The organism is Kribbella orskensis (genome assembly GCF_004342085.1).
GTDB lineage: Bacteria > Actinomycetota > Actinomycetes > Propionibacteriales > Kribbellaceae > Kribbella > Kribbella orskensis.
On record NZ_SLWM01000006.1, the window covers coordinates 338,481 to 395,589 of the forward strand.

53 protein-coding genes (1 of these 53 running past the window's edge) are annotated in these 57,109 nt (G+C 68.9%); 37 read left to right on the forward strand and 16 right to left on the reverse strand.

The window, feature by feature from the left end:
• The 3 genes from EV644_RS19480 to EV644_RS19490 all read left to right on the forward strand — a co-directional run.
• Positions 1-1,210, forward strand: partial view of a S8/S53 family peptidase gene (locus EV644_RS19480; RefSeq protein ID WP_158292877.1) — the 3' portion only. It extends 641 nt beyond the left edge of the window; only the last 1,210 of its 1,851 coding nucleotides appear in the window; the start codon falls outside the window, past its left edge; the stop codon is at positions 1,208-1,210.
• A gap of 213 nt (positions 1,211-1,423) precedes the next feature.
• Positions 1,424-2,386: an LLM class F420-dependent oxidoreductase gene (locus EV644_RS19485; RefSeq protein ID WP_132189706.1), complete on the forward strand. Its 963-nt coding sequence runs from the start codon at positions 1,424-1,426 to the stop codon at positions 2,384-2,386.
• Between the two features lie 187 nt (positions 2,387-2,573).
• Positions 2,574-6,251 (forward strand): S8 family serine peptidase, encoded by a 3,678-nt coding sequence (locus tag EV644_RS19490; protein ID WP_132189707.1) that lies wholly within the window; start codon positions 2,574-2,576, stop codon positions 6,249-6,251.
• A 123-nt stretch (positions 6,252-6,374) separates the two neighbouring features.
• On the opposite strand, the gene EV644_RS19495 is transcribed toward EV644_RS19490, so the two are convergent.
• Positions 6,375-7,739, reverse strand: a complete 1,365-nt coding sequence (locus tag EV644_RS19495; protein ID WP_132189708.1) for a lytic transglycosylase domain-containing protein — start codon at positions 7,737-7,739, stop codon at positions 6,375-6,377.
• Positions 7,740-8,009: 270 nt separating this feature from the next.
• Here EV644_RS19495 and hemL point away from each other — a divergent pair, with 270 nt between their 5' ends.
• From hemL to EV644_RS19540, 9 genes are all read left to right on the forward strand, one after another.
• Positions 8,010-9,344 carry a glutamate-1-semialdehyde 2,1-aminomutase gene (gene hemL / locus EV644_RS19500; protein ID WP_132189709.1) on the forward strand — a complete coding sequence of 445 codons (1,335 nt, stop codon included), beginning with the start codon at positions 8,010-8,012 and terminating at the stop codon, positions 9,342-9,344.
• 13 nt (positions 9,345-9,357) lie between these two features.
• Positions 9,358-10,008 carry a histidine phosphatase family protein gene (locus EV644_RS19505; RefSeq protein ID WP_132189710.1) on the forward strand — a complete coding sequence of 217 codons (651 nt, stop codon included), beginning with the start codon at positions 9,358-9,360 and terminating at the stop codon, positions 10,006-10,008.
• A complete protein-coding gene (locus EV644_RS19510) occupies positions 10,008-10,640 on the forward strand; it encodes a TlpA family protein disulfide reductase (RefSeq protein ID WP_132189711.1) in 633 nt (210 codons plus the stop codon). The genes EV644_RS19505 and EV644_RS19510 overlap by 1 nt, the downstream gene beginning before the upstream one ends.
• A gap of 17 nt (positions 10,641-10,657) precedes the next feature.
• On the forward strand, positions 10,658-11,401 hold the full coding sequence (locus tag EV644_RS19515) for a cytochrome c biogenesis CcdA family protein (RefSeq protein WP_132189712.1): 744 nt from the start codon (positions 10,658-10,660) through the stop codon (positions 11,399-11,401).
• A 1-nt stretch (position 11,402) separates the two neighbouring features.
• Positions 11,403-12,998, forward strand: a complete 1,596-nt coding sequence (gene resB, locus EV644_RS19520) for a cytochrome c biogenesis protein ResB (protein ID WP_132189713.1) — start codon at positions 11,403-11,405, stop codon at positions 12,996-12,998.
• A complete protein-coding gene (gene ccsB / locus EV644_RS19525; protein WP_132189714.1) occupies positions 12,995-14,008 on the forward strand; it encodes a c-type cytochrome biogenesis protein CcsB in 1,014 nt (337 codons plus the stop codon). Before resB ends, ccsB begins: the two co-directional genes overlap by 4 nt.
• 2 nt (positions 14,009-14,010) lie before the next feature.
• Positions 14,011-14,262, forward strand: a complete 252-nt coding sequence (locus tag EV644_RS19530; RefSeq protein ID WP_132189715.1) for a DUF4229 domain-containing protein — start codon at positions 14,011-14,013, stop codon at positions 14,260-14,262.
• A gap of 241 nt (positions 14,263-14,503) precedes the next feature.
• Positions 14,504-15,127 carry a TetR/AcrR family transcriptional regulator gene (locus EV644_RS19535; RefSeq protein WP_132189716.1) on the forward strand — a complete coding sequence of 208 codons (624 nt, stop codon included), beginning with the start codon at positions 14,504-14,506 and terminating at the stop codon, positions 15,125-15,127.
• Between the two features lie 63 nt (positions 15,128-15,190).
• Positions 15,191-16,762 (forward strand): MFS transporter, encoded by a 1,572-nt coding sequence (locus EV644_RS19540; protein ID WP_132189717.1) that lies wholly within the window; start codon positions 15,191-15,193, stop codon positions 16,760-16,762.
• 128 nt (positions 16,763-16,890) lie between these two features.
• Here the strand turns inward: EV644_RS19540 and EV644_RS19545 are convergent, their stop codons facing one another.
• The 3 genes from EV644_RS19545 to EV644_RS19555 all read right to left on the reverse strand — a co-directional run bounded on the left by EV644_RS19545 (position 16,891) and on the right by EV644_RS19555 (position 18,854).
• Positions 16,891-17,379, reverse strand: a complete 489-nt coding sequence (locus EV644_RS19545; RefSeq protein ID WP_132189718.1) for a GNAT family N-acetyltransferase — start codon at positions 17,377-17,379, stop codon at positions 16,891-16,893.
• A 96-nt stretch (positions 17,380-17,475) separates the two neighbouring features.
• Positions 17,476-18,492 (reverse strand): M48 family metallopeptidase, encoded by a 1,017-nt coding sequence (locus EV644_RS19550; RefSeq protein ID WP_132189719.1) that lies wholly within the window; start codon positions 18,490-18,492, stop codon positions 17,476-17,478.
• Positions 18,489-18,854, reverse strand: coding sequence for a hypothetical protein (locus EV644_RS19555; protein WP_132189720.1), 366 nt, complete (start codon positions 18,852-18,854; stop codon positions 18,489-18,491). The genes EV644_RS19550 and EV644_RS19555 overlap by 4 nt, the downstream gene beginning before the upstream one ends.
• 79 nt (positions 18,855-18,933) lie before the next feature.
• Between EV644_RS19555 and cds1 the strand changes: the two genes are divergently transcribed.
• Positions 18,934-20,073, forward strand: a complete 1,140-nt coding sequence (gene cds1 / locus EV644_RS19560; RefSeq protein ID WP_439649173.1) for an L-cysteine desulfhydrase Cds1 — start codon at positions 18,934-18,936, stop codon at positions 20,071-20,073.
• Here cds1 and EV644_RS19565 read toward each other — a convergent pair.
• Positions 20,070-20,942, reverse strand: coding sequence for a 1,4-dihydroxy-2-naphthoate polyprenyltransferase (locus tag EV644_RS19565; protein ID WP_132189721.1), 873 nt, complete (start codon positions 20,940-20,942; stop codon positions 20,070-20,072). The two genes, cds1 and EV644_RS19565, sit on opposite strands and share 4 nt — an antisense overlap.
• Before the next feature lie 89 nt (positions 20,943-21,031).
• Between EV644_RS19565 and menE the strand changes: the two genes are divergently transcribed.
• Genes menE through menD form a run of 3 tightly spaced genes read left to right on the forward strand, consistent with a single transcriptional unit; the run spans position 21,032 to position 24,737 of the window.
• Positions 21,032-22,165: an o-succinylbenzoate--CoA ligase gene (gene menE, locus EV644_RS19570; RefSeq protein ID WP_132189722.1), complete on the forward strand. Its 1,134-nt coding sequence runs from the start codon at positions 21,032-21,034 to the stop codon at positions 22,163-22,165.
• Positions 22,162-23,103 (forward strand): o-succinylbenzoate synthase, encoded by a 942-nt coding sequence (locus EV644_RS19575; RefSeq protein WP_132189723.1) that lies wholly within the window; start codon positions 22,162-22,164, stop codon positions 23,101-23,103. Before menE ends, EV644_RS19575 begins: the two co-directional genes overlap by 4 nt.
• A complete protein-coding gene (gene menD / locus EV644_RS19580; protein ID WP_132189724.1) occupies positions 23,100-24,737 on the forward strand; it encodes a 2-succinyl-5-enolpyruvyl-6-hydroxy-3-cyclohexene-1-carboxylic-acid synthase in 1,638 nt (545 codons plus the stop codon). The genes EV644_RS19575 and menD overlap by 4 nt, the downstream gene beginning before the upstream one ends.
• Here menD and mptB read toward each other — a convergent pair.
• The 4 genes from mptB to EV644_RS19600 form a co-directional block, all read right to left on the reverse strand.
• Complete coding sequence (gene mptB / locus EV644_RS19585; RefSeq protein ID WP_199239897.1) at positions 24,724-26,154, reverse strand: polyprenol phosphomannose-dependent alpha 1,6 mannosyltransferase MptB; 1,431 nt, start codon at positions 26,152-26,154, stop codon at positions 24,724-24,726. The genes menD and mptB overlap by 14 nt on opposite strands.
• Before the next feature lie 52 nt (positions 26,155-26,206).
• Entirely contained in the window at positions 26,207-27,007 is an 801-nt protein-coding gene (locus EV644_RS19590; protein WP_132189725.1) for an ABC transporter permease, read from the reverse strand.
• The gene (locus EV644_RS19595; RefSeq protein ID WP_132189726.1) at positions 27,004-27,993 is read right to left on the reverse strand and encodes an ABC transporter ATP-binding protein; all 990 of its coding nucleotides are present in this window, start codon (positions 27,991-27,993) and stop codon (positions 27,004-27,006) included. The genes EV644_RS19590 and EV644_RS19595 overlap by 4 nt, the downstream gene beginning before the upstream one ends.
• 179 nt (positions 27,994-28,172) lie before the next feature.
• Positions 28,173-28,799: a PadR family transcriptional regulator gene (locus EV644_RS19600; RefSeq protein WP_132189727.1), complete on the reverse strand. Its 627-nt coding sequence runs from the start codon at positions 28,797-28,799 to the stop codon at positions 28,173-28,175.
• 56 nt (positions 28,800-28,855) lie between these two features.
• Here EV644_RS19600 and EV644_RS19605 point away from each other — a divergent pair, with 56 nt between their 5' ends.
• The gene (locus tag EV644_RS19605; protein WP_132189728.1) at positions 28,856-29,689 is read left to right on the forward strand and encodes a GNAT family N-acetyltransferase; all 834 of its coding nucleotides are present in this window, start codon (positions 28,856-28,858) and stop codon (positions 29,687-29,689) included.
• Between the two features lie 19 nt (positions 29,690-29,708).
• Here the strand turns inward: EV644_RS19605 and EV644_RS19610 are convergent, their stop codons facing one another.
• Together EV644_RS19610 and EV644_RS19615 are read right to left on the reverse strand one after the other, a co-directional pair.
• Positions 29,709-30,329 carry an MBL fold metallo-hydrolase gene (locus EV644_RS19610; RefSeq protein WP_132189729.1) on the reverse strand — a complete coding sequence of 207 codons (621 nt, stop codon included), beginning with the start codon at positions 30,327-30,329 and terminating at the stop codon, positions 29,709-29,711.
• A gap of 2 nt (positions 30,330-30,331) precedes the next feature.
• On the reverse strand, positions 30,332-31,603 hold the full coding sequence (locus EV644_RS19615) for an isochorismate synthase (protein ID WP_132189730.1): 1,272 nt from the start codon (positions 31,601-31,603) through the stop codon (positions 30,332-30,334).
• Positions 31,604-31,746: 143 nt separating this feature from the next.
• Here EV644_RS19615 and EV644_RS19620 point away from each other — a divergent pair, with 143 nt between their 5' ends.
• From EV644_RS19620 to EV644_RS19700, 17 genes are all read left to right on the forward strand, one after another.
• Positions 31,747-32,445 carry a demethylmenaquinone methyltransferase gene (locus tag EV644_RS19620; protein WP_132189731.1) on the forward strand — a complete coding sequence of 233 codons (699 nt, stop codon included), beginning with the start codon at positions 31,747-31,749 and terminating at the stop codon, positions 32,443-32,445.
• Between the two features lie 148 nt (positions 32,446-32,593).
• Positions 32,594-33,907 (forward strand): geranylgeranyl reductase family protein, encoded by a 1,314-nt coding sequence (locus tag EV644_RS19625; RefSeq protein ID WP_132189732.1) that lies wholly within the window; start codon positions 32,594-32,596, stop codon positions 33,905-33,907.
• Positions 33,908-34,042: 135 nt separating this feature from the next.
• A complete protein-coding gene (locus EV644_RS19630) occupies positions 34,043-34,402 on the forward strand; it encodes an NADH-quinone oxidoreductase subunit A (RefSeq protein WP_132189733.1) in 360 nt (119 codons plus the stop codon).
• A gap of 4 nt (positions 34,403-34,406) precedes the next feature.
• Entirely contained in the window at positions 34,407-34,961 is a 555-nt protein-coding gene (locus EV644_RS19635) for a NuoB/complex I 20 kDa subunit family protein (RefSeq protein ID WP_132189734.1), read from the forward strand.
• On the forward strand, positions 34,958-35,665 hold the full coding sequence (locus EV644_RS19640; RefSeq protein WP_132189735.1) for an NADH-quinone oxidoreductase subunit C: 708 nt from the start codon (positions 34,958-34,960) through the stop codon (positions 35,663-35,665). The genes EV644_RS19635 and EV644_RS19640 overlap by 4 nt, the downstream gene beginning before the upstream one ends.
• On the forward strand, positions 35,665-37,020 hold the full coding sequence (locus EV644_RS19645; protein WP_132189736.1) for an NADH-quinone oxidoreductase subunit D: 1,356 nt from the start codon (positions 35,665-35,667) through the stop codon (positions 37,018-37,020). The genes EV644_RS19640 and EV644_RS19645 overlap by 1 nt, the downstream gene beginning before the upstream one ends.
• Positions 37,021-37,827 carry an NADH-quinone oxidoreductase subunit NuoE gene (gene nuoE, locus EV644_RS19650; RefSeq protein ID WP_132189737.1) on the forward strand — a complete coding sequence of 269 codons (807 nt, stop codon included), beginning with the start codon at positions 37,021-37,023 and terminating at the stop codon, positions 37,825-37,827.
• On the forward strand, positions 37,824-39,134 hold the full coding sequence (nuoF, locus tag EV644_RS19655; RefSeq protein WP_199239916.1) for an NADH-quinone oxidoreductase subunit NuoF: 1,311 nt from the start codon (positions 37,824-37,826) through the stop codon (positions 39,132-39,134). Before nuoE ends, nuoF begins: the two co-directional genes overlap by 4 nt.
• A complete protein-coding gene (locus EV644_RS19660) occupies positions 39,131-41,560 on the forward strand; it encodes an NADH-quinone oxidoreductase subunit G (protein ID WP_132189739.1) in 2,430 nt (809 codons plus the stop codon). Before nuoF ends, EV644_RS19660 begins: the two co-directional genes overlap by 4 nt.
• The gene (nuoH, locus tag EV644_RS19665; RefSeq protein ID WP_132189740.1) at positions 41,557-42,885 is read left to right on the forward strand and encodes an NADH-quinone oxidoreductase subunit NuoH; all 1,329 of its coding nucleotides are present in this window, start codon (positions 41,557-41,559) and stop codon (positions 42,883-42,885) included. Before EV644_RS19660 ends, nuoH begins: the two co-directional genes overlap by 4 nt.
• Positions 42,878-43,441: an NADH-quinone oxidoreductase subunit NuoI gene (gene nuoI / locus EV644_RS19670; RefSeq protein WP_132189741.1), complete on the forward strand. Its 564-nt coding sequence runs from the start codon at positions 42,878-42,880 to the stop codon at positions 43,439-43,441. The genes nuoH and nuoI overlap by 8 nt, the downstream gene beginning before the upstream one ends.
• Positions 43,438-44,283, forward strand: a complete 846-nt coding sequence (locus tag EV644_RS19675; protein WP_132189742.1) for an NADH-quinone oxidoreductase subunit J — start codon at positions 43,438-43,440, stop codon at positions 44,281-44,283. The genes nuoI and EV644_RS19675 overlap by 4 nt, the downstream gene beginning before the upstream one ends.
• Positions 44,280-44,579, forward strand: coding sequence for an NADH-quinone oxidoreductase subunit NuoK (gene nuoK, locus EV644_RS19680; RefSeq protein WP_020391937.1), 300 nt, complete (start codon positions 44,280-44,282; stop codon positions 44,577-44,579). The genes EV644_RS19675 and nuoK overlap by 4 nt, the downstream gene beginning before the upstream one ends.
• 12 nt (positions 44,580-44,591) lie before the next feature.
• The gene (gene nuoL / locus EV644_RS19685; RefSeq protein WP_132189743.1) at positions 44,592-46,463 is read left to right on the forward strand and encodes an NADH-quinone oxidoreductase subunit L; all 1,872 of its coding nucleotides are present in this window, start codon (positions 44,592-44,594) and stop codon (positions 46,461-46,463) included.
• On the forward strand, positions 46,460-47,983 hold the full coding sequence (locus EV644_RS19690) for an NADH-quinone oxidoreductase subunit M (protein ID WP_132189744.1): 1,524 nt from the start codon (positions 46,460-46,462) through the stop codon (positions 47,981-47,983). Before nuoL ends, EV644_RS19690 begins: the two co-directional genes overlap by 4 nt.
• A gap of 11 nt (positions 47,984-47,994) precedes the next feature.
• Positions 47,995-49,593, forward strand: a complete 1,599-nt coding sequence (gene nuoN, locus EV644_RS19695) for an NADH-quinone oxidoreductase subunit NuoN (RefSeq protein WP_132189864.1) — start codon at positions 47,995-47,997, stop codon at positions 49,591-49,593.
• A complete protein-coding gene (locus EV644_RS19700; protein WP_132189745.1) occupies positions 49,590-50,612 on the forward strand; it encodes a polyprenyl synthetase family protein in 1,023 nt (340 codons plus the stop codon). The genes nuoN and EV644_RS19700 overlap by 4 nt, the downstream gene beginning before the upstream one ends.
• On the opposite strand, the gene EV644_RS19705 is transcribed toward EV644_RS19700, so the two are convergent.
• Positions 50,596-51,249, reverse strand: a complete 654-nt coding sequence (locus tag EV644_RS19705) for an AAA family ATPase (protein ID WP_241998383.1) — start codon at positions 51,247-51,249, stop codon at positions 50,596-50,598. The genes EV644_RS19700 and EV644_RS19705 overlap by 17 nt on opposite strands.
• A gap of 150 nt (positions 51,250-51,399) precedes the next feature.
• On the opposite strand from EV644_RS19705, the gene EV644_RS19710 reads away from it, so the two are divergent.
• Positions 51,400-51,798 carry an SRPBCC family protein gene (locus tag EV644_RS19710; protein WP_132189746.1) on the forward strand — a complete coding sequence of 133 codons (399 nt, stop codon included), beginning with the start codon at positions 51,400-51,402 and terminating at the stop codon, positions 51,796-51,798.
• A 138-nt stretch (positions 51,799-51,936) separates the two neighbouring features.
• Here the strand turns inward: EV644_RS19710 and EV644_RS19715 are convergent, their stop codons facing one another.
• Together EV644_RS19715 and rarD are read right to left on the reverse strand one after the other, a co-directional pair.
• The gene (locus EV644_RS19715) at positions 51,937-52,419 is read right to left on the reverse strand and encodes an RrF2 family transcriptional regulator (protein ID WP_132189747.1); all 483 of its coding nucleotides are present in this window, start codon (positions 52,417-52,419) and stop codon (positions 51,937-51,939) included.
• 153 nt (positions 52,420-52,572) lie between these two features.
• Positions 52,573-53,484: an EamA family transporter RarD gene (gene rarD, locus EV644_RS19720; protein ID WP_132189748.1), complete on the reverse strand. Its 912-nt coding sequence runs from the start codon at positions 53,482-53,484 to the stop codon at positions 52,573-52,575.
• A gap of 141 nt (positions 53,485-53,625) precedes the next feature.
• On the opposite strand from rarD, the gene EV644_RS19725 reads away from it, so the two are divergent.
• A complete protein-coding gene (locus EV644_RS19725; protein ID WP_241998385.1) occupies positions 53,626-54,360 on the forward strand; it encodes a sugar phosphate isomerase/epimerase family protein in 735 nt (244 codons plus the stop codon).
• A gap of 104 nt (positions 54,361-54,464) precedes the next feature.
• Positions 54,465-55,235: a M15 family metallopeptidase gene (locus EV644_RS19730; protein ID WP_241998387.1), complete on the forward strand. Its 771-nt coding sequence runs from the start codon at positions 54,465-54,467 to the stop codon at positions 55,233-55,235.
• A 38-nt stretch (positions 55,236-55,273) separates the two neighbouring features.
• Here the strand turns inward: EV644_RS19730 and EV644_RS19735 are convergent, their stop codons facing one another.
• Both EV644_RS19735 and EV644_RS19740 read right to left on the reverse strand, forming a co-directional pair.
• The gene (locus tag EV644_RS19735; RefSeq protein WP_132189750.1) at positions 55,274-55,930 is read right to left on the reverse strand and encodes an HAD family hydrolase; all 657 of its coding nucleotides are present in this window, start codon (positions 55,928-55,930) and stop codon (positions 55,274-55,276) included.
• The gene (locus EV644_RS19740; protein WP_242001023.1) at positions 55,927-57,093 is read right to left on the reverse strand and encodes a lactate 2-monooxygenase; all 1,167 of its coding nucleotides are present in this window, start codon (positions 57,091-57,093) and stop codon (positions 55,927-55,929) included. The genes EV644_RS19735 and EV644_RS19740 overlap by 4 nt, the downstream gene beginning before the upstream one ends.
• Positions 57,094-57,109 lie beyond the last annotated feature (16 nt).

Sequence of the window (57,109 nt, forward strand, 5' to 3'; positions counted from 1 at the left end):
GTACGTCGATGACGAGGGCACCGCGATGCTCGAGATCATCCACGACCTGGCCCCGCAGGCGAAGCTCGCTTACGCCAGCACCCGCGACACCACGGCGGAGTACGTCGAGGCGTTCCACGAGCTGGCCGCCGCGGGCGTCACGATGATCGCCGAGGACATCGCGCTGGACGACGACCCCGTGTTCCAGCAGGGCATCGGCGCCGCCACGGCCGAGGGTCTCGCCAAGCACGGCATCTGGGTCAGCTCGTCGGCCGGAAACCTCGGCAACCGGCACGCGCCGCGGGTCACCGCGACCGGGACCGGCAGTGGGCCGGACGGTGCCGTCGGACCCTTCACCGGCTGCCCGAACGCGCCCGACAACGTGGTGAAGCTGCGCGGCGCGGACACGACGTACGACCTCAACCTGCTCCCGGGTGCGGCGATCCTGCCGACGCTGCAGTGGAGCGAGCCGCGAGCGGTGTTCCCGACCGCGGGCCAGGGTGGATTCACCGACCTCAACCTGTACCTGGTGGACGCCACCGGAACCCGGTGCCTCGCGTCGAGCACCGCTGTCCAGGCGGACGGCGTGGGCGACACCATCGAGCAGTTCATCTACCAGAACACCACCGGGGTGGCGCAACCCGCCAAGCTCGTCGTCGACGTCCAGGGCACTTCGTCGGCCCGGAAGGCGCCGATCCTCGACCTGCGCTGGCGCGCGCTGTCGGCCGGCGTACAGACGATCGACCCGCCGGAACGCGCCGGATCGATGAACCCGGACTCGAACTACCTGGGCTTCGCGACCAGTGCCGGCGCCGTCAACGCCAGCCTGTCCGTCGACCCGGCGACGATCGCGCTCGAGCCGTTCAGCGCGGCCGGGCCGACCCAGATCGTCACGACCACCCGCTGCCCGGGTGGAATGCCCGGTCCGTGCCGGGGTGTCTCGGGCCCGCTGTCGCGGAGCTTCCCGGCGCCGTACTGGGTCGCGGCTGACGGAGTCTCGGTCAGTGGCGTCGGTCCGTTCGGATCCGGCACCTGCCCGACCGCGGTACAGGGCCAATGCCGCTTCTTCGGTACGTCGGCCTCGGCGCCCACCGCCGCCGGTGTAGCCGCGCTCACCAGGCAAGAGTTCGGCGGCCACATCCACCCGGTGGCTCTGAACGCGATCCTCGCCGCCCGTTCCGTCGACCGCCCCGGAGCCGCCTTCGGCGCCGGCGTCCTCTCCGCCCGCTGATTCGAGGCGAGTGCTCGCTCATTCGTGGATTCCGGTTGTCGGCAGAATCGGTTTCCGCCGTACGGGATCCACGAATGAGTGATCGCTCACCGCGAAGGTGCCGGCGCGGTACGGCGTGGGTGGGGGATTAAGAAGGTGGAGTGGGGGAATTGAGAAGGGATTCAGTGGACGGGGTGCTGGACCGGTTCAGGGGGCGGCCGGTTGGATGGGGGTATGACTACACGCTTCGGTTTGTTCGTGCCGCAGGGCTGGAAGATGGACCTCGCCGGGTTCAGTGACCCCGTCGAGCAGTGGGAGGCGATGACGGACGTCGCCAAGAAGGCTGACGAGGGGTCCTGGGACTCGATCTGGTTGTTCGACCACTTCCACACCGTGCCGGAGCCGAGCACGGAGAGCACCTTCGAGTGCTGGACCACCACCGCGGCGCTGGCGCGGGACACCAAGCGGGTGAACATCGGCCAGATGGTCGGCTGCAACGGCTACCGCAACCCCGCGCTGTACGCCAAGATCGCCTCCACCGTCGACGTGGCCAGCCACGGCCGCCTGTACGCCGGGATCGGCGCCGGGTGGTACGAGCACGAGTGGAAGGCCTACGGCTACGAGTGGCCGGAGCTGAAGGACCGGATGGGCGCGTTCCGCGAGGCCACCGAGATCATCTACAAGATGTGGACCGAGGACGAGCCGGTCTTCAAGGGCAAGTACTACTCGATCGACAAGCCGATCAACGAGCCGAAGGGGGTCCGCAAGCCGCACCCGAGCCTGTGGATCGGCGGCGGCGGCCCGAACGTCACGCTGAAACTGGTCGCCAAGTACGGCGACGCGGCGAACATCGGCGGCGGCAACCCCGAGGTGATCAAGGAGAAGGCGGCCATCCTCAAGGGCCACTGCGAGACGATCGGGCGCGACTACGACGAGATCATCAAGTCGACCGGGATCAACGCGTTCCCGATCGACAAGGGCGACGACCCGAAGAAGGCGACCGCGAAGGCGCTCGGGCCGATGAACTGGGAGAAGTTCAGCAACGACAACCTGATCGGCACCGAGGACGAGATCGCGGACAAGGTGGAGGCCGCCCTCGAGGCCGGCGCCGACTACGTCATCTTCTACGTCCCCGGCGTCGCCTACGACCTCGACCTGGTCACCCGCGTCGAGCAGGTAGCCAAGCGCTTCGCCTGACCCTCGGCGAGAACCTGTTGCCCGGGCCGGCTGATCCGGGTCGGGGCAACGGCACTGTCCGCAGCTCGTGACCGGAACCGGTCATGGCGAGTGTCCGCCAGCGGGATCGGTGGACCGTGGCCGGAGGCAACTGCCAGTGTCGGCAGCGATGGCCTCGCGCCCGTCGGGGCATCGGAAGGTGCCCCTGATGAGACCGTCACGCCCTGCCGCCAGGTTGATCTCGGCTGTGACGGTCGGCGCCCTGCTGGCGTCGACCGTCGCCGCGGCCTTCGCGGCGAACCCCTCCGCTGGTGGTGCCGACAACGGCACAGGCACCACCAGCTCTGCCCGGGCCACCCCGGGTGCCAGCACGCACCGCATCACGCTCGTCACCGGTGATGTCGCCGAGCTGACCGTGACCGCCGCCGGGCAGAGGTCAGCCCGGTTGGTGGACGGCGGCAACTACTACCTCGGCGACTTCGACGACGAACTCACCTTGGTCCCCGTCGCGGCGTACCCGATGCTGGTCGAGGGCCGGCTGGACCGCCGCCTCTTCAACCTGACCCAACTGGTTGCGCAGGGCTACGACGACGCGAGTACTCCGAACCTCCCGATGCTGCTCACGGCCTCAGCCACCACACGCAGTGCTCCACCAGCTCCGGCCGCCGCCACCCCACGCCTCACCCTGGCCAGCGTCGGCACGACCGCGGTGACCGTGCAGAAGTCCCGCGCAAAGGAGTTCTGGAACGGCGTCAAAGGCAACAACCTCCGGAGCAACGTCGGCAAGATCTGGCTCGACGGCCGCACCCGAGCCACGCTGGACCACTCGACGAAACAGATCGGTGCCCAAGCCGCCTGGCAGGCCGGGTACGACGGTCGCGGCGTCAAGGTGGCCGTGCTCGACACCGGCTACGACCAGAACCACCCGGACCTGAAGAAGCAGGTCGTCGAGTCCCAGAGCTTCGTCCCCGACCAGGCGGTCCAGGACGAACACGGTCACGGCACTCACACCGCGTCGATCGTCGCGGGTCTCGGTACTGCGTCCGCCGGCCAGCGCAAGGGAGTCGCCCCGGGCGCACAACTGCTGATCGGCAAGGTTCTCGACAACAGCGGCAGCGGCCTCGACTCGGAGGCCATCGCGGGCATGGAGTGGGCGGTCCAGCAGGGCGCCAAGGTGATCAGCATGAGCCTCGGCGGCCTGCCATCCGACGGCACCGACCCGATGAGTGAGGCGGTCGACCGCCTCTCCGCATCCAGCGACGCCCTCTTCGTTGTTGCCGCCGGCAACTCCGGGATGGAGGAGACCGTCGGTACTCCGGGCGCGGCCGAGGCGGCCCTGACTGTCGGCGCGGTGGATCGCGATGACAGGCTCGCGGCGTTCTCGAGCCGTGGACCGCGGCTCGGAGACGGCGCGCTGAAGCCCGAGGTGACCGCGCCCGGCGTCGAGATCGTCGCCGCCCGGGCGGCCGGCACCGAGCAGGGTCATGAGGTTGGTGAGTACTACACCGCATTGAGCGGCACCTCGATGGCCACACCTCACGTGGCCGGCGCGGCCGCCATCCTCGCGCAGCGGCACCCCGAATGGACAGGCGAACAACTGAAGTCCGCGCTGGCGGCAACCGCCGTTCCGGGCAAGGGCGCGACACCCGTCCAGCAGGGTCTCGGCCGGATCGACATCCAGAAGGCGCTCGACCCGAAGGTCCTGCCGGACACCGCGAATCTCTTCTTCGGTGACACCTCCTGGACCGGCTCCGCGCCCAAGCCGGTAGCCCGCAAGGTTGCCTACCAGAACAACTCCCGCTCGGTGGTGACACTGGACCTCAGCGTCGACGCGAAGTCGCCGGGCGGCGTGCACCCGGCGCTGCGAGTCAGTCCGGCCAGACTCACCATCGCCCCGGGCGGCAGCGCGTCGGTCACGGTCACCCTCGACCTGGCGAAGACCCAGCCGGCCAAGTACTCCGGCGAACTAGTCGCCCGCGACCGCGGTACGGCGTACCGGACCGGGCTCGGGTTCGCGGCGGGCGGCCGGCTGAACCAGGTGACCGTGAAGGCGATCGACCGCGACGGGAGGCCGGCGGCACCGACGGCGTTCGGCTTCAGCGGGGTGCAGTTGTGGAACCTCGACACCGGTGACGTGAACGCGGTCATCTTCGACGAGAACGGCAGCCGCACTCTCGACGTGCCGACCGGACGCTACAGCGTGATGACGTTCGTGATGGGCGGCGACGAGATCGGCTGGACGGACTCGCTCGCCCTGCTCGGTGATCCGGAGGCCCGGGTGACGGCAGATCGCACCTTCACCTTCGACGCGCGCAAGGCGAACAAGGTCACCGTCAAGACCCCGCAGCGCGCTGACACCAAGTCCGTGGGCATCGCCTGGCACCGCAAGGCCGGCGATCGGGACGCAGTCTCTGGCTGGGGATTCGGCCGTGAGATCGCCGACCAGGTCTACGTGCAGGACTTCGGTAAGGTGGCCGACGGCAACTTCCAGGTGGTTCAGCGCTGGGATCTTGCCCAGCCGAGGTTCACCGCCGACGTCTCCGGCCCCGGCGGCTTCCGTCTCCCGACACTGGACGAAGGCTCCTTCCGAACCACCTACGTCGGCAACGAGAAGCTCGCCCTGGTCAACGGGGGTGACGGCACCCCCGCGGAGCTCCAAGCAGCGAGGGGCAAGATCGTGCTGATCCGCTGGCGTGACCCTGACCAGACGCTCGCGCAGATCCAGGCCGCCAAGGATGCCGGCGCGAAGGTGGTCTTCCTCTACAACGAGCAGCCGGGCTTCTGGAGTGACGGCGCCGACATCGGCATCCCTGTCTACTTGCTCCGCGCGGCGCAGGGAGCCACCCTGCTCAAGCTCCTGAAGCAGCGTGAGGTGACCCTGCAGTTGGCTGGTCTGCTGGACAGCACCTACAGGTATGACCTGGCCATCGGCCCGTCGGTCGTGAAGGGCCCGCTGACCTACGACTTCGCCCGGCTGCGACCTGCGGCTGTGACCACGAAGTACAACCGCAACGACGCCTGGTTCAGTCACATCGATCAGCGCACGGCCCACCTTCCTGGGCTGGCCACGGGTCTGAGCTCCACCCGCACGGTCAACGGACCGGTCGTCCGCACCGACTACCTCGCGAGCGACGTCGGAGGAGTCACCTGGGATGAGAAGACCGCGGCAGGGGAGTGGAACGAGTCCGGCTTCGAGTACAGCCTCGGCCGCAGCTACCGGCCGAACGAGAAGGTCACCCGCGACTGGTGGGACTCGATCGCACGGCCGGCGATCCCGGACGCCGGTGGCAACGAGGCCGACGGACTCCCCGCAGCGCGGTTCGAGAACGCCCTACGCGTGGCGATCCCGCAGTACGTGAACGGCGATCGCAGCATCTACGGCTGGAGTGACGCGCGCGGCGACCAGACCTCGCTGACGCTGAGCAGCAACGGCAAAACCCTGGGCAGCAAGGACTGGTCGGTGGCCCAGTTCCCGGTGCCCGCGAAGACGGCGTGGTACGACCTCACCCTGGACGTGAAGCGCGCCGACGACACCTGGGCGACAACCTCGACCGCGACGCACACCCAGTGGCACTTCGTCTCCGGTACTGCGAAGTCGCGCGCGGTCCTTCCGCTGGTCCAGGTGGACTACAAGCTCACCGGGAACACGCTGGAGCTGAGGCCCGGATACCAGCCCGGTGTCCGCGGCGTCGGCTGGTTCCGCACCGAGGCCGAGTTGTCCTCGGACGGCGGTAAGACCTGGAAGCCGTTGGCCCTCAGGGGATTCGGCCGGCTGACGGCCAGGATCCCGGCGGCCAAGGGCGACGTGACGCTGCGAGTGATGGCGAAGGACCGCGCCGGCAACAGCATCACCCAGACGATCGAGAAGCCTTGGGCGACAAACTGAAGATCCTTCAAGTAAGCGCTTGACCAGAGCAACGGCGACGCCACGAAGCCGGGGGGAGAGGCTCCGTGGCGTCGCCAGCGGCGCGCCAAGGGAGGGGTGGGGGCAGGCGCGCCGGTCTTGTGCTCAGTTCCCGAGCAGACCTCCCCCGAGAACTCCGAGCAGACCCAGGACGGACAGCAGGTTCCGGATCACCTGGTCGACCGCGGCGGTGCCACCGGTCTGGAAGGCGGTCACGCACTTCTGCAGCTGGTCCTGGGTCGGGTGGGTGATGGTGACCTTCTTCAGCTCCGCCTGGCAGTAGGTCGACGCCTTGCTGAGCTCGGTCACGGTGCTGCCGACGGCGCCGACGATCAGGCCCGCGGCTGTCTGCAGGGTCGCGAGGCCGGGCTTCGGCGGAGTCGTCGGCGGCTTGCTGGTCGGCGGCTTCGAGGTGGGCGGCTGGTTCGTGCCCGGCTCGGTCGGGTTGGTCGTCGGCTTCGACGTCGGCGGCCGCTTGGTCGGGTCCGAGCCCGGCTTGCCGCTGCCCTGCTCGACCGGCTGCGGGGTCGGCCTGGCCTGGCCCGGGTAGGTGGGCAGGTCGACGGCCTGCGGCAGGTTGTTGTCCGCGGGGGCGTCGACGTCCGGGTCGCCGATCTGGTCGCCGGCCCGGTCCACGCCCTGGCCGTCGCTCTCGGTCCCGTTGCCGACGGCGATCCAGCTGCCGCCCGCGTAGGCCTTCGCGATGCTGACCACCAGGTCGACGTACGACTGGGAGTGGTTGTAGCGCAGGACGGCCTGGTTCAGGTCGCTCGCCTTGCTCAGGTTCGTCTTGCCGGAGCACAGGTAGACGGCGGTCGACATCGCCGCGTCGTCGATGTCCTGCGGGTTCCGGACGCCGTCGCCGTCGCCGTCGACACCCATCGAGCGCCAGGTGCCGGGGATGAACTGCATCGGGCCGACCGCGCGGTCGAAGGCGGAGTCGCCGTCGAACCTGCCCGCGTCGGTGTCGGTGACCCGGGCCGTGCTGGAGCCGTCGAGCCGTGGGCCGTAGATGCCCGGCACGGCGACGCCGTCGCTGTTCAGCGCGTTACCGCCGAAGCGGCCGTGGTTCGACTCCACCGGCCCGATCGCGGCCACCAGCGTCCAGGGGAGCTGGCAGGCCGCGTCGACCTCGGCGAGCACCTGCTGGGCTTGCGAGTAGGCCGTCAGTGCCGCGTTCGGGATGCCGTTGCGGGACAGTCCGGAGATTACCTGGGTCGGCTGCTCGCCCGGGTCGACGCCGTGGCCGACCACGCCGGGCACCGGCACGTTGGCCGGGTCCGCGATCGGGTCATTCGCCACGACGACCCGGTTCTTCCCGGACAGCCCCTGCTCCAGCGCCGCTGTCGCGACGGCCGGATCGTCCGTGGCGCTGACGGTGAATGCGCTCGCGAACAACGCCAGCGGAACGAGCGGCGCCACCTGACGCCACCCACTGCCGCTCAGGGCGCGACGCTTGCCCTTCGCCATCGATGATCCCCTCCGTGACTCATCGACCTGCCCCGCCCCACACTGCGGACACGTCTTGTCTTCGGTCCCGGCAACCGTCGTCTCTGATGGTCTAACGGCTGGTCCGTGCGTGGGTTACGGAGCGGCGCTGACAGTGCTCGGGCGGTCACCGGGAACCCATACTGGCGCGTAACAACGGACCTGTGAACCCCCTGGACGCTCCTGACCGACCGGATCGCGCGACGAGAGCAGTGGTCCCCGCCCACCTGGCGCTGTGGTCTGTCGGGGAGAATGGCGGCCGTGTCCGACCACACCGAACTTTCCGCCAGCCTGTTCGCCCGCGCCTCCGCCGTCACCCCGGGTGGGGTGAATTCCCCGGTCCGCGCCTTCCGCGCGGTGGGTGGCACTCCGCGCTTCATGGCGTCAGGTGACGGATGTCACATCACTGATGTCGACGGCAACACCTATCTCGACCTGGTCTGCTCCTGGGGACCGATGTTGCTGGGCCACGCCCACCCCGAGGTGACGGCCGCCGTCCAGGCCGCGGTCAGCCGCGGTACGTCGTACGGGACTCCGACGCAGGCCGAGGTGGAGCTGGGGGAGGAGATCGTCGCCCGGACCCCGGTGGAGAAGGTGCGGCTGGTGTCGTCCGGCACCGAGGCCACCATGTCCGCGCTGCGGCTGGCCCGCGGCGCGACCGGCCGGGCCAAGATCGTGAAGTTCGCCGGCTGCTACCACGGCCACGTGGACGCGCTCCTCGCGCAGGCGGGCTCCGGCGTGATCACCCTCGGCATCCCCGGCACTCCGGGCGTCACCGAGGCCACCACCGCCGACACGATCGTGCTGCCGTACAACGACCAGGCCGCGGTGACGGAGGCGTTCGCGCAGTACGGCGACCAGATCGCGGCGGTGATCACCGAGGCCTCGCCGGGCAACATGGGCGTGGTTCCGCCGGTGGACAACTTCAACGCCTTCCTGGCCAGGACGTGCAAGGAGAACGGCGCGCTGTTCATCTCCGACGAGGTGATGACCGGGTTCCGGATCACCAGGTCCGGCTGGTACGGCGTCGACGGGGTGAAGCCGGATCTGATGACCTTCGGCAAGGTGATGGGCGGCGGCTTCCCGGCGGCGGCGTTCGGCGGCCGGGCCGACCTGATGTCCCACCTGGCCCCGGAAGGCTCGGTCTACCAGGCGGGCACGCTGTCGGGGAACCCGATCGCCACCACGGCGGGGCTGACCACGCTGCGGCTGGCGACGGACGAGGTCTATGCCCGCCTCGACCAGACCTCGGCGACGATCCAGCGGCTGGTCGCGACGGCACTGGAGAAGGAAGGTGTGCCCTATGTCATCCAGGCCGCCGGGAACCTCTTCAGCGTCTTCTTCGTGGAGTCCTCGGAGGCTCCGGTGACAGGAGCACAGCAGATCCGGGACTTCGCGGGGGCGAGCGCCCAGGTGCTGCCCAGGTTCGCCGCGTTCTTCCATGCCATGCTGGACGCTGGCGTCTACCTGCCGCCGAGTGCCTTCGAAGCCTGGTTCGTGAGCGCCGCCATTGACGACGACGCGCTGGCCAAGCTCGAGACCGCACTGGCCACCGCTGCTCGCGCGGCAGCGGCTGTCGAGAACTGAAGGGATCGGCTCGGTGACCGAAACGACGGTCGTGCACCTGATGCGTCACGGCGAGGTGTACAACCCGACCGGTGTGCTCTACGGCCGGATCCCCGACTACCACCTGTCCGAGCTCGGCCGGAAGATGGCCGAGCGGGTGGCCGAGCACGTGGCCGGGCGAGACATCGTGCACCTGGTCAGCTCGCCGCTGGAGCGGGCCCAGGAGACGATGGAGCCGATCGCCGCCACCTTCGGCCTGACGCCCGCCGTCGACGAGCGGGTGATCGAGGCGGCGAACCTGTTCGAGGGCAAGAAGTTCGGCGTCGGCGACGGCGCGCTGCGCAACCCGAGCGCCTGGTGGTTGCTGCGCAACCCGGTCAAGCCGTCCTGGGGTGAGCCGTACCAGCAGATCGTCCGGCGGATGCGGGACGCGATCGAGACCGCCCGGCAGAAGGCCGCCGGGCACGAGGCGCTGATCGTGTCCCACCAGTTGCCGATCTGGATCGTCCGGAGCGCCATCGAGGGCCGCCGGCTGCCGCACGACCCGCGCAAGCGGCAGTGCAGCCTGGCCAGCCTGACCTCGTTCACCTTCCACGGTGAGTCGATCGTGTCGGTCGGCTACGCCGAACCCGCCAAGGACCTGCTGCCGGTGAAGAACCCGAAGAAGTTCGTGGGCGGCGCGTGATGCTGTCCCGCTCTCGGTCCCGCCGCGCCCAGTTCCGTCGTACCCAGTTCCGTCGTACCCAGTTCCGTCGTACTCCGCTCCTGGCCGCCGCGGTGCTGCTCGCCGCGACGGCCTGCAGCTCCGGGCAGCAGGCGAGTGAGAACCGCGACGGCCAGACCGGGTTCGTCAGTGACTCCGGCCGGGTCTCGACATTCGCGGCGGACCAGCGCAAGCCGGCTCCGGTGCTGGCGGGGCAGACCCTGGACGGCAAGGAGTGGAAGCTCGCGGACCAGCGCGGCAAGGTCGTGGTGATGAACGTCTGGGGTTCCTGGTGCCCGCCGTGCCGGGCCGAGGCGCCCGACCTGGTCGCCGCGTCGAAGGAGCTGGGTTCGTCGGTGCAGTTCATCGGGCTGAACACCCGCGACCTGGACCAGGCGCCGGCCCGGAAGTTCGTCGAGGCGTTCGGCGTCACCTTCCCGAGCATCTTCGACCCCAACGGCAAGCAGTTGCTGAACTTCCGGGGTCAGATCAACCCGTCCGCGATCCCGAGCACGCTGGTGATCGACAAGGACGGCAAGGTGGCGGCGCGGGTGCTGGGTCCCGTGACCAAGCAGACCCTGCTCGGCATGGTGAACGATGCAGCCGCTGGTTGACCAAAGGATCCAGCACAGTGGGTGAGTGGTTCGCCCAGTCGATGACGGGCTCGATGCTGGTGGCACTGCCGATCGCGGTGCTCGCCGGTGCGATCTCGTTCTTCTCGCCGTGCGTGGTGCCGCTGCTGCCCGGTTACCTCTCCTATGTGACCGGGCTGTCCGCCGCCGAGCTGGGGTCGGAACGCCGCGGCCGGATGGTGGCCGGCACCGGCCTGTTCGTCGCGGGATTCTCCGCCGTCTTCATCCTCACAGGCGTGCTGTTCGGTGCCGTCGGCAACGCGCTGCTCGACCACCAGACCCTGATCACCAAGATCCTCGGTGGTGCGACGATCGTGCTCGGGCTCGTCTTCCTGGGTGGGTTCGGTTTCCTGCAGCGCGATCTGCGGGTGCACCGGGTGCCGGCCGTCGGAATCGCGGCCGCGCCGCTGCTCGGCGTACTGTTCGGCTTTGGCTGGACTCCCTGCATCGGGCCGACCCTCGGTACCGTGATGACGCTGGCGGCGACCGAGGGCAGTACGGCGCGAGGTGCGGCGCTGGCACTGGTGTTCAGCCTCGGGCTGGGCATCCCGTTCATCGTGGCGGCGCTCGCGTTCCGCCGGATGCTCGGCGCCGTCGCCTGGGTGCGCAAGCACCAGTTGATGGTGATCCGGATCGGCGGCGTGCTGATGATCGTCGTGGGGCTACTGCTGTTGACAGGGGTATGGGATTCGATGACCGCCGATCTCAGGCAATGGGTCGCCAACTTCGGGTCGGCGGTGTGAGATGACGGACGTCAAGGACCGGATCGAGACGCCGACGCCACCGCCGGACCTGCCGAAGCTGGGGCTGATCGGCTGGTTGCGCTGGACCTGGCGGCAGCTGACCTCGATGAAGACGGCCCTGGTGCTGCTCTTCCTGCTCGCGCTCGGGGCGGTGCCGGGTTCGCTGATCCCGCAGACCGCGATCGACCCGGTGAAGGTGTCGGACTTCTTCGAGGCGCACCCGAAGCTCGGTCCCTTCTACGACAAGCTCGGGCTCTTCGACGTCTACAAGTCGGCCTGGTTCTCAGCGATCTACCTGCTGCTGTTCATCTCGCTGATCGGCTGCGTGGTGCCCCGGCTGCAGGTCTACCTGAAGGCCCTGCGAGCCCGGCCGCCGAAACCGCCGCGCAACCTGAACCGCCTGCCCGGGTACCAGCAGTTCGAGCCGGGGGTCGACGACGACGTACTGGACCTGGCCGCCAAGGAGCTGCGCCGCCGTCGCTTCCGGGTCGAGTCGTACGACGGTGCGATCGCCGCCGAGCGCGGGTATCTGCGCGAAGCCGGCAACCTGCTCTTCCACTTCTCCCTGATCCTGGCGCTGATCGGGGCCGCGTGGGGTGCGCTGTTCGGGTACCGCGGTACCGTGCTGGTTGTCGTTGGCAACGGATTCTCGAACTCGGTGGCGCAGTACGACGACTTCAGCCCGGGCCGGATCTTCACGCCGGACGACCTGCCGCCGTTCTCGCTGACGGTGAAGGACTTCACCGCGAAGTTCCAGACCGACGGCCCGCAGCGTGGCGCCGCCCGCGAGTTCAACGCGGACATCACCTACCAGGAGACGCCGGACTCGCCGGAGAAGTCGTACGACCTGCGGGTCAACCACCCGCTGCAGGTGGACGGCAGCAACGTGCACCTGCTCGGCCACGGGTACGCGCCGCGGGTGACCGTGCGTGATGGCAAGGGGCAGGTCGCGTTCTCCGGGCCGGCGCCGTTCCTGCCGCAGGACAGCAACTTCTCCTCGTTCGGCGTGATCAAGGCTCCGGACGCGCGGCCCGAGCAGCTCGGCTTCGAGGGCTTCTTCCTGCCCACCGCGGTGATCGACCAGCGCGGCCCGATCTCGGTCTTCCCCGACTCGCTGAACCCGGCGCTGGTGATGACCGCGTACTACGGCCGCCCGTCGCAGGAGACCGGCAAGCCGCAGTCGGTGTACCAGCTGGACAAGACCAAGCTGACCCAGTTCGACAACGGCAGCGGGGACAAGCTGCGGTTCCAGCTCGCCCCGGGCCAGAGCATCACCCTGCCGGACGGCCGGGGCTCGCTGACCTTCGACTCGTACGACCGCTGGGTGAAGCTGCAGATCAGCCACACCCCCGGCCTGGACCTCGCGCTGGCCGGGATCCTGCTGGCCATCCTCGGCCTGATGGGCTCGCTGTTCATCCACCCGCGGCGTACCTGGGTGCGGGTCCGGACGCAGGACGGGCGTACCGTGGTCGAGGTGGCCGGCCTCGACCGGGGACCCGAGCGCGGCCTCGGTGACGAGCTCCAGGCCATCGCACAAGCTTTGCAGCACCCTGAATCCAAGAAGCCGGACGAACCGACGAAGCAGGAGCAGCCATGAGCCCGGAGGCCTTCGCGCACGTCTCCAACCTGGTCATCCCGACTGCCACGGTGATCTATGCGCTGGCGATGATGTCGCACGCGCTCGAGTGGGCGATGGGCCGCGGCGTCACGGCGACCGCCGCCGCGGAGCAGCCGGCCGAGGTACTGGTGGCTTCGAGCGCCGCCGGCACGCAGGACGTCGCAGTACCTGCTGCTGGCGGCGCTACTGCTGCTGCGGGATCTTTTACGGGTGAAGGTGGGTCGGCGCGGGCCGAGGCGGCCAGCCGGATCGGGCTGATGCTCACCTGGCTCGCGTTCGTGCTGCACCTGACCGGCGTCGTCACCCGCGGTCTCGCGGCTGGTCGGGTGCCGTGGGGCAACATGTACGAGTTCTCCATCACGGCCTCCCTGGCGGTCGCGGCGGTCTACCTGCTCTTCGTGCACCGCTACAAGCTGCAGTGGCTCGGCCTGGGCGTCACCCTGGTGGTCGCCGCCGTGCTCGGCCTGGCGACGCTGGCGCTCTACACCCCGGCCGGACCGCTGGTGCCGGCGCTGCACTCGTACTGGCTCGTCATCCACGTGTCTGCCGCGGCGATCTCCGGCGGTGCGTTCACCATCGGCGCGCTGGTCTCGATCCTCTACCTGGTCAAGTCCCGCGCCGAGCGGCGGGTCCTTGCCGGCGGCACCATGTCCGCGTCGCTGAAGCGGCTCCCGAGCGCCGAGGCGATGGACGGTACGGCGTACAAGGTGCTGGCGTTCGCCTTCCCGCTCTGGACCTTCGGCGTCCTGGTGGCCGGGCCGATCTGGGCCGAGTACGCCTGGGGCCGCTACTGGGGCTGGGACCCCAAGGAGGTCTGGTCGCTGGTCACCTGGGTCGTGTACGCCGCGTACCTGCACGCGCGGGCGACCGCGGGCTGGCGGGGACGCCGGGCGGCCACGATCGCGATCGTCGGCTGGTTCGTCTTCATCTTCAACTTCGTGGGCGTGAACCTGCTGGTGTCGGGCCTGCACTCCTACGCCGGGGTCTGACCATGAAGGAATTCGCCATCTACACCGGCCTGCGGCTGGCGTTGTTCGCGGCCTGTTTCGCGGTGCTGTGGTTCGCGCTGAACAACTGGCTGACCCTCTTCCCGCTGCTGCTGGTCGCGCTGATCGTGTCGTCGATCCTGTCGATCTTCGTCCTGCGCGCCGCCCGCGACCGGCTGGCCGGCACCATCGAGCAACGCGCCGGCCGGATCAGCGAGCGGATCGAGCAGTCCCGTCGCGCCGAGGACGACGACTGAGTACTGCGCTCCACCGGACCTCCGAAGGCACCTGCTCCTCGAGCGGGTGCCTTCGTCGTTCGAGCTGAGCCTGCAAAGTCCATACCAGCGCCCAACTGGTACAGAGAGTGACCTAGGCCACTGCGGGATTTCTCTGAAAATCGTTTGTGCAAGCCTTCATGTGAGTCGTACTGTGGTTGATGAAACGAAACCGTTTCGTTCTATCAGCTACCAAGTACTAACTCAGGGTGATCAGCGAACCATGACAGATGTTGCCACCGGTGCCACCGAGACCGGACCGCGCCAGCGGCCGCGGGTGGAAGGCGGGCGCGAGGGGGAGATCCTCGACGCGACCGTCGAGGTCGTCGCCGAGCTCGGCTACGACCGGTTGACCATGGACGCGGTGGCGACGGCCGCCAAGGCCAGCAAGGCGACGCTGTACCGGCGCTGGTCCACCAAGGCGGAACTGGTGGTGGATGCGATCAGCCGCGCGAAGGGCTGTCCGGTGCCCGACGACGTCGACACCGGCTCGCTGCGGGGCGACCTGATCTCGCTGTCCTGTGAGGACGGCGGCTTCACCTCCGAGATGCCGATGTCGGTGATCGCCGGCCTGCTGACCGCGCTGCACCGCGACGCGGACCTGCAGCGGGCGTTCCGGGAGCGCTTCCTCGCCCCCCGGATCGATGTGGTGAACCGGATCTACGCCCGCGCCGTACGGCGTGGCGAGATCGCTGCCGACGTGGACATCGAGCTGCTCTCGACGACGCTGCCCGCCGTGATCATCCACCACGCCTTCATCCTCGGGATCGAGCCGACCGACGAGCTGATCCTGCGGGTGATCGACAACGTGATTCTGCCTGCGGCGCGGGGGTCGCAGGCGCGCTGACCGGTGTGAGGCCTCAGTCAGCGACCAAACAAGCCAGCAATACGCAAGAGGGGATAGTCCAGCATGTCCGAAGACGTCATCAAGGCCGATCCGCCGGACCCGCGGCGGGTCGACGGGGCGGCCGACTCAGGAGCCGAACCGTCGGCCCACGGTCACCGCAACCTCGGCATCGCGCTCGCGCTGATCAGCATGGCGCAGCTGATGGTGGTACTCGACGGAACCATCGTCAACATCGCGTTGCCGCACATCCAGACCGACCTCGGCTTCACCAACGCCTCGCTGCCGTGGGTGGTCAACGCCTACGCGCTGGCCTTCGGCGGCCTGCTGCTGCTCGGTGGCCGGATGGGGGACATCCTCGGCCGCCGCAAGGTGTTCATCTTCGGTGTCGTGCTGTTCGGCGTCGCCTCCTTCCTGGGCGGTATCGCGCAGAGCGAGACGATGCTGCTCGCCAGCCGGATCCTGCAGGGTGTCGGGGCCGCGGCGGCCTCGCCGAACGCGCTCGCCCTGATCACCACCACCTTCCCGGCCGGCAAGGAGCGCAACCGCGCGATGGGCGTGTACGCCGCGATGTCGGGTGCGGGTGCCGCCGTCGGTCTGATCCTGGGGGGCGCGCTGACCGAGGCGTCCTGGCGCTGGACCTTCTTCATCAACACCCCGATCGGCCTGATCGTGGCCGTGCTGGCGCTCCGTTACCTCGGTGAGTCGGCCCGCCAGACCGGCAAGTTCGACCTGCCGGGCGCGATCACCGGAACCGTCGGTCTGACCTCGCTGGTCTACGGTCTGACCCACGCCGCGCAGAGCAGCTGGAGCGACGCCACCACGGTCGCGTTCATCGCGGCCGGGGTGGTCCTGATCGCGGTCTTCCTCACCATCGAGGCCCGCTCGCGGCACGCGCTGATGCCGTTCCGGATCCTCGCCAACCGCACCCGCGGGGTCAGCTTCTTCGTGATGCTGATCGTCGGCGCCGCGCTGTTCTCGATGTTCTACTTCCTGGGCATCTTCATCCAGAACGTGATGGGCTACAGCGCGCTGAAGACGGGCTTCGCCTTCCTGCCGTTCAGCTTCGGCATCGTGGTCGCCGCGCAGGTCGCGTCGGCGCTGATCGCCCGGCTCGACCCCCGTTGGATCGCCGGCGCCGGGACGTTGCTGGCCGCGGGCGGCATGTTCGGCTTCAGCCAGCTGGAGGTGGACTCGACCTACCTCACCCACGTGCTGCCGTACATCCTGCTGCTGTCCTTCGGCATGGGCCTGCTCTTCGTGCCGCTCACCTTGACCGCGGTCAGCGGTGTCGCCAACGAGGACTCGGGCGTCGGCTCCGCAGTATTGAACACGGTGCAGCAGATCGGTGGTGCGATCGGCCTGGCGCTGCTCGGCACGGTCTCCACCACCGCGATCAAGGACAAGTTCACCGAGCTCGCACCGGGGATCGCCAAGGCCGCACAGTCCGGCAGCTCGCCTGACCAGGTGAAGCAGTTGCAGGCACAGGCGGAAGGGATCGCCACCACGCACGGCTTCACGGTCGCGTTCATGGTGTCGGCCTTCCTATTCCTGGGCGCCGCGGTGGTCACCCTGGTCGGCCTGTCGGTCAAGCACGCCGACCTGGCCAACGACGGCCAGCCGGTCCACGTCGGCTGACCCACCCCACACACGAGGGGCCGCATCCCGGGAGGGGGAATGCGGCCCCTCGTCCTGTACTACGCCCACGCCGCTCCGCCGGCCGACAGCCTGCTCGGCCGGACGATGCCTGGTTGTTCGGGTGGTGGTCAGTCCGTCAGGGGTTTGCGCATGACGAGCTCGCGGTGGATGCCGTCGGGCATCAGGTCGCCGGACTCGTCGGTGTCGATGAAACCGGCGCGCAGGTAGAGGTTGTGGGCCTTTTCGTTGCCTGCGACAACCGAAAGCTTCAGTACCCGGGCGTCGGCCGCGCGGGCCCACTGCTCGACCTGGGCCATCAGCTGGTCGCCGATACCCCGGCCGCGGCCGTCCGGGGCGATCCACATCGAGACGAGCTCGACGACACCGTCCTCCTCGGCCCGCAGGCCGCTCGCCATCCCGACCGGCCGGCCGTCGAGCTCGGCGACCACGTTGCGGGAGCCGGGCAGCTCCAGCCGTGCCCGCCAGCGGTCCTCTTCGGCGTCCGCCCAGTCCGACAGCCGCGATCCGAACGCGTACGGCGCCTCCTCCAACGCCGCCAGCCGCAGCGCCCGCCAGACCTGCCAGTCATCCGAAGTCAGTTCACGAAGTTCGATCACCCCGCCTACCCTTCCAGACGCACCCGCGCCCCTCGCCGCCCCACCACCCGACCTTTTCAAACCTCGAAGGTGGGCGTGGACGGGTCGGTCATCGGGTCAGCGTGGGGGGAACTTGGCGGAGACCCACTCGCGGACTCCGCCCAGGCCCTCGCTCATGTCGCGGAGGAACTTGGCCAGGGGGTCCTGGGAGCGGTTGAAGGCTTCGGAGTACGACTTGGCCGCGTTCTTCGCCTCCTGGGACATCGAGGCGTCCTTGTCGTCCTGGCGCTTGGGGTAGGTGCCGGAGACGATCGCGGTGTAGTCGCCCTCATCCACCCAGCGCCGCAGCTCGGAGGCGCGGATCACGGCGAAGGGGTGTGTCTGGGCCTCGAGCAGCAGCAGCTTGAGCACGCTGTCGCGCAGGTCGCCGGCGCCCTCGTACTCCTTGCCCTGAGCGAGGAAGGCGGTCGTGTCCAGCTCACCGAGCTGTCCGCCGCTGGCCAGCTTCATCTGCACCCGCAGGGCGACCGCCGGATCCTGGACCGCGAGCAGGCCGGCCCGGTCGCCGGACAGCTCCGCCTTGCGGGACCACTCGTGCAGTGCGGCGATGATCCCGCGCAGGCCGAGGGCGCCGATCGGCATCCAGTTCAGCGCGCCAGTGAGTCGCATCAGCCAGAACAGCAGCGACTGGTAGAGGGCGTGACCGCTCTGCGCGTGGCCGAGCTCGTGGCCGAGGATGAACCGGGTCTCCTCGTCGTCCAGCCCCTGCAGCAGCGCGCTGTTGACCACGATGAACGGCTTGTCCATGCCGATGGTGACCGCGTTCCAGACCGGGCTGTTGGTGACGTACAGCTCGGGCAGCTCGCGGACGTCCAGCGTGCTGCCGGCCTCGGTGTAGAGCCGGTGGACCTTGGGGAACTGCCGCTCGTCGACCCGGATCGCGGAGCCGAGGAACTGCAGCCGGAAGGCCCGCTCGTTGATCAGCCCGGACATCTTGCGCAGCACGAAGTCGAAGCCCTTGAGCTGCCGCAACGCCACCAGCGCGCCCCGGTCCGCCGGGTGCTCCCAGGTCCGGGAGCTGATGTCGGTGAGCGTGGCCCGCCGCCGGGTCGGCCGCTCGTCGTGCTCGGTCATCGTTCCCCCACAGGTCGGCGTGTAGACCCCCAACGTAGCTCGCCCAGGGGTCCGCGTCGCCGCGGCCACAGCAGTCCCGCGGCCGCCAGGCCGGGGAGCCAGCCGACCGGGATCGAGTACCAGCCGAGGTCCAGGTTGAACCCGACGACCATCGCCCCCCAGGTCAGGGCCGTACCCCAGAACCAGTACCAGATTCCGTTGCCCAGCCCGGGCCGTCCGGACCGCTGGGACCGGACCGCCCCGACCGTCGCCAGCGTCAGGCTCGCGGGCATCGCCGCGGCTGCCGCGAGCAACCCCAGGACGACCAGCACCAGAGCATGCTCGACCGGCGACAGATGCATCTCGAACCCCAGCGGAATCATGCGTCGATCCTTCCGCCGCCGCCGGTGGTTGCAGAGAGTAGGAATACTCAATAGCGCCTTGCTGTCCTAGCCTGACCCCATGAGTGAGGTATCTGGATCGTCCAGCAAGCCCATGCCGTCGCGCGAGGCAGACCGGTACAGCGAGAAGGACCGGGCCTGGGTGTCGGAGGCGATCCGCCTGGTCGACGCGGACGCCAACCGGTCCGCGGACACCCATCTGCACGTGTTCCCGATGCCGGAGAGCACAGGAGTGGACCTGTACCTCAAGGACGAGTCCGTGCACCCGACCGGTTCGCTCAAGCACCGGCTGGCCCGGTCACTGTTCCTCTACGCCCTCTGCAACGGGTGGATCCAGGAGGGCACCACGGTCATCGAGGCGTCCAGCGGCTCCACCGCGGTCAGCGAGGCGTACTTCGCGCGCATGCTCGGGCTGCCGTTCGTCGCGGTGATGCCGGCCTCGACCAGCCCCGAGAAGGTCGAGCTGATCGAGTTCTACGGCGGCCGGTGCCACTTCGTCGAGCGCTCCGGGCAGATCTACGGCGAGGCCAAGCGGCTGGCCGAGGAGACCGGCGGCCACTACATGGACCAGTTCACCTACGCCGAGCGGGCCACCGACTGGCGCGGCAACAACAACATCGCCGAGTCGATCTTCGGCCAGCTCTCCCTGGAGCACCACCCGATCCCGGCCTGGATCGTGGTCGGGGCGGGCACCGGCGGCACCTCGGCCACCATCGGCCGCTACATCCGCTACCAGCGCCACGACACCTGCGTGGCCGTGGTGGACCCGGAGAACTCGGCCTTCTTTCCCGCGTTCGAGGCCGCCGACGGCGACTACTCCACCGGCCGCCCGTCCCGGATCGAGGGCATCGGCCGGCCGCGGGTCGAGCCGTCGTTCGTGCTCGGCGTGGTGGACCGGATGATCGCGGTGCCGGACGCGGCGTCGATCGCGGCGATGCGGTTCTGCTCGGAGGTCACCGGCCGGCTGGTCGGCGGCTCCACCGGTACCAACCTGTGGGGATCCCTGCGGCTGGCGGCGGAGATGCGGCGTACGGGCGTCCGCGGGAGCATCGTGACGCTGCTGTGCGACGGCGGCGAGCGCTACGGCAACACGTACTACGACGACGGCTGGCTGAAGCGGAACGGCCTGGACATCGCGCCGTACCTGGAGACCCTGGAGAGCTTCGCCTCGACCGGCCGCTGGCGCGAGCCCGTCCGCTAGCCTCCCAGCGCGAGACCGACGGCCAGGCCGATGGCGTACAGCAGTTCGGTCAGGCCGGTGTCCTTCAGCACAGGGATGAGTGCCGGGCCGACCGCGTCGCTGACGACGACCTTGACGGCCCGGAACCCCAGCGGCAGCGCGATGAGCGCCAGCAGAGCCCACGGAGTTGCCAAGGCCGACAGCGCCGCCAGGATGAACGCCAGAGCAATCAACCCTGCATAGAGCCGCCGCGACCGAGCAGCACCCAGTACTACGGCCAGGGTGCGCTTGCCGGTCTCGGTGTCCGTCGGGATGTCGCGAAGGTTGTTGGCGACCAGCAGAGCGCAGGCGATCGACCCGATGGCGACTGCACCGGCTACGGCCGTCCAGTGGAGCGTCTCGGCCTGCACGTAGGTGGTGCCGAGCACAGCGACCAACCCGAAGAAGAGGAAGACGCTGACCTCGCCGAGCGCGCGGTACCCGTAAGGCTTCTTGCCGCCGGTGTAGAACCACGCCCCGACCAGCGAAGCGGCCCCGGCGACCAGCAGCCACCAGTTGGACGTCGCACAGAGCACCACACCCAGTACCGCGCCGACACCGAAGCAGGCGAACGCAGCCGTCTTCACCTGCTGGGGAGTGGCGACCTTGGAGCCGACCAGGCGAAGCGGCCCGACTCGGTTCTCGTCCGTGCCGCGGATGCCGTCCGAGTAGTCGTTGGCGTAGTTCACGCCGATCTGCAGAGCCAGCGCGACGCCGAGGGCCAGCAGGGCCTTCCACCAGACGAAGCCGTCCAGGTAGGCGGCAGCACCGGTTCCGACGAGCACTGGAGCGATCGCGGCGGGCAGTGTTCGCGGACGGGCGCCTTCGATCCACTGGGCAGGGGTAGCCATGACTAACGATTCTGTCAGCTCGTCGGTAAGGGCTTGCGGGCGGCACAGGCTGCGGAGCCGCCGCGGCCGCGTCGTAGGCTCAGGTGGACATGTCTACGTTGCGCCTGGTCCCAGGCACCCCGGATGCCGTGCTGTCGGCGCTCACCGCCGTACTCGACGGCTCCGGTACGCCGTTCGCCCCGTTGCCGGCTGACCCCGCAGCGGCCGAGCGGGTCCGGCAGGCGGTGGCTCCGGACGAACCGCTCGAGTCGGACGACTGCGCGGTAATCCTGACCACCTCGGGCTCCTCAGGCGAACCCAAGGGCGTCATGCTCTCCAGAAGCGCGCTGCTCGCCTCGGCCACGGCCACGCACCACCGGCTCGGCGGACCGGGCCAGTGGCTGCTCCCGATGCAGCCGTACTTCGTGGGCGGGCTGCAGGTACTCACGCGCTCAGTGCTCGCCGGATTCGCTCCTGTGGTCTCGGCCGATCACCCGGGCTTCGCGGAAGCGGTCGCGGCGCTGACCGGACCGCGCAAGTACAGCGCGATGGTCCCGACGCAGCTGGCTCGCTACCTCGACACCGAGCTGGACGCGTTGCTCAGCTTCGACGCGATCGTGATCGGCGGCGCCTCGATGCCGGCCGACCTGAAGGCCCGCGCCCGGGCCGCGGGCGTCACCGCGGTCCCCGCCTACGGCATGACCGAGACCGGCAGCGGCTGCGTGTACGCCGGTGAACCGCTCGCGGGTACGTCGTTGCGCCTGGAGGACGAGCGGATCCTGATCAGCGGGCCTACGTTGTTCTCGGGCTACCGGCTGCGACCTCAACTGACCGCCGAGGTGTTCCACGACCGCTGGTTCCGGACGCAGGACCGCGGGCGGTTCGTCGACGGCCGCCTGCAGGTGATCGGCCGGCTCGACGACGTGGTGATCTCCGGCGGCGTCAACATCACGCTCACTGCCGTGCAGGCGCGCCTGCTCGAACACCCCGGGGTCTCGGACGCAGTCGTCCTGGGCGTGCCCGACCCGGAGTGGGGCAGCCGGGTGGTCGCGTTCGTCGTCGGCCGCCCAGGCGGAGGCGAACCAGGGCGCAACGAGCCGGGTCGCGACGAGCTCCGTGACTTCGTGGCCGAGGTCCTGCCGCGCACCTGGGCTCCCCGGGACGTGGTCCGGCTGGCAGCTCTGCCGATGCTTGCCTCGGGCAAGGTCGACCGGCAGGGACTGCTCGAGGGCGTCGCCCGGTGATCACCTATGCGATCGGCCTGCGGAATCGCTTCCGGGGCATCATTGTTCGCGAGGGCATGCTGTTCGAAGGTCCCGCGGGCTGGGCGGAGTGGAGCCCGTTCCTCGACTACGACGACGCCACCTGCGTGTCCTGGCTCCGGGCCGCCCGGGAGGCCGCCGTGGACGGATGGCCCGCGCCGCTGCGTTCCGTAGTACCGGTGAACTGCACTGTGCCGGCGATCGGTCCGGGGCAGGCTGCCGAGATCGTGCGAGCTTCCGGCTGTGCCACTGCCAAGGTCAAGGTGGCCGAGCCGGGACAGACGCTTGCGGACGACCTGGAGCGCGTCGAGGCTGTGCGGGATGCGCTGGGGGCCGACGGACACGTCCGGATCGATGCGAACGGCGCTTGGTCAGTGGATGAGGCTCTGCGGAGCTTGAAGGAGCTTGCGCGGTTCGACCTGGAGTATGTGGAGCAGCCGTGCGCTTCTGTGGAGGACCTGGCCGCAGTACGTCGGCGTACTGACGTGCTGGTGGCTGCGGACGAGTCCATCCGGCGGGCGGAGGATCCCCTGCTGGTGAAGAAGCTCGAGGCGGCGGACATCGCGGTACTGAAGGTGCAGCCCATCGGAGGCGTCCGGGCGTGCCTCGAGATCGCCGAGCAGATCGGTCTGCCGGTGGTGGTGTCGTCGGCGCTCGAGACCTCAGTGGGTATCGCTGCGGGGGTAGCCCTGGCTGCGGCGTTGCCGGAGCTTCCTTATGCGTGCGGGCTTGCCACGGTGTCGCTGTTCACGTCAGAGGTCGTCGCCGAACCACTGCTTCCTGCGGGCGGGTTCCTGCCGGTCAAGCGGCTCGAGCCGGATCCAGCCCTGCTTGCGGCCGCTACGGCCGACCCAGTGACCACTGCCAAGTGGAACGCTCGACTGGCCCGAGTCGAATCACTGAAAGGTAGGACCGGATGAACCCGTCCACTGCGTTCGCGACTGTGGTGGTCGACGAGCTGATCCGCTCCGGCGTCCGGGAGGCCGTACTGGCTCCGGGTTCGCGCAGCGCGCCGCTTGCGCTGGCACTGGCCGCCGCCGACCGCGAGGGACGGCTGCGCCTCCACGTGCGGATCGACGAACGGACTGCGGGGTTCCTGGCGCTCGGGCTGATCCGCGGCACCGGACTGCCGGTACCAGTCGTCACCACCTCCGGTACTGCGGTGGCCAACCTGCACCCGGCTGTCCTCGAGGCGTCGCACAGCGGGCTGCCGCTGATCGTGCTGAGCGCCGACCGTCCGCCGGAGTTGCGGGGGAGCGGGGCGAACCAGACGACCGACCAGCTCAAGGTGTTCGGCTCCGCCGTGCGCCTGTTCCACGAGATCGGCACACCGAAGCGAGAGCTCGGCCAGGCCGCCTACTGGCGTTCGCTGCTCGCGCGGGCGGTCTCGACCGCAGTCGGCGCCCGTACTTCGGACCCGGGGCCGGTGCACCTCAACTGCGCACTGGTCGAACCGCTGGTCCCGACGAACGACGGCGATTGGCCGGAGTCGCTGGAGGGACGCAGCGGCCCGTGGACGAGCGTGCACGCGACCGCCGCCCTGCCGTCGTCGATCGCGCCCGGTCCGAAGACCGTCGTGGTGGCCGGTGACGGCGCGTCCCAGGCCGCGCGGCTTGCTGCCGAGGCCGGCAACTGGCCCTTGTTCGCCGAGCCGTCCAGCCGGGCCAGGACCGGGCCGGCGGTCATCTCGGCCTACCGGTTGTTGCTGGCAGCAACTTCTTTGACGGACGAGATCGAGCGGGTGCTGGTCTTCGGCCACCCGACGCTGTCCCGGCCGGTCGCCAAACTGCTCGCGCGCCCGGACGTCGAGGTGATCGTCGTCGCCCCGACCGGGCTCTGGCCGGACGCCGGCCGCCGGGCCACCGCGGTCGTCACCGGCCTGGAGGTCACCGCCGCGGACCGGACCGACTGGTTCAGCCGCTGGCAGCAGTTGGACGAGCAGGCGCGCCCCGCGCTCGACAAGGTGTTGTCCGACGGGCTTCCCGGTCCGGCCATCGCCGCGATCGTCGGGGAAGCGGTCGGGGCCGACGGCATGCTGGTGGTGGCGTCCTCCAACCCCGTGCGCGACCTCGACCTGGCTCCCGTCGTACCGATCCGGACAGTGGCGAACCGCGGGCTGGCCGGCATCGACGGCACCCTCTCCACGGCTGTCGGAGCCGCCCTCGCCAACGCCGGCCCGACGTACGCGCTGGTCGGTGATCTGGCCTTCCTGCACGACGCCAACGGCCTGGTGATCGGTCCGGCCGAGCCCCGGCCCGACCTGCGCATCGTGGTGGTCAACGACAACGGCGGCGGTATCTTCTCGACCCTGGAACAAGGGGATTCCAACCACGGCGACTACTTCGAGCGTGTCTTCGGCACGCCTCACAACGTCGACCTGGCAGCTCTCTGCGCGGCCAGTGGCACGCCGTACACCTTGGCTGAGACAGCGGACGCTCTGCGGGCGGCTCTGGTCCGCACTGTCGCGGGCATCGACGTAGTAGAGGCTCGGGTCGACCGTGCCACCCATCGCGACTTGCAAGCCGAGCTGCTGCGGGCAGTCAGCCAGCTGTAGCGACCACCTTGGGCTGTGGCTGTGGCTGCATGGTCCTGAGCCTTCCCAGCAGGGTGCCGACGACTACCAGCACCAGCGAGGTCGTCATGAGGATGGGGATCACCGCGCCGCGCAGCGAGGAGTTGAGCGGCGCGGCGACGGTGAGGATGATGCTGACGCCGATCAGAGCCGTGGTCAGCTTGCGGCCGGGACGGGCGACCGCGAGGAACGGTACGCCCCAGAGGAAGTACCAGTCGTGAGCCGTGGGACCCAGCAGAACCACTGCCAGCAAGGCGATCCCGACCGCCCGGGCGGCGTTGTGGATGGACGAGAGCAGCCCTAGTACTGCGATCAGGCCGAGCGCGGTGAGGATGCCGAGCAGTCGCACGATCTGCAGGGCCTGTTGGGCGGCGCCGTCCTCACCGAGCCACGCCAGTACTCCGGACGCCCCGAGGCCGATGAGGTTGGCGATCGACAGCGGCGACCTCACCAGCCCTGGTACGTCGAGAGCGCTCAGCCAGCCGGAGCCCACCCCAACCAATTCACCGATCGTCACCAGAGTCAGTACCGCGACGGAGCCGGATATGGCGAGACTTGCCAGCCGCAAGCGGGCTCTTCCTGCTAGTGGGCTCATCACTGCGGCTATGGCGATCACCACGAGTCCGCCCGGTGCCTTCACTGCAGCCGCAGCCCCGGCCAGTACGGCGGCAGTGCCCCAATGGCCAGTCAGAGCCAGCGCAAACGCAGAACACGCAAGGCCCAGCATCAGTACGTCGTTGTGCGCCGCGCCCAGGCCGTGCGTGATCAGCACGGGGTTGGCAACGACCAACCAGGTCGCGACTGTCGGGTCCACCCTGCAGGCGGTGGCCAGTCGCGGGACAGCCCAGGCGATCAGCAAGATCCCCAGCACGGCCAGAGCACGGTGAGCCAGCATCAGCACATACGGGTCAAGGGTGAGCCGCGCCGCGAGACCGCCGTACGCGAGCGGCAGTGGCCCGTACGGCGCTGGGGTGCTCATCCACATCGGGTCAACCGCTTCGGTCACGTGGCCCGACAGCACGCCCGGGCCCACGCTGTACGGGTCGTAGCCCTTGGCGACGAGAGCACCCTGGGCGGCGTAGCTCCACGCGTCGCGGCTGAACAGCGGCGGCATCAGCAGCAGCGGCGCACTCCACCAGGCCGCCAACGGGACCAGCCGATGCCGGACCCCGGCTAGGACCTCCCGGCCGACCGACAGCCAGGCCCACACCATCAGCCCGAGCCCGGCCACCATCAAGGTCAGCCCGGTCATCCGCCCCGGCAGGGTGGCCCGTAGGTCACTGGCGATCGGCAGCGACGCCACCCACGACGACTCCGGCACCACCGACGTCACCAGGCTCGCGGCGGCCACCACACACGATCCGACGACCCCACGAACCAACGCCGACGGCACCCGCATGCCGCCGACGCTAACCTCGCTCGGCGACTCCCCGATGAACAAAGGCCCGGCGTTAGGCGGATTCCTTGCGGAAGGTGCGGGCGCCTACGGCCAGGCCGATCACCGTCAGGAGGACTACCCAGAAGAGGCCCCAGAGCGAGGCGCTGCTGCCGATGTCGCCGCGGAAGAGGGCGCGGACGCCGTTCACCACGTGCTTCAGCGGACTGATGTCGGACAGGCGCTGCAACCAGGTCGGGCCGATCTGCATCGGCAGCAGGATGCCCGAGAGTAGCAGCAACGGCATCGCGATCCCGTTCAGCAGCGGAGCCAGGGCGTCCTCGCTCTTGGTGATCAGGGCGACCGAGTACGACAGCGAGGCGAAGGTCGCGCCCAGCAGAGCCACGATCACGAGGGACAGGAGTACGCCGTCCCACGGTGCGCGCAGGCCCATCGGGATCGACACCACCAGCAGCAGGATCGACTGGACCACCAGGACCACGACGTCCCGCAGTACGCGTCCTGCCATCAGGGCGATCCGGGACGCGGGCGTGACGCGGTCGGCCTCGATCACGCCGGCCCGGTACTCCGCGATCAGGCCGAAGCCGACGAACATCGCGCCGAACATGCCGAGCTGCACGATCAGGCCAGGGATGAACACCTGGTAGGCGTTGGTGGTCGCGCCCTGGCTGATCTGCGCGGTGATCGGCTTCAGCAGCGGGCCGAACAGGAACAGGTACAGCAGCGGCTGGCTGAGCATCAGGATCGACCACATCGGGTTGCGCAGCGACAACCGCATCGCGCGGTTGAAGACGATCCAGGTCTCTCGCAGCACCGATCCTGGGCGGTGGGTCGGGGTCAGGGTCAGCACGGTCATGCCGCCGCCTCCTTCTGGGCCCCGGCCGGCGTCTCGCTGCCGTCGCGCAGAGAGCGCCCGGTCATGGTCAGGAACACGTCGTCGAGCGTCGGCCGGTGCACCTCGACGCCGTTCAGCTCGATGCCCTGGGCATCGATCGTGCGGAGCAGCGACGGCAGCACCGACCCACCCTTGGGGATCCGGAACCCGACCACGTCACCCTCGGTCTCAATGGCGACCGCGCCCGGCAGTTCCTTGACGATCTTGGCCACCGCAGGCGCGTTCTCCGCGTCGGCCAGGCTGAGCCGGACACCGTCGCCGGAGACCTGCTGCTTCAGCTCCTCCGGCTTGCCCGCGGCCACGATCTTGCCGTGGTCGATGACCAGGATCCGGTCGCACAGTGCGTCCGCCTCGTCCAGGTAGTGGGTGGTGAGGAAGATCGTCGCGCCGCGCTCGCGGAGGTCCCGGATGTGCTCCCACAGGTTCGCCCGGGCCTGCGGGTCGAGGCCGGTGGTCGGCTCGTCCAGGAAGATCAGCTTGGGGTCGTGGATCAGCCCCATCACGATGTCCAGCCGCCGCCGCTGACCGCCCGACAGGGTCTTGCACTGCCGCCGCCAGAGTCCGGGCAGGTCCAGCTCTCCGAACAGCCGCTGGCCGTCGGCGATCGCCCTCTTCTTGTCCACGCCGTACAGCCGGGCGTGGTCGACGACCTCGTCCCCGGCGATCGCCTCGGGCAGCGTGGAACCGCTCTGCGGCACGTACCCGATCCGGCGGCGGACGCCGACCGGGTCCTTCGCCAGGTCGCACCCCGCGACAGTGGCGGTGCCGCTGGTCGGCTCGATCAGGGTCGCCAGCATCCGCATCGTGGTCGTCTTGCCGGCCCCGTTCGGGCCGAGGAAGCCGACGATCTCCCCGTCGGCCACATTCAGGTCTACCCCCTGCACGGCCTGCACCGGCCCGCGCTTGGTCTTGAAGGTGCGGACAAGCCCGCGAGCTTCGATCATCATGCCCCCAGTCTCAAACACTCAACATTGAATAGTCAACATTGATTAACCCTGAAACGCCCCTGACCGCGAGTTGATCAAGGCATGCTGCATCAGTAACTGCTGCGAGCTCGCGTGACCGACCGGAGCATTGGGTGACTGTGGAGGCCGCCTCAAGGGCGCGGCCGACTGAGAGGTGTCTATCAGTCCGGTGGGTCGGGGATGACGTTCCAGTACGGGAAGGTGCCGGGGGCGGGTTGCCAGGTGGGGGGTTCGCCGGCGAAGGAGTAGGCGCCTTCGGTGACTCGGGTATGGAAGGCCTGGGTCCACTCGAGCTCGCCTTTGTCGCGGGCGGCGCTGATGCGGAACATCTCGACGACATGGTCCGGGGTGCTCGGGTCCTCGACGATCTGCCGCTCCGAGAACGGCTCCGCCTTCATCCGCTGCTCCAGTTGCACGACGCGCGACTCCAGCGCGGCCACGACCTCGTCACGCCGCAGCGACCACAGGAAGCTGAGAGCCGCCTGCATCTGGTCCGGCCGGAAGCCGTCCACGCTCCACAGCGCCTTCCGCAGCAGCGTGAAGTACTCGCTCTCCCCGTCCGCGGTCAGCTTGTACGACGTACGCCCCGGCTTGCGTCCGGCGCCTTCCTCCAGCTCCTCCAGGAAGCCGTGCTTGGCCAGCGTGCGAAGTCCCGTGTAGATGGAACCGGGGTTGATGTTCGCCCAGTGCTGCACGTCCCACGTGATCAGCTCGCGGCGCAGCTGGTAGCCGTACGCCGGCTGGAAGATCCGGACGACCCCGAGCAGGAGCAACCGCGTGGTGGACATGCTCGCAGTGTAAAACCACCTGCCCGGCCGAGCGCCGCACACTAAGGTGACCAGGTATGGGTGTCCGGGTGACGAGTGACGCGGCCGAGTTCCAGGCGACGGTCTTTCCCTTCCTGGAAAGGGATCCCGTGCTGCACACCCTGATCATGACCAACGTCGGCGAGCGCGCCGCGGGCACCTACCGCATCGAGCCCGATCCGGCGTACTACGCCTCCGTGCACGACGGAGCCGGAGAGGTGATCGGCGCGGCGATGCGTACTCCGGACCGCCCGGTCTACCTCGGCGCCCTGCCCGCGGACCTGGCGGCGGACGTAGCCGATGCGTACTCCGAGCTGGTGCCGGACCTCGCCACGGTGGCGGGTGACCGGGCCGCGGTGACGGCCTTCGGCGATCGCTGGTCCGAGCTGCACGGCACCACCTGGACCGAGGGCAAGGGGACGCGGCTGCACAAGCTGGTCTCGCTCCATCAGTTGCCGGCCGAGGGCAATCCCCGTCCGATGACCTCGTCCGACGTCCAGCGCGCGGCCGAGTGGAGTTTCGACGGATTCGGTGGCGAAGAGATCAAAAGTGTCGACCTGGACTGGGCCGAGCGTCACCTGGAGGCCGGCACGATGTGGTTCTGGGAGGTCGACGGGGTGCCGGTGAGCATGGTCGGGTACCACCGCCCGCAGTACGGCGTCTGCCGGGTCGGGCCGGTCTACACGCCGCCCGAGCACCGCCGGCACGGGTACGCAGGCGCTCTGACCGTGCACGTCACCGCCGGGATCCTTGCTGACGGCAACCAGGCCTGCCTCTACACGGACCTGGCGAACCCGACCTCGAACAAGATCTACGCGCAGGCGGGCTACGTCCCGGTCGCCGACTTCGTCGACCTCACCTTCGCCTCGTGAGTACGACGGTGCGCCATGTCTAGACGATCTCGACCGAGTCGCCCGGGGTCACCAGCAGGTAGGGGCGGTCTTCCTGGCCGTCGAGGAAGCGCTTCATCATGCCCTGGCCGATCTGGCTGAGCAGGGCCTCGTGGATGCCGAGGGTCTGCGTCGCGTTCACGGCGCGGGCGTACTCGACGGCCGGCGGCAGGGCGAACCACGGGCCCGAGACCGGGACCAGGTTGGTGTGCACCTGGCGGTCGGGCCGGGTGAACGAGTCACCCGGGTGGTAGACCGCGTCCTCGACCAGGAAGCCGATGTTCTCGCACGGAACCCCCAGCTCCGGCAGGATGATCGCGTGATCCTTGCCGTAGGCACGGACCGAGAACCCGGCCGCTTCGAAGCTGCTGCCGTCGGCCACCACGTTGACCCGGTCGCCGAGCTCGGTGAGTTGCGACGCGGCGCCGGCGTTGGTCCAGATCGGGGCGTCGAGGTCCTTCACCCGGTCGGTGTCGATGTGGTCGCCGTGCTCGTGCGTGACCAGGATCGCGTCCGCGGCGGCGAACGCCTCGTCCTCGGTGAAGGTGCCCGGATCGATCAGCAGCACCTTCCCGTCCTTCTCGAGCCGGACACACGCATGCGTGTACTTCGTGAGCTTCACGGTCAATCTCCCAGAGCGTCTCTCATCGGAACCAACTTGGCGTTGGTCTCGGCCAGTTCGGCCTCTGGGTCGGAGCCGGCGACGATGCCGGCGCCGGCGAACAGGCGCATCCTGGTCGGGTCTTGGGGGTCGGCCTGGCCGCAGCGCAGTGCGATGCACCACTCGCCGTCGCCGCCTGCGTCCATCCAGCCGACGGGGCCGCTGAACCGGCCGCGTGACATCCCCTCGATCTCACCGATCACGTCCCGCGCGACGTCGGTCGGCGTACCGCAGACTGCTGCGGAGGGGTGCAGGGCGGCGGCGAGGCCGAGCGCGGAGGCGCCGTTCGCGGCGACCCCGGCCACGTCGGAGGCGAGATGCATCACGTTCGGCAGGTGCAGCACGAACGGGGTCTCGGGCACGTTCATCGACTTGCAGTGCGGCTTCAGCGCGTCGGCCACCGAGCGGACCGCGAACTCGTGCTCCTCGAGGTCCTTGCTCGACCGGGCCAGCGACGCGGCCAGCGCGAGATCGTGTGCGTCGTCGCCGGTACGCCGGATCGTGCCGGCCAGTACCCGGGAGGTGATCAGGCCCTTCTCCCGCCGGACCAGCAGTTCCGGAGTGGCGCCGATCAGCCCGTCGACGGAGAACGTCCAGCAGTTCGGGTACGCCGCGGCGAGCCGGCGCAGCGGCCAGCGCAGGTCGATCGGCTCGGACGCGATCGCGACCAGGTCGCGCGCCAGCACCACCTTGTCGAGCTCGCCACCGGTGATCCGCTGGACCGCGTCGGCCACGATCCCGGACCACTCGGCGCCGGACCGGGCACCGTCGGCGAAGGCGACCTGGCCGACCGGCTCGGGCTCGTACCGGGTCAGCTCCGGGGGAGCGGCGATCGAGCTCGCGCCGGAGATCGTCGTCACCCAGGTGATGCCGCCGCGGCGGCCGACGATCACCTCGGGCACCACCAGCTCGCTGGGGTCGGCGTCGGTGAAGCCGAAGGAGCCGAAGCAGACCAGGCCGGAGCCCGGCACACCGACTTCGTCGCGGACCACCGCGGCGCCGGTCAGGTCCTGCCACCAGGTCTGCGCCTCGGTGAACCGGTTGCCACCAGCAATCGCGAGCCGGGCGGCGACGCCCCAGCCGACGTGACCGTCGCCCCGCCGTACCCAGGCCAGTCCGCCGGTCTCGGGCAGGTGATCCATCAGGGCCGCGGCGACGCCTTCGATCCGCTGGCTGCGAACGACCAGCTGGGGAGCCGGCTCGTGGCCGGGTACGACCGGGTCAGACAAGCTCACGGCAACACTCCTCGCTCGCTTCCCGGCCCCGGGTCTCGATGGCCGGCCGGCTCAATGGAGATTCGCTCACGGCAAGTAAGCGTATGCCGCCCGCGTGTCCAGCGAGTTTCGGAGCCTGTCGGAGCCGTGATCCACTAGACACTGTGAACCGCGCAGACCTCACCAAACAGCCCGAAGCCGTCGCTGCGATGTTCGACAACGTGGCTGAGGGCTACGACCGGACCAACGCGGTCGCCACGATGGGGCTGGAGAAGCTGCACTGGCGGCCCCAGACGCTGGCGGAGATCGCGCCGCGGAAGGGGATGAGGATCCTCGACCTGGCCGCCGGGACGGGCGCCTCCAGCGTGAAGCTGCGCGAGGCGGGTGCCGAGGTGGTGTCGTGCGACTTCTCGGTCGGCATGCTCCGGGTCGGCAAGCGCCGCAACCCCGAGCTGGACCTGATCGCCGGCGACGCGCTCCGGCTGCCGTTCGCGGACGAGACCTTCGACGTGGTCACCATCTCCTGGGCGCTGCGGAACGTGAACGACGTCACGGTGGCACTGCGGGAGATGCTCCGGGTGACCAGGCCGGGCGGCCGCCTGGTGGTGCTGGAGAACTCCCACCCGACCTGGAAACCGTTCCGGGTGGCCTACCTCGAGTACATGATGCGAGCCGTCCCGGTGGTCGCGAAGGCGGTCTCCACCAACCCCGACGCCTACGTCTACCTGGCCGAGTCCGTCCGCGCCTGGCCAGGTCAGGAGCCACTCGCCCGGACGATCGAGGCCGCCGGCTGGACCCACGTCCAGTGGCGCAACCTGACCGGCGGCCTGGTGGCCATCCACCGCGGCGTGAAGCCGCTCTAATTACGCAACGGAAATCGCGCATAAATGAGTTGCAGGCAAGGGGTTACGGGCCGGTTTCGTGTCCAAGTCAGGCAGTCCTAGACTGTCAGCTGACCAGGCCTCGTGAATCCCTTCACGAGTGACAGCCCAACCTTCAGGCCGGGATGAGATGAGCCAGAGCGCGCCGAACAGGCAGCAGGCCGAGACCGCTGATGTGATCGTCGTCGGTGCGGGGCCCGCGGGCTCGGCTGCCGCGTACCATCTGGCCAACGCCGGCCTGGACGTGCTGCTGCTGGAGAAGACCGCGTTCCCGCGCGAGAAGGTGTGCGGCGACGGGCTCACCCCGCGCGGTACCAAGCAGCTGATCAACATGGGCATCGACATCTCGCCCGAGGCCGGCTGGATCCCCAACTACGGGCTGCGGATCCGCGGCGCCGGGCACGTGCTGCAGCTCGACTGGCCGGACCTGGCCAGCCACCCGAACTACGGGCTGACCCGGAACCGGATGGACTTCGACGACATGCTCGCCCGGCAGGCCGTCAAGGCCGGCGCCCAGCTGCGGGAGCGGACCAACGTGACCGCCCCGATCCTGGACGACCGGGGCTTCATCGTCGGCGTCACCGCGAAGCCGGTCGACGACAACGGCCGCCGGGCCGGCGCCGACCTCGAGTTCCGGGCGCCGCTGGTGATGGCCGCCGACGGCAACTCCTCGCGGCTCAGTGTCTCGATGGGCCTGCACAAGCGCGACGACCGCCCGATGGGCGTGGCCGTGCGCACCTACTTCACCAGCCCGCGCCACGACGACGACTACCTCGAGTCGTGGCTGGAGCTGTGGGCCGACGACCCGCAGCAGCCCGGTCAGCGCAACCTGCTGCCCGGCTACGGCTGGATCTTCGGGATGGGCGACGGCACGGTCAACGTCGGCCTCGGCATCCTGAACACCTCCGACGCCTTCGGCAAGGTGGACTACTCCGACCTGCTGAAGCAGTGGCTGAAGAACACTCCCGAGGAGTGGCAGTTCCGCGACGAGTTCCAGACCATCCCGATCCGGGGCGCGGCGCTGCCGATGGGCTTCAACCGGCAGCCGCACTACACCCGTGGACTCATGCTCCTGGGTGATGCGGGCGGCATGGTGAACCCGTTCAATGGCGAAGGCATCCCGTACGCGATGGAGTCCGGCGCGTTCGCCGCCGAGGTCGCCTCGCAGGCGCTGCGGCGGCAGCCGAACCAGCGCGAGCGGGCGCTGTCGGCGTACCCGAAGGCGCTCAAGCAGGAGTACGGCGGCTACTACACGCTCGGCCGGGTGTTCGTGAAGCTGATCGGAAATCCGGAGGTGATGCGGCTGTGCACGAAGTACGGTCTGCCGCGCACCACCTTGATGAAGTTCACCCTGAAACTGCTGGCCAACCTCACCGATCCGCGCGACGGCGACGTGATGGACAAGATCATCAACGGTCTCACCAAGGTCGCCCCGGCCGCCTGACAACGGCGGGGCGGGTGACCTGAGACACAGCGGTACTGATAACACAGTCCTGTCCCGCAACAGGACAGGACTGAAGAGCAACAGACAGCCACCGACCAGGCAGTACGGACGCAAGAAGGAGGGAGCACCCACAAGATGCACCCTTACGTACCGATCCTCATCCTCGGTGTGCTCGCGACGATCTTCGTGGCGGGCACCTTGGTGACGAGCGCGCTCGTCGGCCCGAAGCGCTACAACCGGGCCAAGCTCGACTCGTACGAGTGCGGGATCGAGCCGACCCCGCAGCCGGTCGGTGGCGGGCGTTTCCCGGTGAAGTACTACATCACCGCGATGCTCTTCATCGTGTTCGACATCGAGATCATCTTCCTCTATCCCTGGGCCGTCGCCTTCGACCAGATGGCGCTGTTCGGGTTGGTCGAGATGGTCATCTTCATCGCAACCGTGTTCATCGCGTACGCCTACGTGTGGCGTCGTGGCGGACTTGAATGGGACTGAGCAAATGGGTGTTGAGGAACAGCTTCCGGCCGGCGTCCTGCTGACCACCGTCGAGGGCCTGTCGGGCTACATGCGCAAGGCGTCGTTGTGGCCGGCAACCTTCGGCCTGGCCTGCTGCGCCATCGAGATGATGACCACCGGCGCGCCCCGGTACGACGCGGCGCGGTTCGGCATGGAGGTCTTCCGGGCGTCGCCGCGGCAGGCCGACCTGATGATCGTGGCCGGCCGGGTGAGCCAGAAGATGGCCCCGGTGCTGCGCCAGATCTACGACCAGATGCCGAACCCGAAGTGGGTGCTGGCGATGGGTGTCTGCGCGTCGTCCGGCGGCATGTTCAACAACTACGCGATCGTGCAGGGCGTGGACCACGTCGTACCGGTCGACATGTACCTGCCCGGCTGCCCGCCGCGGCCGGAGATGCTGCTGGACGCGTTCCTCAAGCTGCACGCCGACATCCAGAACGGCAAGCTCGGCGCGAACAAGAAGGCACTGCAGGCCGAGGAAGAGGCCGCGGCCCTCACCGCGTCCCCGACGCTCGAGATGAAGGGGCTGCTTCGGTGAGTGATATCCAACCGGAGAACCTGCCGGCGACCACGCCCGGTGGCGACGCTCAGACGCCGGCGGCCGAGGTCGTCGACCAGCGCGAGGGCATGTTCGGCGTCCGCGGTACCGGTGACACGTCCGGCTTCGGTGGCCTGCGCCGCCAGGTCGCGCTGCCCGGCGGATCGGCCAAGCCGTACGGCTCCTGGTACGACGCCGCCACCGAGAGGCTGGAGGGCCTGGTCGGCGACGGCGCGATCGAGAAGGTCGTGGTCGCCTACGGCGAGCTGACCCTGCACGTCCAGCGCGACCGGCTGGTCGAGGTCGCCCAGCACCTGCGCGACGACGAGGCACTGCGGTTCGAGTTCTGCTCCGGCGTCAGCGGCGTGCACTACCCGAACGAGACCGACCGCGAACTGCACGCGGTCTACCACCTGCTCTCGATCACCCACAACCGGCGGATCCGGGTCGAGGTGTCCTGCCCGGACTCCGATCCGCACATCCCGTCCATCGTCTCGGTCTACCCGGCCAACGACTGGCACGAGCGCGAGACCTGGGATTTCTTCGGCATCATCTTCGACGGACACCCGGCGCTGACCCGGATCCAGATGCCCGACGACTGGCCGGGTCACCCGCAACGCAAGGACTACCCGCTCGGCGGCATCGACGTCGAGTACAAGGGCGCCGTCATCCCGCCGCCCGACACGCGGAGGTCGTACAACTGATGACCACTACAGATCCCTACGCCACTGCGGATCCCTACGCACAGGGCCGCGACACCACCGAGGGCAAGGTCTTCACCGTCACCGGTCAGGACTGGGACTCGGTCGTGTCCGGGCTGGGCGAGGAGCCCGAAGAGCGCATCGTCGTCAACATGGGCCCGCAGCACCCGTCCACCCACGGCGTGCTCCGGCTCATCCTCGAGATCGAGGGCGAGACGGTGACCGAGGCCCGCTGCGGCATCGGCTACCTGCACACCGGTATCGAGAAGAACATGGAGTTCCGCAACTGGACGCAGGGCGTCACGTTCTGCACCCGGATGGACTACCTTTCGCCGTTCTACAACGAGACCGCGTACTGCCTCGCGGTCGAGCGGCTGCTCGGCATCGAGGACCAGATCCCGGAGAAGGCCAACGTGATGCGGGTGCTCCTGATGGAGCTGAACCGGATCTCCAGCCACCTGGTCGCGATCGCCACCGGTGGGATGGAGATCGGCGCGCTGACCGTGATGACGATCGGCTTCCGTGAGCGGGAGATGACGCTCGACGTGTTCGAGCTGATCACCGGACTGCGGATGAACCACGCGTTCATCCGGCCGGGCGGTGTCGCCCAGGACCTGCCGCCGGGGGCGCTGGACAAGATCCGGGACTACATCACCTGGATGAACAAGCACCTGCCCGAGTACGCCGAGTTGTGCAACGCGAACCCGATCTTCAAGGGCCGGCTGCAGAACGTGGGCTACCTGGACCTGACCGGGTGCATGGCGCTCGGCATCTCCGGCCCGCCGCTGCGCGCCACCGGCTACGGCCTCGACCTGCGCAAGACCCAGCCGTACTGCGGGTACGAGACGTACGACTTCGACGTACCGACCTGGGACACCGCCGACTCGTACGGCCGCTTCCGGGTCCGCCTGCAGGAGATGTGGGAATCGCTGAAGATCGTCGAGCAGTGCGCCGACCGCCTCGCCAAGATGGAGGGCGAGCCGGTGATGGTGGCGGACAAGAAGATCGGCTGGCCGGCCCAGCTGGCCGTCGGCAACGACGGGATGGGCAACTCCCTCGACCACATCAAGCACATCATGGGCGAGTCGATGGAAGCGCTGATCCATCACTTCAAGCTGGTCACCGAGGGCTTCCGGGTGCCGGCCGGGCAGGCCTACGTGGCGGTCGAGTCGCCGCGCGGCGAGCTGGGCTGCCATCTGGTCTCCGACGGCGGCACCAAGCCGTACCGGGCGCACTTCCGCGACCCGTCGTTCGCAAACCTGCAGGCGATGCCGATCCTGTGCGAGGGCGCACAGGTCGCCGACGTGATCGTCGCCGTCGCCAGCCTTGACCCGGTGATGGGTGGAGTGGACCGATAGATGTCTGACACAACCGTTCCCTACAGCACAGGCGAGACGAAGCTCGGCGACACCACGCTCGCCGAGATGCGCGAGCTGGCCGCGCGGTACCCGGTCGGCCGGTCCGCCCTGCTGCCGATGCTGCACCTGGTGCAGTCGGTCGAGGGCCGGATCACCCCCGAGGGCATCGAGGCCTGTGCCGACGTGCTCGGCCTGACCGGCGCCGAGGTGTCGGCGGTCGCGACCTTCTACACGATGTACAAGCGCCGCCCGGTCGGCGACTACCACGTCGGGGTGTGCACCAACACGCTCTGCGCGGTGATGGGCGGCGACCTGATCTTCGAGCGGCTCAAGCAGCACCTCGACGTCGGCAACGACGAGACCACCGAGGACGGCAAGATCACCCTCGAGCACCTCGAGTGCAACGCCGCCTGCGACTACGCGCCGGTGATGATGGTGAACTGGGAGTTCTTCGACGACATGACCCCGGAGTCCGCCACCCAGCTGGTGGACGACCTGCGCGAGGGGACCGAGGTGAAGTCGCCGCGCGGTGCCACCGTCTGCACCTGGCGCGAGGCCGAGCGGGTGCTCGCCGGGTTCCCCGACGGCCGCGCCGACGAGGGTCCGACCGGTGGCAAGGCCACCCTGGCCGGCCTGCGGCTGGCCCGGGAGCGCAACTGGACCGCGCCGCAGGGCAACCACTCCGGCCGTGCGCCCGAGCCGGAGCAGACGGTCTCCCCGGACGCGGCCTCCGGTCCGCGCCCTGAGAACCAGCCCGGCAAGGAATCCCAGACGGTCCACACCGACGACGCGCGGAAGGAGGACTGATCGCCGTGCTGACTCCGGTGCTGTCCGACAACTGGGACCAGATCCGTTCCTGGCAGCTGGCGAGCTACCAGCGCTCCGGCGGCTACGAGGCGCTGAAGACCGCGCTGCGGATGCAGCCGGCCGACGTGGTCACCGCGGTGAAGGACTCGGGCCTGCGCGGCCGTGGCGGTGCGGGCTTCCCGACCGGCATGAAGTGGTCCTTCATCCCGCAGGACAACCCCAAGCCGAAGTACCTGGTGGTGAACGCGGACGAGTCCGAGCCGGGCACCTGCAAGGACATCCCGCTGATGCTCGCCTCGCCGCACACCCTGGTCGAGGGCGTGATCATCTCGGCGTACGCGATCCGCGCGAACACGGCGTTCATCTACGTCCGCGGTGAGGTGCTGCACGTGGTCCGCCGGCTGCAGCAGGCGGTCGCCGAGGCCAGGGCGGCCGGCTTCATCGGCGTCGACATCCTCGGCAGCGGCTACGACCTCGACGTGGTCGTGCACGCCGGCGCCGGCGCCTACATCTGCGGCGAGGAGACGGCGCTGCTCGACTCGCTGGAAGGTCGTCGTGGTCAACCTCGGCTGCGTCCTCCGTTCCCCGCGGTGGCCGGCCTGTACGGCTGCCCCACTGTCATCAACAACGTCGAGTCGATCGCGTCAGTTCCCTCGATCATCGCCAACGGCCCGGACTGGTTCGCCTCGATGGGCACCGAGAAGTCCAAGGGCCCGACGATCTACTCGCTGTCCGGGCACGTCACCCGGCCGGGCCAGTACGAGGCGCCGATGGGGATCACCCTGCGGGAGCTGCTCGACCTGGCCGGTGGGGTCCGCGAGGGCCACACGCTGAAGTTCTGGACGCCGGGCGGATCGTCCACCCCGCTGCTGACCGAGGAGCACCTGGACGTCCCGCTGGACTACGAGGGCGTCGCGGGCGCGGGCTCGCTGCTCGGCACCAAGGCGCTGCAGATCTTCGACGACACCACCTGTGTGGTCCGGGCGACGCTGCGCTGGACCGAGTTCTACAAGCACGAGTCGTGCGGCAAGTGCACGCCGTGCCGCGAGGGCACCTGGTGGCTGGTGCAGATCCTGGAGCGGCTGGAGGCCGGCAACGGCTCCGAGGCCGACCTGGAGACGCTGCTGGACCTGTGCGACAACATCACCGGCCGTTCCTTCTGCGCCCTCGCCGACGGCGCGACCGCGCCGATCACCAGCTCGCTCCAGCACTTCAAGGACGAGTACCTGGCGCACTTCACCCACGGCGGATGCCCGTTCGACCCGATGGCGGCTGCCGTCTTCGCGACCGCTGGAGCTAACGCATGACCATCCAAGCGAACCCGCCGGCCGGCTCCCAGGTGGAGCGCACCGACCTGGTGACGGTCACGATCGACGACATCGAGGTGAAGGTTCCGAAGAACACGCTGGCGATCCGTGCCGCCGAGCAGATCGGCGTGCAGATCCCGCGGTTCTGCGACCACCCGCTGCTCGACCCGGTCGCCGCCTGCCGGCAGTGCCTGATCGAGGTGGTCGACGCCGGCAACGGCCGGGGGATGCCGAAGCCGCAGACCTCCTGCTCGCTGACCGTTGCCGACGGCATGGTGCTGCGGACCCAGATCAGCTCGCCGGTGGCCGACAAGGCGCAGCAGGGCCAGATGGAGTTCCTGCTGATCAACCACCCGCTGGACTGCCCGGTCTGCGACAAGGGCGGCGAGTGCCCGCTGCAGAACCAGGCGATGACGAACGGCCGGGGCGAGAGCCGCTTCCACGAGGTGAAGCGGACCTACCCCAAGCCGATCAACATCTCCGCGCAGGTGCTGCTGGACCGCGAGCGCTGTGTGCTCTGCGCCCGCTGCACCCGGTTCTCCCAGCAGATCGCCGGTGACCCGTTCATCGAGCTGCTCGAGCGGGGTGCCCTGCAGCAGGTCGGCATCTACGAGAAGGAGCCGTTCGAGAGCTACTTCTCCGGCAACACGATCCAGATCTGCCCGGTCGGCGCGCTCACCAGCGCGGCGTACCGGTTCCGGTCCCGGCCGTTCGACCTCGTCTCGGTGCCGTCGGTGGCCGAGCACGACGCGTCCGGCTCGGCGATCCGGGTCGACTTCCGGCGCGGCAAGGTGATGCGCCGGCTGGCCGGCGACGACCCCGAGGTCAACGAGGAGTGGATCTCCGACCGCGACCGGTTCGCCTTCAACTACGCGACCACCGGTGACCGGCTGACCCACCCGCTGATCCGCGAGGACGGCGAGCTGCGGCCCGCGTCCTGGCCGGAGGCGCTGGACTTCGCGGCGAAGAAGCTCACCGCCGCCCGGGGCAACGCCGCCGTCCTGACCGGTGGCCGGCTGACGCTCGAGGACGCCTACGCGTACTCGAAGTTCGCCCGGGTCGCCCTCGGCACCAACGACATCGACTTCCGGTCCCGGCCGCACTCGGTGGAGGAAGCCGACTTCCTCGCCGCCGCGGTCGCCGGCACCGGGATCGGTACGACGTTCGGGGACCTCGAGCGCGCGGGATCCGTGCTGCTGGTCGGGTTCGAGCCCGAGGAGGAGTCGCCGACGGTCTTCCTGCGGCTCCGCAAGGGTGTTCGCAAGATCGGCACCAAGGTCTTCACCGTGGCGCCGTTCGCGTCGCGCGGAGTACAGAAGCTCTCGGGTGTCGTCGTCCAGACCTCGCCGGGCACGGAGGCCGCGGTACTGGGTGATCTCCGGAGCATGGGCGAGGCCGGAGCCGCGGCGCAGGACGCGCTCGGCGCCGACGCGATCATCATCGTGGGCGAGCGGCTCGCGGCCGTGCCGGGCGCGCTGTCCGCGGCCCTGCGGCTGGCGCTGGACACGGGCGCGCAACTGGCCTGGATCCCGCGCCGTGCGGGCGATCGTGGCGCGCTCGAGGCCGGCTGTCTGCCGGCCCTGCTGCCGGGCGGCCGCCTGGTGTCGGACGCTGCCGCGCGGGTCGACCTGCAGGCGGCCTGGGGCGTCGAGCACCTGCCGGGCACCATCGGCCGCGACACCGGCGAGATCATCGAGGCGGCCGGATCGCTGCAGGCGCTGGTCGTCGCCGGGGTCGAGATCGACGACCTGCCGGACCCGGCGGCGGCCCTGGCCGCGCTGGAGGCCGCGCCGTTCGTGGTCAGCTTCGAGGTGCGCAGCTCGCAGGTGACCGAGCACGCCGACGTCGTCTTCCCGGTGGTTCCGCCGGCGGAGAAGGACGGCACCTTCGTCAACTGGGAGGGTCGCGAGCGGCCGTTCCCGGTGGTGCTCGAGGTGCCCGCCGCGATGCCGGATGTCCGGGCCCTCGCCGCGCTGGCGCAGGAGATGGACACCCCGCTGGGGTTCGGCACCCCGGCCGGTGCGAAGAAGGAGTTCGACGAGCTCGGCCGCTGGGACGGCGACCGGGCCAGCGAGCCGACGTACCAGGCCGGTCCGGCGCTGGGCGCCTTCGACTCGACCCGGCTGGCGACCTGGCGGATGCTGATCGACGACAGCCGCGGCAACGACGGGGAGCCGCACCTGGTCGCGACCGCCCGCCGCCCGGTGGCGCGGATCTCGCTGACGACCGCGCACCGGATCGGTGTGCACGACGGTGACGAGCTCGTGGTGAGCACGGACGCCGGCTCGATCCGGCTGCCGGTGCTGATCACGCAGATGACCGACAACGTGGTCTGGCTGCCGACCAACTCGGCCGACTCGCACGTCAGAAGGTCGCTGCACGCCGACCATGGCTCGATCGTGACGATCGCCGGAGGGAACGCATGAGCCCCATCTCCCTGGTGGCCCGGCCACTCGCCGTGCCGGACGCCGGAGTCGGCAACGATCCCTGGTGGGTCGTTGTCCTCAAGGTCCTGATCATCTTCGTCTTCCTGATCGTGCTGACGCTGTTCAACATCTGGTGGGAGCGCCGGGTCGTGGCCCGGATGCAGCACCGGATCGGACCGAATGTGCACGGCCCGTTCGGTCTGCTCCAGTCGCTCGCCGACGGTATGAAGCTGATGTTCAAGGAAGACCTGATGCCGAAGGGCGTGGACCGGTTCGTCTACGTCGCGGCGCCGGTGATCGTGTCGATCCCGGCCTTCCTGACCTTCGCGGTGATCCCGTTCGGGCCGACGGTGAAGATCCCCTTCACCGACACCTACACCCGGCTGCAGCTGACCGACCTGCCGGTCTCGGTGCTGTATGTGATGGCGATCGCCTCGATCGGCATCTACGGCATCGTGCTGGGCGGCTGGTCGTCGAACTCGACCTACTCGCTGCTCGGTGGTCTGCGCTCGAGCGCCCAGATGATCTCCTACGAGGTCGGCATGGGCCTGGCGCTGGTGACGGTCTTCCTGTTCGCCGGCTCGATGTCCACCTGGGACATCGTCCAGGCGCAGGGCTCGCACCAGTCGATCGGCCTGTTCGGCGCGGACATCCCGATCCCCGGCTGGTACGCGTTCCTGCTCTTCCCGTCCTTCGTGATCTACGTGGTCTCGATGATCGGCGAGACGAACCGGGCGCCGTTCGACCTGCCGGAGGCCGAGGGCGAGCTGGTGGCCGGCTTCCTGACCGAGTACTCGTCGATGAAGTACGCGATGTTCTTCCTGGCCGAGTACATCAACATGGCGACGGTGTCGGCGCTGGCGACCACCCTGTTCCTGGGCGGCTACCGGGCGCCCTGGCCGATCTCGATCTGGGACGGCGCGAACTCCGGCTTCTGGCCGGTGCTGTGGTTCGTCGGCAAGATGATGTGCTTCATCTTCTTCTACATCTGGCTGCGCGGGACGCTGCCGCGACTGCGCTACGACCAGTTCATGAAGCTGGGCTGGAAGATCCTGATCCCGGTCTCGCTGGGCTGGATCGTGCTGGTCGCCACCGTGCGCGCCGTCGGCCGCGAGGTCGACTTCCAGCGCAACTGGCTGCTGGTGGCCGCGGGCATCGTCGCGCTGATCGCGGTGATCACGATGTTCCTGCCGCAGAAGAAGACCGAGGACAAGTCCGGACTGCCTGAGGAGGACGCCGACTTCGACGCCTTCGCCGGCGGGTTCCCGGTTCCACCACCGCTCGTCAAGACTCCGAGCCGAAGCGAGGAAGCCGACCGTGGCTAGTGTCAAAGAATCCCTCTGGGATCCGGTAGCCGGGTTCGGGGTCACCTTCCGGACGATGTTCCGGAAGGTGTTCACCGAGCAGTATCCGTTCGACAAGAAGCCGACCGCGCCGCGGTTCCACGGCAGGCACCAGCTGAACCGCTGGCCCGACGGCCTGGAGAAGTGCATCGGCTGCGAGCTGTGCGCCTGGGCCTGCCCGGCGGATGCGATCTACGTCGAGGGCGCCGACAACACTGTAGATTCAGCAGGCGGCTCTGCTAGATATTCGCCGGGTGAGCGCTACGGCAGCGTCTACCAGATCAACTACCTGCGCTGCATCCTCTGCGGACTCTGCATCGAGGCGTGCCCGACCCGGGCGCTCACGATGACGAACGAGTACGAACTGGCCGACCGTAGCCGCGAGTCCCTCATCTACGAGAAGAAGGACCTGCTGGCCCCGCTGCTTCCCGGCATGCAGGAGCCGCCGCACGAGATGCTGCTCGGCACCACCGACAAGGACTACTACCGCGGCCTGACCGGCGCGGCCGTGCCCGCCGAGGGAGGTGCCGAGCAGTGATCGGTCTCGTCACCGGCGGCCAGTTCGCCTTCTGGATGCTGGCGCCGATCATGGTGCTGGCCGCGATCGCGATGATCCTGGTCCGCAAGGCGGTGCACTCGGCGTTGCTGCTGGCAACGGTGATGGTCTGCCTGGCCGTGCAGTACGCGGCCCTGGACGCGCCGTTCCTGTTCGCGGTGCAGATCATCGTCTATACCGGCGCCATCCTGATGCTCTTCCTGTTCGTGCTGATGCTGGTCGGCGTCGACGCCTCCGACTCGCTGGTCGAGACGATCCGTGGTCAGCGGCTGCTGGCCGGCCTCGCCTTCCTCGGCTTCGGCATCCTGCTGGTCTCCGCGGTCGGCGACGCCGTGTACGGCGACCCGGTGGGCCTCGCGCAGGCGCAGCCGGACGGCAACCCGAAGGGAATCGCCCAGCTGCTGTTCGGCAAGTACGTGTTCGCCTTCGAGGTGACCTCGGCGCTGCTGATCACCGCGGCGCTGGGCGCGATGATGCTGGCGCACCGCGAGCGGCTCAAGCCGAAGCGGACCCAGCGCGACGCGGCCGAGGACCGGATCCGCAAGTACGCCGAGACCGGCGTGCACCCGGGCCCGCTGCCGACCCCCGGCGTACTGGCCCGGCACAACGCCGTCGACACGCCGGCGCTGCTGCCCGACGGGTCGATCGCACCGACCTCGGTTTCGCGCGTACTGCAGGCACGTGGCACGGTGTTCCCCGAGACCGAGGAGCGCGACGAGATCGAGACCGTCCGCCGGATCGCCGAAGGCGACGCCGGCGACGTGGTCCCGCCGGAGCACACCGGCACGGACCTGACCGGATTCGGTGAAGGAGAGAAGCTGTGACCACCGAGCCGTACATTGTCTTGTCGGCGATGTTGTTCAGCATCGGGGCGCTCGGCGTGCTGGTGCGCCGCAACGCGATCGTCGTCTTCATGTGTGTCGAGCTGATGCTGAACGCGACCAACCTCGCGTTCGTCAGCTTCGCCCGCCAGCACGGCAACCTCGACGGCCAGATCGCCGCCTTCTTCGTGATGGTGGTGGCGGCGGCCGAGGTCGTGATCGGCCTGGCGATCATCATGGCCATCTTCCGCACCCGTCGCTCGGCCTCGGTCGACGACGCCAACCTGCTCAAGTACTGAGGTCGATCACCGATGAGTCATGAGCTGACGTGGCTGCTGGTCGCGATCCCGGCCGTGTCCGCGGCGATCCTGTTGCTCGGTGGCAAGGCCACCGACGCCTGGGGTCACCTGCTGGGCACCGCCGCGCCGCTGGCCTCGTTCGTCTGCGGAGTCCTGCTGTTCTTCCAGATGCAGGCCAAGCCCGGCGAGGAGCGGGCCGAAACGGTCAAGCTGTTCGAGTGGTTCTCGGTCGGCGGCATCAAGGTGGATGTGACCCTGCTGGTCGACCAGCTGTCCATCCTCTTCGTGCTGCTGATCACCGGTGTGGGTTCGCTGATCCACATCTACTCGATCGGCTACATGGCCGGCGACCCCCGCCGGCGCCGCTTCTTCGCCTACCTGAACCTGTTCATCGCCTCCATGCTGCTGCTGGTGCTGGCGGCGGACTACCTGGTGGTCTTCGTCGGCTGGGAAGGCGTCGGTCTGGCGTCGTACCTGCTGATCGGCTACTACCAGGCCAAGCCGTCGGCCGCGACCGCCGCGAAGAAGGCGTTCGTGGTGAACCGGGTCGGTGACATGGGCCTCTCGCTCGCAGTGATGAGCATGTGGGCGTTGTTCGGCTCCTCCGCGTTCACCACGGTGAACGCGGGCGCCGAGCAACTGTCCTCCACCTGGGCGACGCTGCTGGGCCTGATGCTGCTGCTCGCGGCCTGCGGCAAGTCCGCGCAGGTGCCGCTGCAGTCGTGGCTGCTCGACGCGATGGAAGGCCCGACCCCGGTGTCGGCGCTGATCCACGCGGCGACCATGGTCACCGCCGGCGTCTACCTGGTGACGCGGTCGAGCGCGATCTACGAGCAGACCGACGCGGCCTCCACCGCGGTGGTGATCGTCGGTACGGCGACAGTCCTGGTCGGCGCGATCATCGGTTGTGCCAAGGACGACATCAAGAAGGTGCTGGCCGGTTCGACGATGAGCCAGATCGGCTACATGATGCTCGCCGCCGGTCTCGGCCCGGTGGGTTACGTCTTCGCGATCTTCCACCTGCTCATGCACGGCTTCTTCAAGGCCGACATGTTCCTCGGGGCCGGCTCGGTGATGCACGGCATGAACGACGACGTGGACATGCGGCGCTACGGCGGGCTGGCGAAGTACATGAGGGTCACGTTCGTGACGTTCGCCTTCGGCTACCTGGCGATCCTCGGCATCCCGCCGTTCTCCGGGTTCTTCAGCAAGGACAAGATCATCGAGGTCGCCTTCGCGGAGAACACGGTGGTCGGTCTGTGCGCGCTGCTCGGCGCCGGCATCACCGCGTTCTACATGACCCGGCTGATGATGATGACCTTCTTCGGCGAGAAGCGCTGGAAGGAGGACGTGCACCCGCACGAGTCGCCGAAGGTGATGACCGGTCCGCTGATCATCCTGGCGATCCTCTCGCTGGTCGGCGGCGCGCTCTACTTCGTCGGCCACTGGATCGTCGACTGGCTGGAGCCGGTCACCGGTTTCGAGGAAGCCCACCCGCCGCTCAGCGAGCTGGCGATGACGCTGATCATCCTCGCGGTGGTCGTCGCCGGCGCCGCCATCGGAGTCGTGCTGTACCGCCGCGACATCCCGAGCGAGGCGCCGGTCCAGGTCTCGCCGGTCACCACCTTCGCCCGTCGTGACCTCTACGGCGACGCGCTGAACGAGGCGGTCCTGATGCGCCCGGGCCAGTACCTCACCCGGACGCTGGTCTGGCTCGACAACCGCGGGGTGGACGGCCTGGTCAACGGGCTGGCCGCGCTCTTCGGTGGGCTGTCCGGCCGGTTGCGCCGGTTCCAGACGGGCTTCGTCCGTTCGTACGCACTCAGCATGGTCTTCGGCGCCGCACTCGTGGTCGTCGCCCTCCTCGCGGTGAGGTTGTCGTGAACATCGGTTGGTTGACCCTGACAATGCTCCTGCCGCTGGTGGGTGTCCTGGCGACGATGGTGGTGCCGAAGGCCAAGGCGCTGCTGTCCAAGCAGATCGCGCTGGGCTTCTCGCTGCTCACGCTGGTGCTGACCCTCGTGATCGCCGTCGGCTACCAGCAGAACGGGCCGGCGGACTACGAGGAGACGCACACCTGGATCGCGGCCTTCGGCGCGCACTACGCGGTCGGGCTCGACGGCGTCGGCATCGTGCTGATCGTGCTCACCGCGCTGCTCACCCCGGTCGTGCTGGCTGCCTCCTGGAACGACGCCAAGAGCGGTCGCTGGAGCGAGAAGTCCTTCTTCGCCTGGATCCTGGGCCTGGAGGCGCTGTCGATCGGCGTGTTCGCCGCCACCGACGTGTTCCTCTTCTACGTGCTCTTCGAGGCCACGCTGATCCCGATGTACTTCCTGATCGGTGGCTTCGGCGGCGCCCAGCGCTCGTACGCCGCGGTGAAGTTCCTGCTCTACTCGCTGCTCGGCGGTCTGCTGATGCTGGCCTCCGTGGTCGGCCTGTACGTCGTGTCCGCCAAGGCCGGCGACCCGTCGTACCTGCTCAGCGACATGATGAAGCTCGACATGAGCCAGAACACCGAGCGCTGGCTGTTCCTCGGCTTCTTCTTCGCCTTCGCGGTGAAGGCGCCGATGGTGCCGTTCCACACCTGGCTGCCGGACGCCGCCGCCGAGGCGACGCCGGGTACGTCGGTGCTGCTGGTCGGCATCCTGGACAAGATCGGCACCTTCGGGATGATCCGGTTCTGCCTGGGCCTGTTCCCGAACGCGTCCGAGTGGGCCACCCCGGTGGTGCTCGTGCTCGCGCTGATCAGCGTCCTGTACGGCGCGCTGGTGGCGATCGGGCAGACCGACATCAAGCGGCTGATCGCGTACACCTCGATCTCGCACTTCGGCTTCATCGTGATGGGCATCTTCGCGCTCACCTCGCAGGGCCTGACCGGGTCGACGTTGTACATGTTCAACCACGGTCTCTCCACGGCGGCGCTGTTCCTGATCGCCGGCTACCTGATCTCGCGGCGCGGGTCGGCCCGGATCGCGGACTACGGCGGTGTCGAGAAGGTGGCTCCGGTGCTGGCCGGCACCTTCCTGTTCGCCGGCCTGTCCAGCCTCTCGCTGCCCGGATTGTCGCCGTTCATCTCCGAGTTCATGGTGCTCGCCGGGACCTTCAGCAGGCACAAGGTGATCGCGGTGATCGCCGTGCTCGGTATCGTGCTGGCCGCGCTCTACATCCTGATCATGTACCAGCGCCTGATGACCGGGCCGGTGCGTGAAGGGATCGACAAGATCAAGGACCTGAACTTCCGCGAGGTGTTCGCGATCGCACCGCTGGTGCTGCTGATCGTCGGCATCGGCCTCTACCCGAAGCCGGTGGTCGACATCATCAAGCCGGCGGTCGAGTCGACGATGCAGCGCGTGGGTGTCACCGACCCGGCCCCGCAGGTTCCCGTGACGGAGGGACAGAAGTGAGTGCAGTGCTGATGCCGCTGGCGGCGGAGATCTCCAGGCCGCTCGCGGACTTCGTGGCACCGAAGATCGAGTACAACGAGCTCGCTCCGCTGCTTGTCATCTTCGGCGCGGCGTGTGTCGGCGTTCTCGCGGAGGCGTTCGTACCGCGGTCGTGGCGGCACCTGGTGCAGCTGGCGATCTCCATCCTCGCCCTGCTCGTCGCCGGCGTGCTGACGGTGATCCTGGTGGCCGACAACAAGGAGCTGATCGCGGCCCAGGGCGCGATCTCGGTGGACGGCCCGGCGCTGTTCACCTGGATGCTCCTGCTGGCGCTGACCCTGATCAGCGTGCTGCTGTTCGCCGAGCGCTCGGTCGACGGTGGCCTGTCCGCGTTCGCGGGCCAGGCGGCCGCGGTACCGGGGAGTGAGGCGGAGCGGGAAGCCACCGCCGCCAAGGTCGAGCACACCGAGGTCTTCCCGCTGACCTTGTTCGCGGTCGGCGGTATGATGCTCTTCGCCTCGGCGAACGACCTGCTGACGCTGTTCGTCGCGCTCGAGGTCTTCTCGCTGCCGCTCTACCTGCTCTGCGGGCTGGCCCGCCGTCGCCGGCTGATCTCGCAGGAAGCCGCGATGAAGTACTTCCTGCTCGGCGCGTTCGCCTCGGCGTTCCTGCTCTACGGCATCGCGCTGCTCTACGGCTACTCCGGCACCATGTCGCTCGGCGGCATCTCCGACGCGCTGGCCACCCAGACCGGCGGCGACGCGATCCTGCTGGCCGGTACCGGCCTGATCGGGGTCGGCCTGCTGTTCAAGGTCGGCGCCGTGCCGTTCCACTCGTGGACGCCGGACGTCTACCAGGGTGCGCCGACGCCGATCACCGGGTTCATGGCGGCCTGCACCAAGATCGCCGCGTTCATCGGGCTGATGCGGGTCTTCTACGTCGCGCTCGGCGGCACTCGCTGGGACTGGGCGCCGATGATGTGGGTGGTCGCCATCCTGACCATGGTGGTCGGCTCGGTCGTCGCGATCACCCAGACCGACGTGAAGCGGATGCTGGCCTACTCGTCGATCGCGCACGCAGGCTTCCTGCTGACCGCTTTCGTGGGGCTCGCGCAGGCCGGGAACGGCGTGCTCAACGGGATCACCTCGACCCAGGCGGTGCTGTTCTACCTGGTCACCTACGGTTTCCCGACCATCGGCGCCTTCGCCGTCGTCACGCTGGTGCGGGACGCGGGCGGCGAGGCGACCCACCTGTCCCGGTGGGCCGGGCTGGGCAAGAAGTCGCCACTGCTGGCCGGCATCTTCGCCTTCTTCCTGCTCTCCTTCGCCGGCATCCCGCTGACCGCGGGCTTCACCGGCAAGTGGGCCGTGTTCACCGCGGCGTGGAGCGGTGGCGCCTGGCCGCTGGTGGTGGTCGCCGTACTGTGCAGCGTGGTCGCCGCGTTCTTCTACGTCCGCGTGATCGTGCTGATGTTCTTCTCCGACCTGCCGGCCGACAGCCCGGACGTGGCCCTGCCCGGGTGGCAGACCACCGCGGCGGTCGCCCTGGGTCTCGCCGCCACGGTGGTGCTCGGTCTGGTTCCCGGACCGGTGCTCGACCTGGCGGCCCGAGCGGGTGAGTTCATCCGTTGAGCCAGTCACCGCTGCCGGCCGAGAGCCTGGGATTCGAGTTCGCCGACGCGGCGCTCGAGTCCCGGGTTCGTACTGGGCTGGAGGCGGTCGAGCGGGCGCTCCGCGACGCCGCCCGTTCCGAAGCTCCCTTCGTCACTGAGGCCGCCCAGCACGTGATGGTTGCCGGCGGCAAGCGGTTCCGGCCGTTGCTGGTGCTGCTCGCCGCTGAGCTCGGTTCCGAGCCGGGCGCGGCCGAGGTGGTCGACTCCGCCGTGGTGGTCGAGCTGACCCACCTGGCGACCCTGTACCACGACGACGTGATGGACGAGGCCGCGCTGCGTCGCGGCGCCGACAGCGCCAACGCGCGCTGGGACAACTCGGTGGCGATCCTGACCGGCGACTGGCTGTTCGCCCGGGCCTCCGACCTGGTTTCCGACCTCGGCCCCGAGGCGGTCAAGATCCAGGCCCGCACCTTCGGCCGGCTGGTCGAGGGCCAGATCCGGGAGACGCTCGGTGTCTCGCCGGGCCAGGACCCGCTCGCGCACTACCTGTCGGTGGTCGCGGACAAGACCGGCTCGCTGATCGCGACGTCCGCGCTCTTCGGCGCTCGCTTCGCCGGTGCCTCCGCCGAGATCCAGGAGACGCTGCGGGCCTTCGGCGAGGAGATCGGCCAGGCCTTCCAGTTGGCCGACGACATCCTCGACGTGACCTCGGAGTCCGGCCAGTCCGGCAAGACGCCTGGGACGGATCTGCGCGAAGGCGTGCCGACCCTGCCGGTGCTGATCTTCCGGGCCCAGGCGGATCCTGCCAAGGCCGAGGACGCCCGGCTGCTCGAACTGCTCGACTCCGACCTGAGCGACGACGCCCGGCTGGCCGAGACCCTCGGGCTGCTGCGGTCGCACTCGTCGCTCCAGCAGGCCGAGGACGACGTACGCCGTCGCGCGGACGACGCCCGCAAGCTGCTCGAGGATCTTCCCGAGGGCCTGGGCCGCAGCGCGCTCGAATCCCTGTGCGACCTGGTGGTCACGCGCTCGGTCTGATCCCCGTCCGCTCCTTCGCGCTAGTGGTCGGCTCGCGGGTGAAGGTGATCTTGCGGAGCAGGTCGGCCTGGCGCCGGTCCAGGATCACCGCGGAGGCCGCGCCGGGGACCACCTGCCCAGGGTCATCGGCTGCCAGGTCGAGCAAGTCAGGCCAGCGCCGACTGTGGGTCGCCATGCTCCGTGGTCGCACCACCCGCGCACGCGCCTGCTGGCCGAGTCGTGCCACGTCAGCCGGTACGTCGAGCATGAGCAGGTGGACCGCCAGTCCCGAGCGCCGGGCCCATCGCCCGATCAGCTGCCTCGCCCAGGGTCGCGTCGCGCAGTCGTGAACCACCAACGGGCCGCCGCCGCGGATGGCCCGCAGTACGCGCGCGTAGTACGTGAGGTGCATCAGCGGGCGCCAGACGGAGTACGGGACGGGACCGAGCACCGGTTTCCAGCGGTCCCTGATGCGTTCGGAGTCGAGTACCCGTACTGCGGCGGACTCGGGGAACAGCCGGCGGAGCAACGTGGTCTTGCCGGCTCCCGGGATCCCGGCCAGCACGACGACGGAGTTCGCCGGGTACCGCAACTCGGTGATGCCCGGATCCTGGCGGGCGTCCGGCGAGATGAGCAGAGCTGTCAAAGGAACCTCCATCGGCTTTCCCTCGACAACGGGAGAGGCGGCTGCCGGCGTTCCGCGATCGGCGCCGGGGACGCTAAGAAGTCGATGAGAATCCGCTGAGTCCGCCGAGGATGTCCGATCTGTTCAAGACGGCCGGAGCGGTGGCCGGATAGCGTCGCGGTCATGGCTACAGAAACCCGGCACCTCAGTACCTTCGTCGACCGGCCCACGCAGGAGGTCTACGACTTCGCCTCCGACCCGGCCAACCTGCCGGCGTGGGCCGCGGGGCTGAGCAGCAAGGTGGAACAGGTCGACGGCCAGTGGTTCGCGGACTCACCCATGGGCCGGATCGAGCTGTCATTCGCACCCAGGAATGAGTACGGCGTACTGGACCATACGGTCACGCTGGCGTCAGGCGAGGCGACGGCCAACCCGATGAGGGTGGTTCCCGACGGGGCCGGCTGCGAAGTCGTCTTCACCCTCCGGCGCCGTCCGGGAATGACCGATGACGACTACGCTGCCGACGCCGACGCCGTACAGGCAGACCTCAACACCCTCAAACACCTGCTGGAAAAGGCCTAACGCCCGATCCAGACCGGGCTCTCGACAGAGTGGTTGTCGCAGAGGTCACTGGTCGCGGCGAGCTCGGCCGGGTCCGTCTCGCAGGATGTTTGATGTCCAGAATCAAGCCCTGAAGGGAGCCGGGTGTGGACCGGTGCCTCAGGATTTCAGGTTGGCGAACCAGTTGCGGGTGTCGTCGGCGGTGGCGGGGTAGGAGGTCTCGACCTGGCGCACGAGGTCGGCGATGGTCTTGCCGGCCAGTTCGCGGCGATAGGTGAGCTCGGCCTTGCGCATCGACTGGGAGATCACGCAGATCTTGCGGTAGTCGGCCTTCGGGTCGGCGCCCGGTCCGGACTTCAGGATCTGCGTGCAGCGGAAGGCGTCCTCGGGTCCGTCGATCGCGGTCACGACGTCGAGCACGCTGATCTTGTCCGGCCGGCGGGCCAGCTGGAAACCCCCCTTGGGGCCGGAGGTCGAGGTGAGGATGCCTGCTCTGGTCAGCGCCTGGAGTTGTTTGTTCAGGTACGCGGTGGGCAGGTTGTAGAACGCGGCGAGGCGCTTGGCGGTGACGGCCTCGCCCGGGATGAAGCACAGGTTCACACAACTGTGCAGCGCCCACTCCACGCCCTCGTTCATCTTCATAACCTAGATACTAAATGTCCAGAATGAAGTCGTCAAGCGCCGCTGAACCGTCACGCGTCTGCGTCGGGCCCTTGAAGTGGTGAAACAGTGTTTTGGGCTCTGAAACACTGTTTCACTCCCACGGAGGAGGCGCGTGCGCGGCCCGTCGTACGGTCAGGCTGCGGAGGCGGCGACCTCTAGGGCTGCCAGGGTGCGGCGGCGGTGGGTCACACCGTGCCAGGTGAGGATCGCCAGGGCCAGCCAGACCAGCCCGAAGCCGGCCCAGCGCATCGGCGACATCAGTTCGTGGAAGACCAGCACGCCCACGGTGAACTGCATGATCGGCGCGATGTAGTTCAGCAGGCCCAGGGTGGTCATCGAGATCCGGGTCGCGGCGGCCCCGAACAACAGCAGCGGTACTGCGGTGATCGGTCCGGTCAGCAGCACGAGCACCAGGTAGCCGAGGCCCTCGTGGGTCACGGTGGACTGGCCCTGGACGCCCAGCGCCAGGATCGCGATCAGCGCGAGCGGGGCCACCGTGGCCGACTCGACCGCCATTCCCTCGATCGCCCCGGCGCCGGCCTTCTTCTTCGCCAGCCCGTAGAGCCCGAACGAGAAGGTCAGGATGATCGCGACCCACGGCGGCCGGCCGTTCTCAACGGTCAGGCCGACCACGGCGATGAACGCGATCGCCAGCGCGATCCACTGCGCCACCCGGAGCCGCTCCTTCAGCACGATCACGCCGAGCAGCACGGTGAACAGCGGAGTGATGAAGTACCCGAGCGAGGTCTCGACCACCCGGCCGTGGTTGACGCCCCAGATGTAGGTGCCCCAGTTCACCGAGATCAGCAGCGCCCCGGCGACCAGCGGCCAGCGCCGGTGGGGATCCGCGAGGAGGGCCCGCACCTGGCCGAAGCGTCGCCGTACCAGCACCAGCGCGACGATCGTGATCAGTGACCAGAGGATCCGGTGGGCGAGCAGTTCGACCGCGCCGGAGGAGTCGAGGAGTTTCCAGTAGAGCGGGAAGAGGCCCCAGAGCAGATAGGCGGAGAAGCCGTAGATGAACCCTCTCCGCTGTTCTGGCACGCTCGCGAGTCTAGACCTGACGTCAGTTGCGTCAAAGTCCTTTGCTCATGACGTGAGATGCGCTTTTCCGATGAGGTTGGATAGAGGTGTGCAACGCGATTCTGGGAGGCGCACGTGGGCGTGAGGACCGGACTGGTCTCGGTGACGTTTCGTCAGCTGGCCGTCGAAGAGGTCGTCGAGGTGGCCGCGCAGTCGGGCCTGGCCGCGATCGAGTGGGGCGGGGACATCCATGTGCCGCTTGGTGATCTGCCGGCCGCCCGCAAGGCCCGCGCGCTCTGCGAGGACCACGGCCTCGCCGTCGCCGCCTACGGTTCCTACCTGCGGGCCGGCAGCGTCGACCGCGAAGAGATCCGTACTGCGGTCAACACCGCCGCCGAGCTCGGCGCACCGCGGATCCGCGTCTGGGCCGGCACCGTCGGGACCGCCGAGGCGGGAGTCGGCGATCGGATGGCGGTGACCCGCGGGCTGGCCGAGCTCTCGGACGTGGCGGCCGGTTCCGGGATCGAGATCGCCATGGAGTTCCACCGGGGCACGCTGACCGACGAGGTGGACTCCACCATCACCCTGCTGCTGGATGTCGGCGCGCCCAACCTCACGACGTACTGGCAGCCGCCGGTGGATCTCAACGACGCCGAGTGCCTGGCCCAGCTGGAGGCGCTGATGCCGTGGCTCAGCACCGTGCACGTCTTCTCCTGGTGGCCTTCCCACACCAGGCTGCCGCTGTCCGGCCGCGAGTCCCTGTGGCGTCCGGTGCTCGACCGCATCGCCAAGGAGCCTCGCGAGATCAACGCGTTGCTGGAATTCGTTGCCGACGACTCGGTGACCCAGCTGGCCACCGACGCGGCCAAGCTCCACAGCTGGGTGCCGACTGCCTGACCTCGGTCGAGAATTTTCTGCTGAGGTCTGGTCAAGCGGTAGAAAGTGACGCGATTCTGGCGGGTGACCGCGTTTCGCCCCGATCGCGTCCCGGAGGTTGAACCATGTCCTTCCTCAAGTCCCTCTTCAGCAAACCCCTTCCCCGCGTCCTGGCCGTGCTGTCGCTGTTCGCGGCGATGCTCGGCGCCACCGTGGTGACCTCGGTGGTCACCGCGACCGAGGCACACGCCGACGGCTGCTACACCTGGAGCCGCACGCTCAGCCAGGGAGCCAGTGGCGAGGACGTCCGCCAGTTGCAGATCCGCGTCGCCGGCTACCCGGCGTACGGCGGGCACATCGCCGCCGACGGCGCCTTCGGCCCGGCGACCAAGGCGGCGGTGCAGCGGTTCCAGTCGGCGTACGGTCTGGGCGCGGACGGCATCGCCGGACCCGCGACCTTCAGCAAGATCTACTCCCTACAGGACGACGACTGCACGCCCATCCACTTCGCCTACACCGAGCTCGACGACGGCTGCGGCGGTAGCGGCTGGGACGGCGGTCCGCTGTCCGCGGCCGCGACCAAGGCCAACGCGCTGCAGACCATGTGGCAGCTCGAGGCGATGCGGCACGCGCTCGGCGACCAGCCACTGAACATCACCAGCGGATTCCGCAGCATTCCCTGCAACAACGCGGTCGGCGGCGCCAGCAACAGCCAGCACCTGTACGGCCGATCGGCCGACCTGGTCGGCTCCCCTTCTCTGTGCACCTTGGCGAAGCAAGCCCGCTACCACGGCTTCGGCGGCATCTTCGGTCCCGGCTACCCCGGCCACAACGACCACACCCACGTCGACATCCGCACCAGCAACGCCTGGTCGGCCCCCACCTGCGGCATCTGACGAACCGATCGGTCCGGCCCCCGTCCGGGCCGGGCCGATCACTCTGTACTGCGAACCAACTGCGCGAGGGCGATCCCGGCGGCCCGGTCGAGGTGTTCCGCGGTCAGGCCGGCCGCCCGGGCTCCCAGCACGTCGAGCTCCAGGTTGTCGCCGACCATCAGGACATCGGCGGGCTCCACTCCGAGCGCCTCGCAGGTCTTCAGGTAGGCCTCGGGCGCGGGTTTGCTGCAGCCGAGTGTCTCCGTGGTGCAGACGACGTCGACCAGGTCGGCCAGGCCGATCGCCGCGAGCTTGTTGTTCTGCTGCGCGGTGCTGCCGTTGGTCAGCACGCCGATCCGCCAGCCGTTGCCGCGGGCAACCTCCAGTGCGGGCCGGGCGTCGTCGAAGGCCGACCAGCTCGCGCGGTAGCGGTCCAGGTAACCGGTGAAGAGCTCGTCCAGCTCGTCGTCGGCCTGCGGAACCGGCAGCGACAGCATCGGCAGAAAGTCCCGCAGCCTGCCCCGCCGCTGCCCCTGGTGGCTGGTCTGTCCGGTCAGCCAGCGGTCGTACTGCACCCGTTCGATCTCGAACCAGCGGGTGATCAGGTCGTCGGAGAACGTCGCCCCCAGGGTCGGGACCCAGGTCCGGATCGCCGTGGTCGCCGAGGTGGTGTGGTCGAAGAGGGTGTCGTCAAGGTCGAAGATGACTGCCTTCACGCCGGGACCACCGAGTCCCGGTTGAGCTCACGATGGTTCGCATATCCCGACAGGGCAAGGGTGAGATCGAGCTCGGCCAGCAGGCAACGCAGTACATGCTCGACACCCGCCTGACCGGCCAGGGCCAGTCCGTACAGGAAGGGCCGGCCGAGCAGCACGGCCTTGGCGCCGAGCGCCAGCGCCTTCGCGGCATCCGAACCTGTGCGCACGCCCGAGTCGAAGAGCACGGTCAACTGCTCGCCGACCGCGTCCGCGATCGCGGGCAACGCGTCGAGGGAGGCGATCGCGCCGTCGACCTGGCGACCGCCGTGGTTCGACACGACCACGCCGTCCACGCCGTGCTCGGCCGCGAGCTTGGCGTCGTCGACCGAGGTGATGCCCTTCAGCACGATCGGGCCGTCCCAGTTGTCGCGCAGGAAGGACAGTTCGTCCCAGCTGAGCCCGACGTTCGGGAACATCTGCGCCCAGTGCATCACCGCCGCCGTCGGGTCCTCCTCGAGCGGCTTGGCCAGCTTCGCCCGGAAGGCGGGGTCGCTGAAGTAGTTCGCCAGTCCCTCGCCCTTGAGGAACGGCAGGAAGCCGCGGTCCAGGTCGGCTGGGCGCCAGCCGATCGTGCCGGTGTCGAGGGTGACCACCAGGACGGAGTACCCGTTGTCCTTGGCGCGCTGGAGGAAGCTCAGGCAGACCTCCTTGTCGGTCGGCCAGTACAGCTGGTACCACTTGCTGTCCGCCTCGATCTGCTCGAACGAGTGGCTCGCCTGGGTCGAGTGCGTGTAGGTCAGCCCGAGCGCGCTCGCGGCCCTCGCCGTGGCGAGCTCACCCTCGGGATGCGCCAGCGTCTGGACGCCGACCGGCGCGATCAGCACGGGCGCGGGCATCCTGGTGCCGAGGATCGTGCAGGACAGGTCCCGCTCGGTGCTGCCGCGCAGCATTCGCGGTACCAGCCGCCACCGCTCGAACGCGGCCAGGTTGGCCCGCGCGGTCGAACCGCTGCCCGCGCTCGGCACGATGTAGCCCATCGCCTCGGCGGTCAGGTTCGCCGCGGCCTGGGACTCCAGCCGGGACAGATCGGTGGTGATCTCCGGCCGGGTGTCCTGGAACATCCCCTGCGCATAGATGCTCAACTGGTGGTCGCCGTAGTTCGCCATGCCGGATGTTTTCACAAGCCCTTCCCGCAGG

Excerpts from the sequence above, each read along its gene's own strand:
- EV644_RS19635 (WP_132189734.1), top strand. The coding sequence starts at position 34,407 with ATGGGTGTTGAGGAACAGCTTCCGGCCGGCGTCCTGCTGACCACCGTC.
- EV644_RS19630 (WP_132189733.1), top strand. The coding sequence starts at position 34,043 with ATGCACCCTTACGTACCGATCCTCATCCTCGGTGTGCTCGCGACGATC.
- EV644_RS19715 (WP_132189747.1), bottom strand. The coding sequence starts at position 52,419 with ATGAAGATGAACGAGGGCGTGGAGTGGGCGCTGCACAGTTGTGTGAAC.
- EV644_RS19550 (WP_132189719.1), bottom strand. The coding sequence starts at position 18,492 with ATGACCGAGCACGACGAGCGGCCGACCCGGCGGCGGGCCACGCTCACC.
- EV644_RS19625 (WP_132189732.1), top strand. The coding sequence starts at position 32,594 with ATGAGCCAGAGCGCGCCGAACAGGCAGCAGGCCGAGACCGCTGATGTG.
- EV644_RS19605 (WP_132189728.1), top strand. The coding sequence starts at position 28,856 with ATGGGTGTCCGGGTGACGAGTGACGCGGCCGAGTTCCAGGCGACGGTC.
- EV644_RS19595 (WP_132189726.1), bottom strand. The coding sequence starts at position 27,993 with ATGATGATCGAAGCTCGCGGGCTTGTCCGCACCTTCAAGACCAAGCGC.
- nuoE (WP_132189737.1), top strand. The coding sequence starts at position 37,021 with ATGTCTGACACAACCGTTCCCTACAGCACAGGCGAGACGAAGCTCGGC.
- EV644_RS19540 (WP_132189717.1), top strand. The coding sequence starts at position 15,191 with ATGTCCGAAGACGTCATCAAGGCCGATCCGCCGGACCCGCGGCGGGTC.
- EV644_RS19565 (WP_132189721.1), bottom strand. The coding sequence starts at position 20,942 with ATGGCTACCCCTGCCCAGTGGATCGAAGGCGCCCGTCCGCGAACACTG.
- EV644_RS19485 (WP_132189706.1), top strand. The coding sequence starts at position 1,424 with ATGACTACACGCTTCGGTTTGTTCGTGCCGCAGGGCTGGAAGATGGAC.
- EV644_RS19535 (WP_132189716.1), top strand. The coding sequence starts at position 14,504 with ATGACAGATGTTGCCACCGGTGCCACCGAGACCGGACCGCGCCAGCGG.
- EV644_RS19530 (WP_132189715.1), top strand. The coding sequence starts at position 14,011 with ATGAAGGAATTCGCCATCTACACCGGCCTGCGGCTGGCGTTGTTCGCG.
- ccsB (WP_132189714.1), top strand. The coding sequence starts at position 12,995 with ATGAGCCCGGAGGCCTTCGCGCACGTCTCCAACCTGGTCATCCCGACT.
- EV644_RS19555 (WP_132189720.1), bottom strand. The coding sequence starts at position 18,854 with ATGATTCCGCTGGGGTTCGAGATGCATCTGTCGCCGGTCGAGCATGCT.
- nuoH (WP_132189740.1), top strand. The coding sequence starts at position 41,557 with ATGAGCCCCATCTCCCTGGTGGCCCGGCCACTCGCCGTGCCGGACGCC.
- EV644_RS19600 (WP_132189727.1), bottom strand. The coding sequence starts at position 28,799 with ATGTCCACCACGCGGTTGCTCCTGCTCGGGGTCGTCCGGATCTTCCAG.
- EV644_RS19705 (WP_241998383.1), bottom strand. The coding sequence starts at position 51,249 with ATGGAGGTTCCTTTGACAGCTCTGCTCATCTCGCCGGACGCCCGCCAG.
- cds1 (WP_439649173.1), top strand. The coding sequence starts at position 18,934 with ATGAGTGAGGTATCTGGATCGTCCAGCAAGCCCATGCCGTCGCGCGAG.
- menD (WP_132189724.1), top strand. The coding sequence starts at position 23,100 with ATGAACCCGTCCACTGCGTTCGCGACTGTGGTGGTCGACGAGCTGATC.
- EV644_RS19660 (WP_132189739.1), top strand. The coding sequence starts at position 39,131 with ATGACCATCCAAGCGAACCCGCCGGCCGGCTCCCAGGTGGAGCGCACC.
- EV644_RS19730 (WP_241998387.1), top strand. The coding sequence starts at position 54,465 with ATGTCCTTCCTCAAGTCCCTCTTCAGCAAACCCCTTCCCCGCGTCCTG.
- EV644_RS19495 (WP_132189708.1), bottom strand. The coding sequence starts at position 7,739 with ATGGCGAAGGGCAAGCGTCGCGCCCTGAGCGGCAGTGGGTGGCGTCAG.
- nuoL (WP_132189743.1), top strand. The coding sequence starts at position 44,592 with ATGAGTCATGAGCTGACGTGGCTGCTGGTCGCGATCCCGGCCGTGTCC.
- mptB (WP_199239897.1), bottom strand. The coding sequence starts at position 26,154 with ATGCGGGTGCCGTCGGCGTTGGTTCGTGGGGTCGTCGGATCGTGTGTG.
- menE (WP_132189722.1), top strand. The coding sequence starts at position 21,032 with ATGTCTACGTTGCGCCTGGTCCCAGGCACCCCGGATGCCGTGCTGTCG.
- EV644_RS19590 (WP_132189725.1), bottom strand. The coding sequence starts at position 27,007 with ATGACCGTGCTGACCCTGACCCCGACCCACCGCCCAGGATCGGTGCTG.
- hemL (WP_132189709.1), top strand. The coding sequence starts at position 8,010 with ATGGCGGCCGTGTCCGACCACACCGAACTTTCCGCCAGCCTGTTCGCC.
- EV644_RS19645 (WP_132189736.1), top strand. The coding sequence starts at position 35,665 with ATGACCACTACAGATCCCTACGCCACTGCGGATCCCTACGCACAGGGC.
- EV644_RS19710 (WP_132189746.1), top strand. The coding sequence starts at position 51,400 with ATGGCTACAGAAACCCGGCACCTCAGTACCTTCGTCGACCGGCCCACG.
- resB (WP_132189713.1), top strand. The coding sequence starts at position 11,403 with ATGACGGACGTCAAGGACCGGATCGAGACGCCGACGCCACCGCCGGAC.
- EV644_RS19510 (WP_132189711.1), top strand. The coding sequence starts at position 10,008 with ATGCTGTCCCGCTCTCGGTCCCGCCGCGCCCAGTTCCGTCGTACCCAG.
- nuoN (WP_132189864.1), top strand. The coding sequence starts at position 47,995 with ATGCCGCTGGCGGCGGAGATCTCCAGGCCGCTCGCGGACTTCGTGGCA.
- EV644_RS19490 (WP_132189707.1), top strand. The coding sequence starts at position 2,574 with ATGAGACCGTCACGCCCTGCCGCCAGGTTGATCTCGGCTGTGACGGTC.